The sequence below is a fragment of the Sphingomonas sp. M1A8_2b genome (assembly GCF_053345535.1).
Window position 1 is genome coordinate 446,362 of record NZ_JBKFAH010000001.1, and the last position, 56,099, is coordinate 502,460.

Genomic DNA, 56,099 nt, shown 5'->3' on the forward strand with positions numbered 1-56,099 from the left:
GCGCCGGCGCGCGAGAGCGCCTGGTTGCGTTCGAGGATCTGCGAGCGCAGCGCCATCACGCGGTCGACGCTCATCGCGCCGCCGCCACCGATTCCGGAGACGCCGCTCACGCCGAGGCGGCCCAGTTAGCGTTGCCCCAATTCTGTGCGCTGCCGATGTCGTCGCCCTGCTCGCGCGCCTTGGCGAGGCGGTAGCGCAGCGTGCGTTCGGAAATGCCGAGACGCTTGGCGGTCTCGATGCGGCTGCCGTTGCACGCCTTCAGCGTCTCGCGGATCGCGGCGAACTCGCTCATCTGGACGATGTTGCCCAGCGTCTCGGGCTCGGCCGGTGCAGCGGCTGCGACCGGGACGATCGATGCCACGGGCGCGCTGCGCTGAAAGGTCAGCGACACCGGGCGATCGAACACGATATGGGTCGCCTCGATCGTGTCGCCTCCGCAGAACAGCAGCGCGCGCTGGATCACGTTCTCGAGCTCGCGGACGTTACCCGGCCAATCATGCGCCATCAGCTGGTCGATCGCGGCGTGGCTCGGCCACGGCACGATGCTGCGGTTGCCGGCATGGCGCAGGATCAATGTCGCGGCGAGCGCCGGAATATCCTGCGGGCGCTGCGCGAGCGGCTTGGTCGAAAGTGGGAAGACGGCGAGGCGGTAATAGAGATCGGCGCGGAACCGGCCGGCAGCGACTTCGGCGTGGAGGTCGCGGTTGGCGCAGGCGATGACGCGGACGTCGATCGGCTGCGGCACCGAGGCGCCCAGCGGCACGACCTCGCGCTCCTGCAACACGCGGAGGAGCTTGGCCTGCAACTGGAGCGGCATCTCGGCGATTTCGTCCAACAAGATGGTGCCGCCATTTGCTGCGCGGAAGAACCCGTCGCCGCCCGACGATGCGCCCGTGAACGCACCCTTCTGGTGCCCGAACAGCAGCGCCTCGAGCATCGATTCGGGGAGCGCGGCACAATTGATCGCGATGAACGGCTTGTCTTTCCGCGCCGAGCCGTTGTGGATGGCGCGGGCGAGGACTTCCTTGCCGGTGCCGGTCGGACCGTTGATCAAAACCGTGATGTCGGCGGCCGCGACGCGTTCCGCCAAGGCGAGCAGCGCGAGTGATTCGGGGTCCGCGGCGGTCGGCATCTCGGGGCCGCCGATGAGGGCACGCGCGAAGCCGTTGCCGACCGCGGCATCGTCGGCGGTGAAGCTGATCCGCGCCGCCATGCCGTCGCGCGACGGGGTCACCTGACGACCCTCGCAGCCGATCACCACGGTGCGCGCGGGGGCGGTTATGCCCTCGCCATCGGCCACCAGAAACAGGTCGTTCGGGCCGGGCTGGCCGGTTTCGAACGAGCCCACGCCGAAGCCCTGAGCGCGCAGCGACGAGACGAGCGCGTATTTTCGCGAAGTGACTGCGGCTGATGGAAAAATCGAACGCATGGTGTTCCCCCTGGACGATTCGGGGAATGCGGCATTGGTGGTAAACTTGTGGTTAAACGCTGCCGCTTGCCGGCAGATATATTCCGGGCGCGGTCGCGGGGACACACAGGCGCGCATCCGCGCGCGCGACCCTGCCTGCGCACACGTAGAGGCGTGCCTGCGCACGCGGAGGGGACCGTTTGAACGGCGGTTCGGCGGGGCGATTTTTTTCCTAAAGCCCGCGCGGACCCGGCCGTTACTCATCTCGACGGCACGGGACTTCGCCATGGGGGCAGCGCGGATCGTCGGAACATTTACGGAGATTTCGCAATGACTGTCATCGGTACCAACATCTCGGCCATGCGCGCCGCAAACGCCTCGAACGCAGCCAGCATGGCGCTGTCGACTTCGATGGAGCGGCTGTCGACCGGCAAGAGCATCAACTCGGCCAAGGACAACGCAGCCGGCATGGCGATCAAGACGTCGATGACGTCGCAGATCAAGGGCATGAACCAGGGCATCCGCAACGCCAACGACGGCATCTCGATGGCGCAGACCGCCGAAGGCGCGCTCGACGAGGTCACCAACAACCTGCAGCGTATGCGTGAACTCGAAGTCCAGAAGGGCAACGGCACGTATTCGGCCAGCGACATCCTGAACATCAAGGCCGAGCAGGACGCGCTGTCGACCCAGATCACCAACGTCCTGACGAACACCAAGTTCAACGGCGTGGCGCTGTTCGACGGTTCGGCCGGTACCGGCGGCACGGTGAAGATCCAGGCCGGTGCGAACTCGACCGACGCGATCGATCTCGCGCTCGGCGGCGACCTCAAGGCTGCGGGCACGGGCCTCGGCACGGTCGTCACCGCAACCGGTTCGGCCGGCACGCTGTCCGACTACGACACGGCGATCTCGAACGTCTCGAACCGTCGTGCGAACCTCGGTGCGGCCCAGAACCAGCTGCAGTCGGCGGTCAACAACCTGACCTCGAACTCGACCAACCTGTCGGACGCCAAGAGCCGGATCGAAGACACCGACTTCTCGTCGGAGACGACCGCCCTCGCCAAGGCACAGATCCTGAGCCAGGCATCGACCGCGATGCTGAGCCAGGCCAACCAGAGCCAGCAGAGCGTCCTGAAGCTGCTTCAGTAATCCGAGCAGAGCATCGGCACCGCCCCCCCCAAAGGGTGCCGGTGCCATTCGGATCCGTTCGCCGACGCGGACGGGCAGAACCCCGGTGGCTTCGGTCGCCGGGGTTTTTGCGTCGTGTGCGCTCAGGTGCGGTGACTACATGATTGTCAGGCGACCGGGCGTCTTCGATACTGGCAGCCCCCGTTCCAGCGCGAGCGACGATGAGCACCACCGGCGTCGATCCCGACCTTCTCTACGCGTGGCTGTCGGGCCGGTCGCTGGCGCGCGGCGTGCCGCAGCCGGTCGCGGATCATGGCGGCTTTCGCGTCGATACCGGGACCGAGGCCGAAATCTGCCGCTGGGTCTTTCCGACGATGGGAACCGGACTAGAGGCGCTGGCCCGCTCGATCAGCGAACCACGCCGCTTCCTGAAGCTGTGTGACGACGCCGACGCGCTGCGCTCGGTCCTGCCCGGTGGCTGGCAAATCGAGGACCGCAATGTCTTCATGCAGGGCAGCGGTGCGCGATTCGAGACCGTCCGGGTTCCGGGCTACGCGACCCAAGTCGGCCGCATCGGTGCGGTGGTCGAAGTGCGGATATGCGCCGAGGATGGCACACTGGCGGCGAGCGGTTATGCGGGCGAAACACCCGGCGCCTTCGTCTACGACAGGATCGTCACGTCGCCGGCGCATCGTCGGAAGGGACTTGGTCGCGCGGTCATGGCGGCGCTGCAGGGCGAACGGCAATATTCGCGCTCACCCGAATTGCTGGTCGCGACCGACGCGGGGCGCGGGCTGTACGAACAATTGGGATGGCGGGCGATATCGTCCTATTCGACGGCCATGATACCGCCAGCATACTATCGCCGACCGGGTGCGACGCCTGCCTGACCGCGTCGCATTGCAAGCGCGGGGCGAACGCGTACGCTGAACCGTACACAGTTTCGATCAGACCGGGAGCCGGGCCATCAGCGGGCCACATGTGATCTTTGCCATCATCGCCTATTGCGCGGTGTTGTTCGGCATCGCCTGGGTGGTCGATCGGCGAGGCTTGTCGCCGCGGCTCGGGCGGATCGCCTATCCGCTGTCGCTCGCGGTCTATTGCAGCAGCTGGACGTTCTTCGGCGGCGTCGGCACCGCGGCGACGCGCGGCTGGGATTATCTGGCGATCTATCTCGGTCCTGCGCTCGTGTTCCTGCTGGCGCCGACGTTCCTGACGCGATTGGTGAAGCTCGCCCGCGACGAAGGATCGAGTTCGATCGCAGACTTCATTTCGGCGCGGTACGGGCGCAGTCGCGGTACCGCGGCGATCGTCGCCGGCACCGCGCTGCTGGCGTCGATCCCCTATATTGCGCTCCAGCTGCGATCGGTGACGCTGAGTTTCGGCGCGATTGCGGGGTATGAGAATTCGTCGCTGGTCGGGCCGTTCGTCGCGCTGCTGCTCGCGGGGTTCGCCATTCTGTTCGGCACCAGGCGGTTCGAGGTCGCGCGACGCAATCCCGGCGTGGTCGCCGCGATCGCTGCGGAATCGCTGATCAAGCTGCTGTGTTTCGTGGTGCTGAGCGGCTTCACGATCTACCTGCTGACGACCGTGGAGACGTCGGCACTGGCGCCGTCGCTCGAAAAGCTCGCCGACGGGTTTACCTGGCACGCGCTGACCTCGGACTTCTGGGTCCGGACCTTGCTGTCGGCGCTGGCGATCGTGTGCCTGCCGCGACAATTCTACGTCGGCGTGGTCGAGGCGGATGGCCCCGACGCGGTCGCGCACGCACGCTGGCCGTTCATCGCCTATCTGGCCGTGATCTCGCTGCTGGTCCTGCCGTTGGCGCTGGCGGGCATGACGATCCTGCCGACCTCGGCGCTGCCCGATCTGTACGTCCTGAGCGTGCCTCTGAGCCAGGGGCATCAGCTCGTCGCGCTGCTCGCCTTTCTCGGCGGGTTTTCCGCGGCGACCGCGATGGTGGTGGTCGAGACGATCGCGCTGTCGACGATGGCGACCAACGACCTGCTCGCGCCTGCGCTGTTGCGGCGACCGGCGGACGGGCGCGAGGGCGATCTCGGTCGTCGGTTGTTGCTGGTGCGGCGGATCATCATCGTCGCGATCATCGCCGCCGCGTTGGTGTACGGGCGAAACGTGGACCAGGACCTGTCGCTCGCGTCGATCGGCCTGATCGCCTTTGCCGGCGTCGCGCAATTCGCGCCCGCGCTGATCGCGACGGTAGGCTGGGGGTTCGCCGACCATGACGCGGCGCGACGCGGACTGCTCGGCGGTGTCGTCGTCTGGCTCTATTGCCTGTTGTTGCCGTCGTTCGCCGATGGCGTCGGGCCGGCGATGGCGCATGCGACCTATGGCTGGCTCGATCCCGACGCGTTGCTCGGCTGGCGGATCGGATCGCCGCTGGTCAACGGCACGGTGTCGAGCCTCGCGGTGAACATCGCGCTGATGGCGGGGCCGTATGCGATGAAACGCTATCGCGGGCATCGTGCGCTCGATCACGTCGCGACGATCGGCGAGTTGCAGATGCTGGTCGCGCGGTTCGTCGGCGATGCCGAGTCCCCCGAGGCGCTGGAGGGGGCGTGGCGCAGTCCGGACGCGCCGATCGACGGCCCCGCAGCGCGCTCTGCCGAGCGCTTGATCGCGGGCGTGATCGGTGCATCGTCGGCGCGGAAAATCGTCGCGTCGAGCATCGCGGGGTCGGCGATGGATGTCAGCGACGTGGTCGGCCTGCTCGACCAGCGCGGCCGATCGCTGCGCTTCTCGCGTACCTTGTTGTCCGCGACGCTGGAGACGATAGACCCGGGCGTCAGCGTGATCGACGCCAATTTGCGGCTGGTCGCGTGGAATCCGCGCTATGTCGAGATGTTCGACTATCCGGAGGGATATGTCGTCGTCGGCCGGTCGATCGCCGACCTGATCCGCTACAATGCCGAGCGCGACGGCCGTGGCACCGGCGATATCGACGCGCATGTCGCGCGCCGCATGGGGCATTTGTCGCGCGGCACGCCGCATAGTTTCGAGCGGCAACGGCCGTCGGGTCGGTGGATCAAGGCGGTCGGGCGACCGATGCCGGGCGGCGGGTACGTCCAGAGCTTCACCGACATCACCGCGGAGAAGGAGGCGCAGGCCGATCTCGAGGCGCGGGTCGCGGCGCGGACCCAGGATCTGGCGCAATCGAACGCGATGCTCGACGAGGCGCGCGCGGTGGCGGAGACCGCGACCCGCGACAAGACGCGGTTCCTGGCGGCGGCGAGCCATGACCTGTTGCAGCCGCTGCACGCCGCACGGCTGTTCTGCGCGGCGCTCGACGAGGGCCTCGATGACGATAGGGCGCCGCATCAGGCCGAGCTGGTGCGCGCGATCGATGGCGCGATCGGCTCGGCGGACACGTTGCTGCGCGCGCTGCTCGACGTGTCGCGGCTCGATGCGGGGGGCGTGGTGCCGAAGGTCGAGCGGTTTGCGCTAGGCGCGCTGATCGAGGAGCTGGTCGTGCAGTTCCGGCCGTTGGCGGCCGAACGCGGGCTGGTGCTGGCGGCGCATGCCGGATCGTTCAGCGTGGCGACGGATCGCTCGTTGCTGCGCTCGATATTGCAGAATTTCCTGTCGAATGCGGTGCGCTATTCGGCGGATGGGCGGATCTGGATCGGCGCGCGGCGGCGGAGCGGCGACGTGTCGATCGAGGTGCGCGATGCGGGGCCGGGGATCGCCGAGGCGGACCGCGAGCGGATCTTCGAGGAGTTCGAGCGGCTCGAAAGCAAGGGGAGTGCGGGCGGCGGCGTCGGGCTAGGGCTGGCGATCGTCCGGCGGACCGCGCGGCTGCTCGGCGCGCCGGTCGAGTTGCGCTCGGCACCCGGGCGGGGGACGACGTTTGCGGTGCGCGTGCCGCTCGCGCCTGCCGGGCTGGATGTTGTGTTGCCTACGCCTCTGGCCAGCCGTGCGCTGGTGCCGGGGTTGCGGGTGCTGTGTCTCGATAATGATGCGACGATCCTGGCGGCGCTCGATGCGGCGTTGCGCGCGCGGCGGTGCGTGCCGTTGCTGGCGGCGACGATCGCCGAGGCGATGGAGCTGGCGGCGGACGAGGAGCCGGACGTGGCGCTGGTCGACTTCCATCTGGACGAGGTCGAGGATGGGCTGGACGTCGTCGCGCGGTTGCGGGCGATCGTGCCGGCGCCGGCGATTGCGCTGGTGACCGCGGATCGCGCGGTCGTGGAGGATCCGCGGTGTGGGGGGCTTGTCGTACTGACGAAGCCGGTGGTGCCAGCGGATTTGTGGCGGTTTATCGAGGATGCGTCTGCGGCCGCGGCGCGGGGCAATTGAGCCTCCTCGGTTCTCCCCCTCTTGGGTTAGGTGGAACACGGACACACCCCGTCATCCTGACGAAAGTCAGGACCCAGGATACCACCCACGTCGTTCGTGGCTCTGGGTCCTGACTTTCGTCAGGATGACGTTGGCAGCTGATGCGAGACTAGTCGGCGAAGTGGATGTCCATTGCCCGCGCCGCGAGGACGGCTTGCGTGCGGTTCTGGACGCCTAGCTTGCGCAGGATCGCGGTCATGTGACCCTTCACCGTGCCTTCGGAGATGCCGAGGTCGAACGCGACCTGCTTGTTGAGGCGGCCGGCCAGGACACCGAGCAGGACTTTCAGTTCGGTTGGGGTGAGGCTCGCGACACGCGTCGCCATGTCATCGACGGAGGCGCCTTCGATCGGTGCGTCGCGTTCGCCGGCGAGGGCTCGGCTTACGGTGGTTTCGAGGGTAGTCAGGTCGGCGGTCTTGGAGACGAAGCCGATCGCACCATACGCCCTCGCGCGGGGTGCCGCCTCAGCCTCGTCAGCCGAGGAGATCACCATGATCGGCGTGTCGGGGCGTTCGGCGTGGAGCAGTGCCACGCCCGCAAAACCTTCCGAGCCCGGCATGCGCAGGTCAAGCAGGATCAGGTCGAGCCGTTCCGCCCCCCGCACCGCGTCGACCGCCTCGCAGAGCTGCCCGGCCTCGATCACCACCGCATCGGGCGCGGCGCGGCTGACCGCCAGTTTGAGCGCCTGGCGGAACAGCGGGTGATCGTCGGCGATGAGGATCGTGCGCGTCATGCCGGTACGGGGATAGCCTCCTCGCGGCCGGCGATCAGCGCGTCGACCACCGCGGGATCGGCAAGCGTCGAGGTGTCGCCGAGCTGGTCGAGCTGGTTCTCCGCGATCTTGCGCAGGATGCGGCGCATGATCTTCCCCGAGCGCGTCTTGGGCAGGGCCGGCGCGAACTGGAGGATGTCGGGGGTTGCGATCGGCCCGATCTCGCGGCGGACCCACTGGACCAGTTCCTTGCGCAGCTCCTCGCTCGGCTCGGCGTTCGCGTTCAAGGTGACGTAGGCGTAGATGCCCTGGCCCTTCACGTCGTGCGGCATGCCGACGACCGCGGCTTCGGCGACCTTCGAATGCGCGACCAGCGCGCTCTCGACTTCGGCGGTGCCCATGCGGTGGCCGCTGACGTTGATGACGTCGTCGACGCGGCCGGTGATCCAGTAATAGCCGTCTTCGTCGCGGCGGCAGCCGTCGCCGGTGAAATACTTGCCGGGATAGGTCGAGAAATACGTCTGGAAGAAGCGCTCGTGATCGTTCCACACGGTGCGCATCTGGCCGGGCCAGCTATCGGCGATGACGAGGTTGCCCTCTACCGCGCCGTCGAGCACCTTGCCGTCCGCATCGACCAGTTCGGGCAGCACGCCGAACAGCGGCTTGGTCGCGCTCCCGGGCTTGAGCGCAGTGGCCCCGGGCAGTGGCGAGATCATGTGGCCCCCCGTTTCGGTCTGCCACCAGGTATCGACGATCGGGCAGCGGCCGTCGCCGACGACATTGTGATACCAGTTCCACGCTTCCGGATTGATCGGTTCGCCGACCGAGCCGAGCAGGCGCAGCGACTTGCGGCTGGTGCGCGTCACCCAGTCGTCACCCTCGCGCATCAGCGACCGGAGTGCTGTCGGTGCGGTGTAGAGGATGTTGACCTGATATTTGTCGACGATCTGCCAGAAGCGGCTGTGATCGGGATAGTTGGGCACGCCCTCGAACATCACCGTCGTCGCACCGTTCGCGAGTGCGCCGTACAGCGAATAGGTGTGACCGGTGACCCAGCCGACGTCGGCGGCGCACCAGAAGATCTCGCCCGGGCGGTAGTTGAAGACGTATTCATGCGTCATCGACGCCCAGACCAGATAGCCGCCGGTCGAGTGGAGCACGCCCTTGGGCTGGCCGGTCGAGCCGCTGGTGTAGAGGATGAACAGCGGGGCCTCGGCGTTCATCGGCTCGGGTGCGCAGTCGGTCGACTGGCCCTCGACGCAGTCCGCATACCAGCAGTCGCGGCCCTCGGTCATCGTGACCTTGCCGCCGGTGCGACGGACGACGATGACGGTCTCGACGCCAAGATCGCCGTGGTCGAGCGCGGCGTCGACGTTCGCCTTCAAGGGTACCGTCTTGCCGCCGCGCAAACCCTCGTCGGCGGTGATGACGATGCGGCTGTCGCAGTCGTGGATGCGGTTGCACAGGCTTTCGGGCGAGAAGCCGCCGAACACCACCGAATGGATCGCGCCGATCCGCGCGCAGGCGAGCATCGCGAACGCCGCCTCGGGAATCATCGGCAGATAGATGGTGACGCGATCGCCCTTCCTGACGCCCTTGGCCTTCAGCGCGTTGCCGAGCTTCGACACCTCGTCGCGCAGTTCGGCATAGCTGATCTTGCGGTCGTCGGCGGGGTCGTCGCCTTCCCACAGGATCGCGGTCGCGTCGGGGCGGGCGTCGGCGTGGCGATCGACGCAGTTCGCGGCGACGTTGAGCTGGCCGTCCTCGAACCAGCGGATGTGGAAGTCGCTCTCGTCGAACGACGTGTCCTTGATCTTGGTCGGCGGCACGATCCAGTCGAGGCGCTTGGCCTCCTTCGCCCAGAACGCGTCGGGATCGGTCGCCGCCTCGGCATACATCCGGTCATAGGCGGCGGCGTCGATCAGGGCGTCCTTCGCCCATTCCGCGGGGACGGGATAGCTGGCCTCGGTCATCTGGCTCTCCTTTTGCCGCGCTGTACGCGGTCGCTTGCGGGCGATCATCCCTAACCAAAGTAAGGGATGGACGGGGGGACGCAATGCGCCATGATCGCGAGGCTCATCCCACGCGTAAGACCAGTGGGAGGGCGCGGAGACGGGGATGACACCGATGGCATTCAAGACGAGGCTAGCCTTGACGGCATTGCTGGCGGGCACTGCGCTGGTACCGGGTATGGCGCAGGCGCAGACCGCGCGCGAAATCGAGCTCGAGACACGGTTGAAGGCGCTCGAAGCCGCGGTGCAGGATCTGCGCGGCGAGCTGAACGCGGCCCGGGCGACGGCCGCGGCGCCGATCGCCCCGACTACCATGAGCGCGACTTCCACGAGCACGACCCCCATGAGCGTGGCATCCGAGTCGCCAGGCCGATCGTCCGGCGCGACCAACGTGGCCCAGGCCAAGCCTGTCGCGACGAATTCGGCACCGACCGACGGTTTTCGCGTCGGCAACACGACGGTCAAGCTGGGCGGCTTCGTTCGCCTCAACGTCATTGCCAGCCGCTACAGCGATGGCGAGGCCGCGGTCGGGGGGCTGGGCAAGGAGTTCTTCCTGCCGCAGCAGATTCCGGTCGGCGGCGGGTTCTCGACACAGGATCTGTTGCTCTCCGCGCGCCAGACCCGCCTGCAGTTCAGCACGTCGACCCCGATGAACGGCACCGACATCAAGACGCTGGTGGAGTTCGATTTCGCGCTCGCGACGGCGCCGGTCGGCGCGCAGCGTGCGACCAATCCCTACACGCCCACCTTCCGTCGCGGCTTCATCGAATATGGCAATTTGCTGGTCGGGCAGGAATGGTCGACCTTCCAGAACATCGCGGTGCTGCCGGAGACGACGGATTTCGTCGGGCCGCTGGATGGTACCGTGTTCAACCGCCAGGCCCAGGTCCGCTACACCATCCCGTTGCGCTCCGGGCTGACGTTGCAGATCGCGGCCGAGAACCCCGAAACGGAAACGGCATTGCCGGCCAACGCGGCGCTGGTCGACACGGATGACGACCGCCTGCCCGACGTGGTGGCACGGGTGAACTGGAAGCCGAAATTCGGCGATTTCGCGCTCGCCGGCCTCGCGCGCGAGTTGCGCACCGATACGCTGGGCAGCGGCGATACCGCCTTCGGCTGGGGCGTTTCCGGGTCCGGCAAGATTCCGATCGGCAAGCGTCACGACCTTCGCTTCATGGCGACTTACGGGCAGGGCATCGGCCGGTACCTGGGACTGGGATACGTCCCCGACGCGATCTACGGCGGTGCCGCGACCCAGCTCGAGCGGATCGACAATTTCGCGGGCTTCGCGGCGCTGCGGATCGGCTGGACCGATGCGATCCACTCGACGCTCATGGGCAGCTACCAGTCGGCCAATTATCCGGCGGGCGTGATCGTCACGGGGCTGGCCAACGCCAAGTCCTATGGCGGCGCAGGCAACCTGTTCTGGTCGCCGGGCAAGGGCTTCGACATCGGCGTGGAGTACCGCCACGCCGTCCGCGAACTCGTCTCGGGCGACACCGGCGCGCTCGACCGCCTCGAATTCGCATTCAAATACGGGTTCTGACTGCTCAACGCTGCAGAATCCCCATCCAACCCATCTGAGAGGATACCGCCATGGCGACGACAACAGGGGATGCTTCGCCCCTCGGGCATGTGAAGCAGAGCCAGCCGCTGATCATCATCGCATCCTCGCTGGGCGCGGTGTTCGAATGGTATGATTTCTACCTGTACGGTCTGCTCGCGACGATCATCACCGCGCAGTTCTTCTCGGGCGTCAACGAAACCACCGGGTTCATTTTCGCACTCGCGGCGTTCGCGGCGGGTTTCGCCGTGCGGCCGTTCGGCGCGCTGGTGTTCGGGCGGATCGGCGATGTCGTCGGGCGCAAGAACACGTTCCTCGTCACGATGGCGATCATGGGCCTGTCGACCTTCCTGGTCGGCCTGCTCCCGAGCTACGCCTCGGTCGGCGTCGCCGCGCCGATCGCGCTGGTGGTTTTGCGCCTGTTGCAGGGCCTCGCGCTCGGCGGCGAATATGGCGGTGCTGCGACCTATGTCGCGGAGCACGCGCCCGACAAGAAGCGTGGGCTGTTCACCAGCTTCATCCAGACCACCGCCTCGCTCGGGCTGTTCGCGGCGCTGTTGATCGTCATCGGCGTGCGTACGCTTGTCGGTGAAGAGGCGTTTGCGGCATGGGGCTGGCGTATCCCGTTCATCGTCTCGATCGCGCTGCTGGCCGTTTCACTCTGGATCCGCATGCAGCTCGAAGAGAGCCCGGTGTTCCAGAAGATGAAGGACGAGGGCAAGACCTCGAAGGCGCCGCTGACCGAGGCGTTCGGGCAGTGGAGCAATTTGAAGGTCGTGCTGATCGCACTGTTCGGTGCGGTCGTCGGGCAGGGCGTCGTGTTCTACACCAGCCAGTTCTACGCGTTGTTCTTCCTCGAGAAGAATTTGCGCGTCGACGGCCCGACCACCAACATCCTGATCGCGATCGCGCTGTTGATCGCAACGCCGGCGTTCATCTTCTTCGGCTGGCTGTCGGACAAGATCGGGCGGAAGTACATCATCCTGACCGGCTGCGCACTCGCGGCACTGACGTACATGCCGCTGTTCCATGCACTGTCGAAGGCCGCCAACCCGGCGCTCTATGCCGCGCAGGCCAATTCGCCGGTAACCGTCGTCGCCAATCCCGACGAGTGTTCGGTGCAGTTCGATCCGGTCGGCAAGAACAAGTTCGACAGCAGCTCGTGCGACATCGCCAAGGCGTATCTGGCGAAGGCCGGCATCTCCTACGCGAACGTGATCGCACCCGCTGGCACCGTCGCGCAGATCCATATCGGCGGCGCGACCATCCCGGTCGTCAATCCGGCAGTCGTATCGGGGCCCGAGAAGGCCGCCGCGATCAAGGCGTTCGGTGCCGAGGTGAAGACCGCACTGACTGCGGTCGGCTACCCCGAAAAGGCGGACCCGGCACAGATCAACAAGCCGATGGTCGTCGCGATCCTCGTCCTGCTCGTGCTGTACGTGACGATGGTCTACGGCCCGATCGCCGCGTTGCTGGTCGAGCTGTTCCCGACGCGGATCCGCTACACCTCGATGTCGCTGCCCTATCATATCGGCAATGGCTGGTTCGGCGGGTTCCTCCCCACCGCGGCGTTCGCGATGGTCGCGGCGACTGGGGATATCTACTACGGGCTGTGGTACCCGATCCTCGCCTGCGCGGTGACGGCGCTGGTGGGTCTCGTGTTCCTCCCCGAGACGTTCCGCCGGTCGCTCCATAGCTGACCGAAAATGATCCGGACCCCGCAGGATACGGGGTCCGGATCGGCTTTCAGCGGCGCAAATCGTTCGACCGGTAGAAGGCCGCAAGCGCGCCGGTCGACTTGAGCGCCACTTTCGGCAGGCGTATCTCCTCGAACATCCGAGCATAGCGGGCGCGGTTGGCTCGGGTGGCGGTGGTGATGTGGTGGATCATCGCCCATTTCACGGTGTCGCGACCGCCTTCGAGCGCGCCGCGGCGATCATGATCGAACCAGCAGCGTTTCAGATAGCGGTAGAGGCTGACCGCAGTGGGAACGTCGAGCAGGATGACCCCGGTGGCGCGCTCCAGCCGATACGGGAGAAGCCGCGAATAATTGCCGTCGATCACCCAGCGTGCGCCCAGGATAGCAGCATCGTGCAACACTGCGAATTCGTCTGCGGGCCGCGGGATCCAGTCGGTATGCGGCAGATGGTGAAGCTGGTCGAGGTGGATCGCGGTAAGCCCCCGCGCTTTCGATATGGCGTCCGCCAGCGTGGACTTGCCGCTGTTGGACGGCCCGATGATGCAGATGCGCGGTCCGAGTTCGTCCAACGTCATCCGCGCCGATTACTCTTTCGCGCGCTGCAGCAACAGGGTTCAGGCGATCTGGCGGGCGAGCGCCTTTTTCAGTTTCGCATGCGCGGACGCCTTGATCTGGCAGACGCGCGCGGAGCCGACGCCGAAGACTTCGCCGATCTCCTCGAGGTTGAGTTCCTCGACATAATAGAGCTGGATCACTTGTGCCTCGCGTTCGGGCAGCGCGGTGATCGCCTTGATCAGGGCCTCGCGCATGTCGCTGTCCGCGAGTTGCTCGAACGCATCCGGCGTGTCGTCGGCGAACCAGGGGAGGTCGTCCGCATACATCTCGTCGATCGAGTCGAAGCGGATCGAGTCGGCGGTGACGTAGTCGGTGCGGAGTTTTTCGATCGTCACGCCGATATGCTCTGCGATCATGTCTTCTCCTGGGGCTTTCCCCGTACGGGCGGTGAGCGTCGAGATCGCCTCTGCGTACTGGCGGCGGCGACGCATCGCGCCGCGCGTCGACGTCGCCTGGCGGCGGAGCTCGTCGATCATGCTGCCGCGCAGGCGGGTGATCAGGTAGGTCTTGAACGGCATGCCGCGTTCGTCGAAATTCGCCGCGGCCTCGACCAGCGCGACCAGGCCGACCTGGATCAAATCCTCGACCTCGACGCTGCTGCTCATGCTGCCATGCACGTGCCACGCGATCCGGCGGACGAGCGGCAGATGCTGTTTGACGAGCTGGTCCGCGTCGCCGCCGGGGCGTTGGTGCGGGCGGTAGGTGAGCGGCTGGCCTGTATAGGGCTGCGCATCGGCGAACGCGCCGCGCATCGGGAGGGCGCTCATGCTGCGAGCGCCTGTTGCGAGGCACCGATGACTGCGACGACTTCGACCGCCTTCTCCTCGGGCACTTCGAAGAACGACATGACCGGCGTGTCGGGCAGGCACGTCCGCACCAGCTTGCGGATCGCGATGCGGATGGCCGGCTGGACGACCAGCGCGAACGGTTTCGCCTCGGCGATCAGCGGTTCGGCTGCGCGTTGCAGCGCCTCGACGATGCGGCGGCCGAGATCGGGTTCGATGACGTGGCGGCGCGATTGATCGGCGCGCATCGCCTGGCCGAGCAGACCTTCCAATTGACCCTCCAACGTCATGACGCGCAGCGGTTCGCGCACGCCGCACAGTTTCTGGATGATGAGCGCGCCGAGCTCGGGGCGGATCGTCTCGATGATCTCCTCGGCGTCCTGCGTGCGCTGCGCCGCGACCGCGATCGCGCCGGCGATGCGACGGAATTCCTTGAGCGGGACGTTCTCCGCGAGCAGGCCTTTCAGGACCTGCGTCAGCGTCGTGATCGGCAGCGGTGCGAGGGCTGCGACCAGCTGCGCGGCGCGCTCCTTCAAGCCATCAAGCAGCGCCTGCACTTCGTCCTGGCCGAGCAGCTCGGACGCGTTCTGGCCTAGCAGGTGGTTGAGATGCGTCGCCATCACGGTGCCGGGATCGACCACGAGATAACCCGCGCCGGTCGCCGCATCGGCGTCGCTCGCGTCGACCCAGGTCGCGTCGAGCCCGAACGTGGGGTCCTTGACCTTCTTGCCGAACAGGTCGCCGAACGCCTGGCCCGTGTCGAGCGCGAGCATCTCGTCGGGCGACACGGTGTCCTCGCCGACGACGACGCCGTTGACGAGGATGCGGTAGACGTACGGGGCCAAGTTGATGTCGTCGCGGACGCGGACCTGCGGCACGACGAAGCCGAGTTCCTTCGACAGCTGACGGCGAACGCCGGTGATGCGCCCCATCAGCGGCGACCCGCGCCGCTCGTCGGCGAGCGGCACGAGGCCGTAGCCGATGTCGAGATTGACCTGCATCCCGTCAGTGACTTCCTCCCAGCCGATCTTCGACTGGTCGATCGTCTCGACGGGGACGACCACGACGGGGGCAGGGCGACGCTCGATCTGGCGGAGCTTCCACGCGGCGAACCCGGCGATCGCGGCTGCCGGCAGGATCACCATGTGCGGCATGCCGGGCAGGATGCCGAGCAGCGCGAGGATGACGGCGACGGGCGTCCAGGTGCGTGGGCTACCGAACTGGCCGCCGATCTGGCCGGCGAGATCCTTGTCCGAGGTGACGCGCGTGACGATCGAGGCGGCGGCGATCGACAGCATCAGGCTCGGCAGCTGCGCGACGAGCGCGTCGCCGATCGCGAGCAGGATGTAATTGTGCGCGGCGTCGGCGATCGTCATGCCGTGGCTGACGGGGCCGAGGATCAGGCCGCCGATGATGTTGGCGGCGAGGATCAGCATGGCGGCGACCGCATCGCCCTTCACGAACTTCGACGAGCCGTCCATCGAGCCGTAGAAATCGGCCTCGGTCGAGACTTCGACGCGGCGCGCTTTCGCCTCGTCAGGGGTGATCAGGCCGGCGTTCAAGTCGGCGTCGATCGCCATCTGCTTGCCGGGCAGCGCGTCGAGCGTGAAACGCGCGCTGACTTCGGACACGCGGCCGGCGCCCTTGGTCACGACGATCATGTTGATGATCATCAGGATCGCGAACACGAAGATGCCGACGACGTAATCGCCGCCGATCAGGAACGTCCCGAACGCCTCGATGACGTGGCCCGCGGCGCTTTCGCCCTCGTGGCCGTGGACCAGCACGATGCGCGTGGAGGCGACGTTTAGGCCGAGACGGAAGAGGGTCGCGAACAGGAGGACGGTCGGGAAGGCGGAGAAATCAAGCGGCTTCTGTGCGTTCAAGGCGACCATCAGCACGGCCAGGCTGATCGCGATGTTCGCCACGAAGAAGATGTCGAGCATGAACGCCGGGATCGGCACGACCATGACGAGCACGAGCAGCAGGATCGCGAGCGGCAGGACGGACGCGCGGGCGTTGGAGAGAAGGCGGTTCATCGCTTAGCCGCCGAGCCGTGCGAGCATCATGTAGGCGAGGCGCGCGGTGTCGGGCGTCGGGCGCAGGACGTTTACCGCGGCCTGCGTCGTCTTGCCGGTGAACCTGCCCATCGCGGTGGTCGCCCAGGCGAGCGCGTCGTCGGCGCTTTCGTTGGTCCCGGTGACGACGGTGCTGCCGTCCATGTCGAGCGCCTGCGAAGCGAAGTTGGCAGATGAAGCGGTCGCGCTTGCACCGGCGGCGGCACCGCCGAGCTTGTCGGCGAAGCGGTTATAGATCGCCGACAGCGTGCGCGGCTGGTTGTTCGAATCGTAGAAGACGTTGTGGTTCGCGCGTGCCGCGGCGGGGAAGAGTGCGGCGCCGCTCGCCTGCGGGTTGGCCTGCATGGTTTTCAGGAACTTGGTCGCGCCGCCGAGACCCATGAAATGCGCCATGTAGAGATCGGTGCCCGACGCCGGACGGTTGAGCGTGCCTTCGAGCGAGGCCTTGTTGTCCGAGGCGTATTCGGCGGCCATCAGCGAGGCGGCATTGGGATCGTTGCGCAGCGCGAGGATCGCCGCCTTGGTGCCGGCATCGCCGACCGAGAGGCGGCCGCTCGACGACTGGCCGATGCTGTTCGCGGCCCAGGCCATGCCGTGCTCGGCGCCGTGCTTCTTGACGACGGAGAGCCAGCTCTGTTCGATGAACTGGTAGAGGCCCGAGGCGCTCGACGTGCCGGCCTTGGCATTGGCGTTGAGCCCGCTCTCGAGCTTCGCCTGGCCCAGCAGATAGTCGAAATCCACGCCCGTCTTGCTGCTCGCAAGCGCGATCGCGGACTGGATCCGGCCGGTAGTGATAGGATTGACGGTCATGCCCGTGTGCGGTGCCCCTGGTTCAGGGGATACTCAGCAAGGGGCGTGCCAGTTTCTCTTTCTTCGTCACCCCGGACTGGTTCCGGGGTCCACGGTGCCACGCTCTCTCAGGGTATGGGGTATGCGGACCGGTGGATGCCGGAACAAGCCCGGCATGACGGGAGGTTACGCGTACGCCGCCCTAAGTCCCGGCCGATAGCCGGCAACGGCACCGTCGCCGGTCAGGGTTTGCAGGCGGCGGCGGACATTTGCCGCCATCAAATTGGTGTAGATCCGGCACGTCTCGTTGAGACGGTTGGCCTCGTCGGCCAGCTCGCGGATCTCGGGGCCTGCCGGCCCGGTGCCGAGCGTTGCGATCTGTTCGATCCCGGCGAGCTTGTCGGCGGTCGCGCGCTCCAGGCTGGCGACGTCGTTCGACTTCAGCGCCGAGATCTCGGCATGCAGCGCATCGATCACGCGGATCAGGGCATCACGCCTTGTCATTGGAATTCCAGGCCAGGCTGAGCGCCATCAGCCGATCGGCAATGGTCGCGGGAAGGATCGGGAAATTGCCGGCGGCGATCGCCTTCTTGATCTCGGCGACGCGCGTCGCGTTGACTGGTGGCGACGACGCCATCGTCTTGGCGAGTGCGATCGAGTCCGATACGACCGGGTTCTGCGCCTGTGCCGCAGCTTGCGGCGAGGGCTGGACCGGGGTCTGAACGGCCATCGTCGGCGTCGCGGCGGCGACGCGCGCGACGGAACGATCCCCTGCTACTGACGGCGTCGTGCCGATCGAGTCCACCATGTCCGCATCCTTTGGTTTGCGCTGACATCAGGAGAAACGGCCGGCTGCTCGAAAGCTTTAGCGAAATAAATATGTGCGAAATTTACTATTCGATCACTTTTTCAGTTCGACCAGCCGGGTAGAGTCGCGCGGCCGGCTTCCACGGCGATCGCCTGAACCGGCGTGCGGGTGTCGTCGACCTTGACCATGAACCGGCCGCCGGGGGCTGCATCGCCCATCGCGACGCCCTCGCGGCTGATCGAAAATCCCTCCGTGCCGGCCTCTATCACGATCGGATCGCCGCGCTTGATGACCGGCGGGACCTTGGCGATGGGGACGAACGACGCGGCGACGGCGGCGGGCGCACTCGCCGGCCGGATCACCGGCACGAAGATCCGCCACGCCGGCCCGGCGCACGAGACGACGACCGCGTCATGCTGTTCGGAACGCCATGACAGCGACACCGTCGGGCAGGCCGCAAGCCGCAGCCGTGCGTCGACCGGCGTGCGCGCGCCACCCTCCGCGCCGGTCGGGCGGCCAGTGAATGCCGCGACCGAGGCGTCTAGCGTGGTGGTGTCCTGGAAGCTCGCGGCGACCAGCAGGAGGGGAAGAATCATGGCATGGTCCTCATGGGAGCGGTCTTCTGCGGCTCGCCGACGAAGGCGAGCGAGACGATGGCGGCGCGGCGGCCGGGTTTGGTCGTGGTGACGATCGTCACGCGCGACGGCGCGACCGCCGAGAGCGCGGCGGCGACGGTGCGCGCGCGGTCGGCGGCGAGGATCGCCGCGCTGCGGGTGGCGGGGTCGACATCTCCTGCGGTGCCGTCGGTCGAGCCGGTGACGGTCAACATCATGCGCGGATCGCGCCCTGCCTCGCGCGCCCAGGCGACAAGCGCACCGGGGCTGGTCGGCATGATCGCCGAGCCGGGCGCGAAATCGAGCATGCCGGCAGCGGCGACCGGCATCGGCGTCGGTTCGGCAACGCTCGCGCCGAACCCCTTGCGGATGCCCTTGGCGAGTTCGCGTGCACCAAGATGCTGGGTCGCCTGGACGAGCACGAGGAAGCCGACGAGCAGGAGCGCGAGATCGGCGAGCGTCATCAGCCAGAGCGGTTTGCCGGGTGGCGTCTCGGGATAGTCGCTCGTGGTCATGCCGCCGAGACCGCCGGGACCAAGGTCGGCAGCGGGCTCGGTGCGACATAGCCGCGTGGCGTTTCGCGCTCGGCGAGCGCTACCAGCGGCGCCTCGATCCGCGCGCGTTCGAACGCTTCGGTGCGGCCCTGCGCGCGGAGTCGGTTGGCGATCGGCATGAACACCAGGTTGGCGAGCAGCGCACCATAGAGCGTCGCGAGCAGCGCGACCGCCATCGCGCCGCCGATCGCGTCGGGGTTGTTCATCGTCGCGAACATCTGCGCGAGGCCGATCAGCGTGCCGACCATGCCCATCGCCGGCGCGGCCTCGGCAGCGCCGGCCCAGACGTCAGCGGCGGCGACGTGGCGCTCGATCCGCGCGCGACGACGATGCTGGACGAGCGTCGCGACTGCAGTGGCCGTGCCGCCGTCGACGATCGCGGCGATGCCGGCGGCGACGTCGGGATCGGTGATGACCGAGCGATCGAGCGCCATCACGCCGTGGCGCTTGGCGATCCGCGACAGCGCAGTGATCTGCTGGAGCAGCGGCTCTGCATCGAACCGGCCGCGACCGAGGATGGTCACCGCTGCGAGCGCGCGGCCGAGGTCGCGCGCCGGCGTGCGAAGGACGACGGCGAGCGCGGTGCCGCCGCCGACGATGGCGAGCGCGACGGGATCGAACAGGAGGTCAGGGGTGATCATACGCGCGATCTATGCAAGGTGCGGGCCAGTTTGGGGGCGAGGGTGTAGTGGCTGCGCTCGTTGCGAAGGGATGAGCTGGACGAGGTCGTTGCGAGCTGCGGTGCCTGCCAAGCGGGCCACCCACCCCCGGCCCCTCCCTTCACGAGGGAGGGGGGAAGAAGGCCATTCAGCACCCCGACTACCACCCCGGCGAAGGCCGGGGCCCAATTGGGGGACGTCGCTCAGTGAGGGCGCGCTTCGTTACTGCGACCTCTCCAATTGGGCCCCGGCCTTCGCCGGGGTGGTGGACATGGCCAAGCGGCGCACTCCGCTCCTTGTTCTCCCGCGACGGCGGGAGTTTGGGTCCCCGCCGTCGCGGGAGCACATGGGGTTGAGCGAGACGTTCGCTGAAGCCTTCTCCCCTTCCTCGTGAAGGGAGGGGCTCGTGGTGGGTGGGCTGCGTGGCTGGCTGCCGTGCCGCCGGACGTTCTCTAACCCCTTCATAAGCTAGGTGAGCCGCGAACCGGCAACCGGGTTGCCGCCCGCCACTGCCGCACCGGCAAACGGTTGCCGGATGGCTTGCCGCCCGCCTGCCGTCGACCGGCAAACCGGCATCCTCCACCCCCACCGCCAAAACTGGCACGACCATTGCTTATGTCCCGTTGCGCAATTGGTGCGCCAGGAGACGGGTCTGTGTCAGGCGACACGCTTTTCGGAGTTCACGGGGCGGCACTCGAGGTGCGCTCGCAGCGCATGGGCGTGCTGGCGTCGAACATCGCCAACGCGTCGACGCCGGGCTTCAAGGCGCGCGACATCGATTTCAACGCGGCGCTTGCGTCGGTCGAGAACGACGGAAGCACCAGTGCCGCGACCAAATACCGCGTCGCGACGCAGACCTCGCTCGATGGCAACACCGTCGAGCTGAGCCACGAGCAGACCGCGTTCGCCGAGAATGCCGTCCAGTACCAGACGACGCTGTCGTTCCTGAACGGGCGGATCAGCACGATCACTCGCGCGCTGAAGGGGGAATAAGACGTGTCCAACCAGCCCATGACGATCTTCCAGGTGGCCGGCCGCGCGATGTCCGCGCAGCTCGTCCGCATGAACACCACCGCGTCCAATCTCGCCAACGCCGGCGGCACGACCGGATCGGCCGAGACCGCGTACAAGTCGATGCGGCCGGTGTTCCGCACCAGCTTCGATGCGGCGAGCGGCATGTCGACGGTCGACGTCGAGCGTGTCGTCACCGCCGGCGAGGCGCCGACCAAACGCTACGATCCCGACAATCCGATGGCCGACAAGGATGGCAACATCTTCGAGGCGTCGGTCGATGAAACCCGCGAGATGGTCGACATGATGGAAACCGCGCGCAGCTACCAGAACAACGTCGAAGTGATGAACACGGCAAAGTCGCTCATCATCGATACCCTCAAGCTAGGCCGCTGATCATGGCAACCTCCTTCGATACCACGCTGAACAGCCTCGGCATCGCGCGCACCTCGACGGCCGCCACCAAGGCGACGACCGCATCGGGCTCGTCGAACCTCGACCAGTCCGACTTTCTGAAGCTGATGACCGCGCAGATGCAGAACCAGGACCCGTTCAACCCGGTCGACAACACCCAGATGGTCGCGCAGATGGCGCAGATCTCGACCACCTCGGGCATCTCCGAGATGAATTCGACGATGAAGGCGATCGCCGACAAGCTCGGCGTCACCAGCACCAGCGAAGCGATGGGTTATGTCGGCAAGACCGTGCTGACCGCCGGCACGACCGCATACGGCCGGACCGGTGGCGGGATCGCAGGGTCGGTCGAGCTGGCCGCCGCGGCTTCGGGCGTCAACGTGACGATCAGCGATGCGAGCGGCGTCGCGCTCAAGACGATGGCGCTGGGGCCGCAGGCCAAGGGCACGGTCGGCTATGACTGGGACGGCAAGGATTCGTCCGGCGCCGATGCCGGCAATGGCCCCTTCACGATCAGCGTCGCGGCGCAGAGCGGCGGCGCTGCGGTCGGCGCGACCAGCCTGGTCTGGGCGCCCGTCCAGTCGGTCTCGACCACCACCGGTTCCGCCATCCTCACTCTCCCCGGCATCGGCGAAGTGCCGGCCAGCGCCGTCCGCCAGATCGGCTGACCCGCACCCCCCTAATTTCAAGGAGTTCACCGCATGTCTTTCTATACCTCGCTCTCCGGTCTCCAGGCTTCGCAGGCCGAAATGGCGACGATCTCGCACAACCTCGCCAACGTCTCGACCAACGGCTTCAAGAAGAGCCGCACCGATTTCGCCGACGTGATCGCCTCCAGCGTGTCGGTCGCCCCGTCGCAGCAGGTCGGTTCGGGCGTCATGGTCAAGGGTAACCGCCAGCAGTTCGGGCAGGGCAACCTGCTCCAGTCGGCGAGCGCGCTCGATCTCGCCGTCTCGGGCGACGGCTTCTTCGCGGTCAAGCCCGATCCGAGCTCGGCGACGGTCAACTATACGCGCAACGGCTCGTTCCTGGTCGACGCCAACAACAACGTGACCGATGCGAACGGCAACTTCCTCCAGGTCTATCCGGTCGACGGGTCGGGCAACGTGATCCAGGCCAGCATGAACACGCTGCAGAACCTGACGCTGCCCGCGACGAGTGGCACGCTGAAGGCGACTCAGGACGTGTCGCTGGGCGTCAACCTGAACGCCAATACCGCAAAGCCCGCCACCGCGACCTTCAACCGGCTCGACGTGTCGTCGTACAACCAGGCGACGACGACCTCGGTGTACGACTCGCAGGGCAATCCGATGGCGATGACGAGCTATTACGTCCGCGATACGGCCCCGGTCGCAACCAGCCCGGGTGCCGCCGCCGACCTGTCGTCGACATGGTCGGTCTACAGCTTCGTCGGCGATCAGCCGATGGCCGTCGGGACTGCCGACAGCGTGAAATTGCAGTTCGGCAGCACCGGGCAGCTGACCGCCCCGACCACGAAGACCACGTTCGACGCGTTCACGCCGGCCAGCGGGTCCGCGCAGGCGATCAGCCTCGACCTGACCGCGAGCACGCAGACGGCGGCGTCGTTCAAGGTCGCATCGCAGTCGCAGGACGGCCTCGCGGTCGGCCAGCTGCAGGGCGTGACCGTCGACGATGCCGGGATCGTCAAGGCGAGCTTCTCGAACGGCGACGTCAAGGCGCTGGGCCAGGTGGCGCTCGTCAACTTCTCGAACCCGTCGGGTCTGCGCCAGCTCGGCGACAGCGGCTGGGCGTCGACCGGCGTCTCGGGCAGCCCGATCGCGGGCTCGGCGGGGCAGCGCGGCCTTGGCAACCTGACCTCGGGGATGATCGAGCGGTCGAACGTCGACATCACCGAGGAACTGGTCAATTTGATCGCGGCACAGCGCAATTTCCAGGCGAATTCGAAGGCTCTGGATACCGCCAGCCAGATTTCGCAGACCATCTTCAACATCCGCAGCTGACCGAAAAAGCGCGCAGGGGACCCTGAATGGACAAGCTGGTCTACACCGCGGCGTCGGGCCTGCGTGCGCACATGGCGGCGCAGGCGGCGATCGCCAACAACATGGCGAACGCGTCGACGACCGGATTTCGCGCCGATCGCGTGGTGTTCGACCGGATGAACCTGAAAGGCGACGGCACCACGCTGGAAGCGCGCGCGCCGGCCTCGGAAGAGATCACCGACGCGGATCGGTCGCCGGGCGCGATCCAGCTGACCGGGCGTCCGCTCGACGTCGCGATCACCGGCACCACCGCGTGGCTGGCGGTGCAGGCGTCGGACGGCTCCGAGGCATACACGCGGCGGGGGGACCTGGAGGTCGCGCCATCGGGTGTGCTCCAGACCGGCGACGGGCATCCGGTGATCGGCTCGGGGGGGCCGATCACGCTGCCGCCCTATCAGTCGCTGTCGATTGCGGGCGACGGGACGATCTCGATCGTGCCGCAGGGTGGCGACGCGAAGAACCCGCAGGTGATCGACAAGCTCAAGCTCGCCGACACCAAGGGGTCGGAGACGGTCAAGGGTCTCGACAACCTGTTGCGCGTCAAGGGCGGGGGGACGCTGCCCGAGGATCTCGATGCGAAGGTGCAGGGCGGCGCGATCGAAGGATCGAACGTCAACATGACGCAGGCGCTGGTCGACATGATCGAGAACCAGCGCAGTTACGAAGTCCAGGCCAACATGTTGAAGAACGCCAAGGACATGGATGAAAGCGGTGCATCCGTGATGCGCCTGCCGAGCTAGAAGGAACCGACGAATGTCATCCGCAGCCATGCATATCGCGCGTACCGGGCTCGACGCCCAGGACATGCGCATGCGCGTCATCTCGAACAATCTCGCCAACGTGAACACGACGGGCTTCAAGAAGGACCGCGCCGCGTTCGAGACGCTCGCCTACCAGGTCGTGACGACGCCGGGCGCGCAGAGCACGTCCGAGACCAAATACGCGACCGGGCTCAATCTCGGCACTGGCGTCAAGATCCAGGGCACCGCGCGCGTCGATACGCAGGGCGCGATGCAGACCACCGGCAACAGCCTCGATCTCGCGCTCGACGGCGACGGCTATTTCCAGGTGCAGATGCCCGGCGGGACGCTCGGCTATACGCGTTCGGGCAATTTCTCGCGCTCGGCCGAAGGTCTGCTGGTCACCAGCGAGGGCTATCAGGTGCAGCCCGGCATCACCGTGCCGCAGGGCACGACCGCGATCACGATCGGGTCGGACGGCACCGTGTCGGCGACCGTTCCCGGCCAGACCGAAGCGACGCAGCTCGGCCAGATCCAGGTGGCGAACTTCCCCAACGGCGCCGGGCTCCAGGCGACCGGTGACAATTACCTGGTCGAGACCGCGGCGAGCGGCGCGGCCAATGTCGGCGTCGCCGGGCAGGACGGTCGCGGCAACATCAAGCAGGGCATGCTCGAGGCGTCGAACGTCAACGTCGTCGAGGAACTCGTCGACATGATCGAGACGCAACGCGCGTACGAGGTCAATTCGAAGATGATCTCGGCGACCGACGACATGCTCAAATACGTCAACCAGAACATCTGATCATGACCCGCACCGCTTCCCATTCCGTCGTCGTGATGACCGCGATCGCGCTCGCCGGGTTCGCGTCGTCCGCGGCCGATGCCGGCATCTTCGGCAAGAAGGCGCCGCCCGAGGATTTCTCGGTCGCGCGGCCCTTGCCGGTGGTGCCGGTGCCGGTCGTTGCAACCGGTTCGATCTTCCAGGCGCAGGACGGCTATGCCGCGCTGTACGAAGGCTGGCGTGCGCGGAAAGTCGGCGATCCGCTGACGATCGTTCTGGTCGAGCGGACCGCCGCGTCGAAGTCGTCGGGGTCGAAGCTCGACAGCAACGGCGGCGCCAGCATCACGCCGCCGACCACCGGCGCGCTGAACCTGTTCAACAAGACCGACGCATCGATCAGTGGCGGACGCACGTTCAACGGCACCGGCGCCGCCGACCAGGCGAACTCGCTGTCGGGCGAGGTCAGCGTGACGGTCGCGCAGGTCTATCCGAACGGGACCATGCTGGTGCAGGGCCAGAAGCGCGTCACGCTCAACCGCGGCGACGAGTTCCTGAAGATCAAGGGGCTCGTCCGCACCGCCGACGTCGACGCGAATAACCGCGTGCTGTCGACCCGCGTGGCCGACGCGCAGATTTCGTACACCGGCAAGGGCGACGTCGCCCGTGCCGGCCGCCAGGGGTGGCTCGGCCGCTTCTTCTCCGTCGTCAGCCCGTTTTGATGCTGCGGCGTGCCCTCACCCTTCCCACCCGGCAAGTGCCGGCCGGGCCCCTTCCCTCTCCCCTCAGGGGAGAGGGAGAGACGCCGAAGGCGGCGAAGGGTGAGGGCACGTGTTCCGGCTTGAGGTTTTCCATGATCCGCTTTCTCTTCGCTATCCTCGCCGGGTGCCTGATCGCAGGCCCGGCCTCGGCCGACCGGATCAAGGATCTGGGCGGGTTCCAGGGAATCCGATCGAACCAGCTGACCGGCTACGGCATCGTCGTGGGGCTTCCCGGCACCGGCGACGACAATCTCGAATACACCGTGCAGTCGTTGAAGGCGGTCGCCTCGCGCTTCGGATTGCAGCTGCCGCCGACCGCCAATCCCGGCATGAAGAATGCGGCGGTGGTGATGATCACCGCCGAACTGCCGCCGTTCGCGAAACCCGGCCAGCGGCTCGACATCACCGTCGCGTCGATGGGCAAGGCCAAGTCGCTCCGCGGCGGCAGCCTGATCATGACGCCGCTGCTGGGGGCGGACAACCAGATCTACGCGATGGCGCAGGGCAACCTCGCCGTGGGTGGCCTCGGTGCCGAAGGTGCTGACGGATCGAAGATCGTCGTCAACGTGCCCTCGACCGGGCGCATCCCCGAGGGTGCCACCGTCGAACGCGCGGTCGCGACCGGGTTCGACAGCGCGCCGATGCTGACCTTCAATCTGGCGCGTGCCGATTTCACCACCGCGCAGAATGTCGCGGGCGCGATCAATTCCAAGCTCGGCTTCGGCAGCGCGCAGGCGATCGACGCGGTGTCGGTCGCGGTGCGCGCGCCGATCGGCGCCGACGTCCGTGCCACGCTGATGTCGACGATCGAGAATCTCGACGTGGTCTCCGCAGAGCCCTCGGCCAAGGTGATCGTCAACGCGCGCACCGGCACCGTCGTCATCAACTCCGCGGTCCGGGTCGGGCCGGCGGCGATCACGCATGGCAAGATGACGGTGCGGATCGACGAGAAACCACAGGTCAGCCAGCCCGCGCCGTTCAGCCAGGGCCAGACCGCGATCGTCCCGAACAGCGCGGTCGCGGTCGAGGAGGAGCGTCGGCCGATGTTCCTGCTCGCGCCAGGCCCCAAGCTTGCCGACATCGTCAAGGCGGTCAACGCGATCGGCGCATCGCCGGCCGACCTGGTCGCGATCCTCGAGGCGCTGAAGGAAGCCGGCGCGCTCAAGGCCGAGTTGATCGTCCTGTGAGCGCGATCACCCCCACCCCGTCGGCGACGCTTGCGACGACCGGGATCTCGACCGATACGAGCCGGCTCAAGTCGAAGGACAATCTCGACAAGGCCGGGCAGAAGTTCGAGGCGGTCTTCACCGGCATGATGCTGAAGAGCATGCGGCAGGCGAAGCTGGCCGATCCGATCTTCGATTCGAAGGCGATCGACACCTTCACCGACATGCAGGACGGGCTGATCGCGAAGTCGATGGCCGAGCATACGCCGCTCGGCATCGGCAAGGCGATGACCGATTTTCTCAGCAAATCTCAATCCGATCTTAACCCGGCCGCGACAGACTCACCGCCATGAGCGATCTCCTTTCGATCGGCGCGTCGGGCGTCCGCGCGTATCAGACCGCGCTGTCCACGGTGTCGGAGAACATCGCGAACACCGGCACCGCGGGCTATACCCGGCGGACCGCGACGCTTGGTGAGGTGGCGTCGATCGGCGGCGGGATCGCTGCGCGCGGCTTGTCGACCGGCAGCGGTGTTACGGTGGTGGGCATCGCTCGCAGCGCCGACGCGTACCGGTCGCAGGCGGTCCGCAGCGCCGGCACCGATCTGGCCAAGACCGAAACCAGCATCACGTGGATGAGCCGGATCGAATCGTCGCTCGGTGACAACAAGCTTGGCGATCGACTGACCAGTTTCTTCGGCGCGGCGCAGACATTGTCCGCCGACCCAACCTCGATCCCTGCCCGCGCGATGATGCTCGAAGCGGCCGGCAGCGCTGCCGCCGCCTTCGCGACCACCGGCAAGGCGCTCGACACCGCATCCGCCGACCTCGATTCGTCGGCGACGCAGGCGGTCCAGTCGCTCAATTCGCTCGGCACCGCGCTCGCCAAGATCAACGACGGTATCGCCCGCTCGCAGCCGGGTTCGTCGACTGCGGCGCAACTCGCCGACCAGCGCGATCAGGTGCTCGAACAGATGAGCACGCTGACCGACGTGACCACCGCGTTCGACGATCTCGGGCGCGCAACGGTGCGGCTCGGCGGTCCGGCCGGACCTGCGTTCGTGGTCGGCTCCACCAGCGGTCAGGCATCGTTCTCCCGCAACGACGACGGCGCGGTGCAGTTCACGGTCACGCAGGGCGGTGCCACCTCGACGCTGTCGCCGACCGGCGGTGCGCTCGCCGGGTTCGCCGAGGGCGCGCAACGGCTCGCCGCGGCGCGCGAAGGGCTGAACGCGATCGCCACCGATTTCGCGACGAAGGTCAATGCGGTCCAGGCGCAGGGGAGCGATCTCGACGGCAACGCCGGCGCGCCGCTGTTTACGACCGGCGATCCCCCGACCGACATTTCGGTTGCGCTGACCGATCCCCGCGGCATCGCCGCCGCCGGTGCGACCGGTGGTATCCGCGACGCGTCGAACCTGACCGCGTTGCAGGCGGCCCGGTCGAGCGGCGGTTTCGAAACGCGCACCACCAACCTGATCGCCGGCAATGCCGCCGCGCTCCAACAGCGCACGACCGTCGCCGATGCGCAGAGTGCGATTCGCGATGGCGCGGTCAGCGCGCTCGCGTCGGCCTCGGGTGTCGATCTGGATAGCGAAGCGGTCGATCTGCTGCGCTTCCAGCAGGCCTATCAGGCGTCGAGCCGGGTGATCCAGACCGCGCGCGACACCTTCCAGACCATCCTCGAGATCCGGTAACGCCCATGCAGATCGCGACCAGCCTATTCTACGACCGCTCATCGAGCGCGATGACGTCGCTCGCCGGCAAGGCGGACGCGTTGCAGACGCAGATTTCGAGCACCAAGCGATTTTCCGCGCCGTCGCAGGACAGCGTCGCGTACCAGCGTCTCGCCGGGCTTGCGCGCGATACCGCCAGCGACAAGGCCTATGTCGCCAATCTCGGCACCGCCGAATCGGTCCTGAAGCAGGGCGATACCAGCCTCAGCGCGATGTCCGACCAGTTGCAGAGCGCGACCGCGCTGATCACGCAGGCGAAGAACGGCACGCTCAACGCGGTGGATCGCAAGGCGATCGGCGAGCAGATCGCCGGGATCGTCGCCTCGCTGACGAATATCGCCAATGCCAAGGATGCGCGCGGACAGGCGCTGTTCGGCGGGTCGGACGGGGTGGCGGCAGTCGCTGTCGCGGCCGATGGCAGCTACGCGCTGGCATCGAAGCCGGTGTCGGGGATTCCGATCGCCGACGGCCAGAGCGTGCAGGCCAACGAAACCGCGGCGCGGATCTTCACGGTCGGCGGCACGACCAAGCCCGATGGCAGCATCGAGGGCGGCACCAATACGCTGGCGATGCTGTCGGCGATCGCGACCGCGTTGCAATCGGACGACTTCAAGCCGAGTTCGCTCGATACGTCGCTCGCCGATATCAGCGCGGCCTCGGATCAGGTCTCGACCGTGCAGGCGTCGCTCGGGGCGCGCGCGGCCCGCGTCGATCTGGAGAGTTCGCGGCTGACCGATGTCGCGGCGGACCGCGAGGCGACCCGTTCGGGGCTCGAGGATACCGATATCACGAGCACGGTCGTCGAGCTGCAGAAGACGATGACCATCCTGTCGGCGACCCAGGCGAGCTTTACGAAGCTCTCGGCGCTGTCTTTGTTCGATTATCTTCGCTGAGGCGCGTGTCTGGTAACCGGATGGCTACGAAGTCCGGTTAATTCTCGGGCTACGTATCTGCCAATGTCGGCCCAGGGGGAATTTCCAGCACCATGTTTCCGGTTATCGGCATCGTCGTTCTTCTCGTCATGGTGTTCGGCGGATTCGCCTTCACCGGCGGCGCTCTCGGCCCCGTCCTGGAGGCGATCCCGCACGAGATGCTGATCATCGGCGGCGCCGCGGCCGGCGCGCTGATCATCGGCAATTCCGGCAAGGAACTGAAAGGCCTGGGTGCCGGGCTCGGCAAGGTCTTCAAGGGCCCCAAATACAAGAAGCAGGATTTTCTCGACGTCATCTTTCTCGTCAGCAAGCTGATGAAGATGTTGCGGATGGACGGGCCGATCGCGCTCGAACCGCATGTCGAGGATCCCCAGTCGTCGGCGGTGTTCGCCGAATATCCCAAGCTGTTGAAGGACACGGCGCTCATCAACCTGATCGCCGACACGCTGCGGCTGGTGGTGGTGTCGTCGGGTACGCTCGACGTCCACGCGGTCGAGGAGGTGATGGATCACTCGATCAAGACGCATCATCACGAGGAGGAAAGCGCCTACACGACGCTGACCAGCCTCGCCGACGCGCTGCCCGCGCTCGGCATCGTCGCCGCGGTGCTCGGCGTGGTGAAGACGATGGGCTCGATCGACAAGCCGCCGTCGATCCTCGGCGCGATGATCGGTTCGGCGCTGGTCGGCACGTTCATGGGCGTGCTGCTGGCGTACGGCATGGTCGCGCCGCTCGCCAACCGGCTGAAGCAGGTGCTCGATGCCGACGCCGCGATCTACGGCGTGGTCAAGCAGATCATCATCGCCTCGCTCCACGGCCATCCGCAGCCGCTGGTGATCGAGGCCGCGCGCTCGGGGATCGCGCACAAGAACCAGCCGGGCTTCGCCGAAGTCTTCGACGGGCTCCGTGGTAAGTAAGGCGGGAGGGAAGTAGAACGATGGCCCGCGCCCCGCACGGCACCAACCAGCCACCCAAGATCATCTACAAGAAGGTCTATATCGAGGGTCATGGCGGTCATCACGGTGGCGCCTGGAAGGTCGCCTATGCCGATTTCGTGACCGCGATGATGGCGTTCTTCCTGCTGCTGTGGATTCTCGGCGCTACGACCGAGAAACAGCGCAAGGGCATCGCCGATTATTTCGCGCCGACGCTGCTGGATACGCGGTCGCTCGGGATCGGCGGCGGTGCGCTGTTCGGAGGCGAATCGATCCTCGACAAGAACAAGATCGGCCCCAAGGCGGGCCAGACCAGCATGCCGCAGATCGCGATCCCCGATGCGGGCAAGGGTGGCCCGGCGATGGGCACCGGCGAGAAGGGCTCGGTCAAGAACCGGCAGGCGCTCAACGAAGAGGATCGCAAGAACTTCGAATCGATGCGCAAGCGCGTGCTGAGCCAGATCAACGCCTCGCCCAAGCTGTCGCGGCTCGCCAGCCACGTCCGCTTCGTGCCGACGCAGGACGGCATGCGGATCGATCTGGTCGACGATGCGGATTATTCGATGTTCGCGCTCGGCACGACTGCGCTCGATCCGGAGGCGGGCGACCTGATCGGGATGATCGCGACGTCGATTGCGGGGATGCATAACCCGATCATGATCCGGGGCCATACCGACAGCGTGCCGTACGGCGATCCGCGCGCGATGAACAACTGGATGCTGTCGTCGGGCCGTGCCGAGGCGACGCGTCGCCGGCTGCTGCGGGGCGGCACCCCGGAGGAACGGTTCGAGCGGATCGAAGGCGTTGCCGACCGCGAACCGCTGATCGTCAAGGATCCCGCCGACCCGCGCAACCGGCGCGTGGCGATCACGCTGCTTTACCGTCGCGGTGTGTTCGGGAAGTAATCGCGGTATCGACGCCAGATGCCATGAAAACGGCCCGGCATCTCGCGATACCGGGCCGTTTTCAGGTCTGTCGGTGCCTGACCGTGGCACCGAAGGTCTCGGCGATTACTCGGCGCCGACGGTGTCCGTCTTGCGCTTGCGGGTGGCGGCCGGCGCAGGCGCGGCCTCGGCCTTGCGCGCGCCGGGCTTGCGACCAAGGCCGATCTTCTTGGCCATCGCGCGGCGGCTTTCCGAGTAATTCTCGGCCACCATCGGATAGTCGGGCTTCAGGCCGTAGCGCTCGCGATATTCGGCGGGCGTCATGCCGTGGGTCGCGAGATGGCGACGCAGCGTCTTGTAAGACTTGCCGTCGATCATCGAGATGATGTGGTCCTTCGACGCGAGCGATTTGCGCACGGTTACTGCCGGCGTATATTCGGTCACGGTTTCGGCCGGCGCGGCATCGGCCGTGCCACCTAGCAGGGTAGTGACCGTCTCGTGCATCTTGCCGAGGAAGGCCGGCACATCTTCGGCCGAACTACGCGTGTTGGGGTTGCCGAGCCACGCGATCGTCAGTTCGGTTGCGAGCTCTACCGCATTCAGGTCGGTGGTTTCTTCGGCCATGTTACACTCCATTGTCTATTGCTCCCGTAACGAGAGTCGACAATGTGTTCAACCACATGGGACGTAACTAAGGCGTTTAATCCAAGATAGTCGAGTTGGGAAGCCGCCTCGCGACGAGATCAGTCCATTTTGATTGCTTTAGATCAGCCTGAATTCCCGCGGGATGCCGTCGTCGCGGCGCCCGGACTGAATCTGCCCGGGAAATGCGGCGATTGCCAAGGAAGCGCGCGTCTCGATCGCGTGTCCGAAATTGGGTCAGTCTTGCCCTTGATCGGACTTCGCCAAGCCCGCCAAGACCAGCGTGAGCGCCGCCCTTTCGTGCGGAGAGCCGCTGGTAGGCAGGCAGGCTCGCCGTCGAGCGCCAGCGTCGCCAATAACCACTGATGCAGAGAACCGTGGATTCCGGCTAGGGGAAGCTGGAATGAAGGGCTTGAGCGGAGGGTTGGGTCGGCGAATGCCGCAGTTCTTCTGCGGCAATTTCAACGCCGAAAATGCCACGCCCTCGTCAATCGATGGGGTGTGCATGGGCCACCCAACCGTGGGTAAGGCCCTGGCGCCCAATCGGGGATAAAGCTGGGCACCCAGATTGTTGGATAATTCATATCGAGCGCCACTCATCGAACGTTCTCGGCACCGGGATCGCGCGATCTTCAGATCGTTCTCGCGCCGGTGCCATCGCCTTCAATCCCTCGCATCGCGCAGCGCGTCCAACTCGGCCAGCCTGACCGGCTCGCGAGCCGGTGGCGGCGTCGTTATAGGCTTTCCAAGGTTGGTCGGACCTGATCGTCTCTTTCACCCAAGCGATCTGCGGCGGAGCAAAGGTCGAGCGCGGCCGCGCCATGCGAAGGCTGCGCAATGCGGAACCTTGGAGAGCGCTGCCCCCGGCGCGACTGCCAATGCAACGTTTCCGGCGACCGCTCCCGTGGCACGACCGATATCACGTGCCGAGGCGTTGGCGATTGCCTCCGCTGCTCGCGAAACCTGGATACGAGCCGGCGTGTTCTCAGCGGCGATAACGGTATCGATCATGCCTGCAATCCCGCGGCCGGCGTTGCGAATCGTGGTCGCTGGATTTGTCGTCAGTGCCGCATGAACTTCCGTCACCGTTTCCTTCCCGACGTCGTAAAGCCCTTCACCGACGCCACCGACGAATTCAGCAACCGGGTTTGGCGGGCTACCGGGCCGCGATACGGCGTCGCTTTGGGGGTGAGCCTCGGAGGGCCCGCGCTTAACCGTACGCTTACCATCGCCGACCGGCGCTCCGGCCCGCAATGCTTTTGAATTTGACAGTTTAGCGGCGTGCGACTTTCTGCGATCGCCCATGCTCGGTGGGCCGTCGATCCGGGCAGATGCACGAGCACCCGGTTCGTCAGCTGGATCGGCTGCGCTCGATCCATAATGGCTTCCTGCGCCTACGAAGGTGAACCGACCGTCTTCGGGGTCGTGCCAAGGATTGAATTTGAGTTCGATCCCCTCGGGGCTTATTGCTGTCGGCCGCCTACCGGTTCGCAGCCAGTGCGAGAAGCCCGACCTGTGTTCGCCGTTCGCCGTCTGAACCATGCTGCTCCCTCCACCCGCTTGCGCAGCGAGAACATCTGAGCAACAAAATCCAACATTGCAAGCGGCAATACTTTACAACGACGAGATCTTGTAAAACAATCTGTCGAACAATTTTCCAATCAGGAAAGGTCTCGGTAACAATATTTTGCGAAAGCAATTAGATTCAATGGCGTTGGCAATTACCATTATCGCGAACTCTTCCAGAAGAGCCAAATTTACTGTCCTCATTGCGGACATGCTGTCGAGTTACTGATCGGTAATTCCGCCGGTTTTTTTGGGGGAGGCTCAAGCGGAGCGTCTACGTGCATCGAAACAAAGGGCCGTGGGTCCGGTTAAGGAAAGCCAGGACGAAGGGCTTGAGATTGAAATATGGATTAGGCCGGCGGACATTTCGTGGTTTTTCCGGGTCCGTTTCACCGCAGAAAAATACTGAGCCTTGGTCGATCTATGGGGGATCGGATGGGTCCCCCAACCGCGGGGGGACCCTGGTGCCCGGAAGAGGACTCGAACCTCCACGACCTTGCGATCGCCAGCACCTGAAGCTGGTGCGTCTACCAATTCCGCCATCCGGGCACGGGGTAGGAGGGCGCCTCTAGGGGAGGGTCCTGATGCTTGTCAACACGCCTCTTGCTGGGGCAAGGGGTTGTCACGCAATCGGCAGGCACAAGAAACGGACGGACGGGCGATGAACGACAAACTGGTGACGTTGATCGGGGGCGGCGGTTTCGTCGGCCGCTATGTCGCACAGGCGCTGCTGGCGACGGGCGCGCGCGTCCGGATCGCGCAGCGCGATCCACGGCAGGCCTTCTTCCTGAAGCCGCTCGGCGGGCTCGGTCAGACGCAGTTCGTCGGCGCCGACGTGACCAAGCCCGAGACGATCGCGCATGCGGTCCACGGCTCGGACGTGGTGGTGAACCTGGTCGGCGTGCTCGCGGGCGATTTTCAGCGGATTCAGGCGCTCGGTGCGCAGACCGTCGCGGAGGCCGCAGCGAAGGCCGGCGTCGGCGCGCTCGTCCATGTCTCGGCGATCGGCGCGGATCCGGAGTCCGCCTCGGCGTACGGCAAGTCGAAGGGGCAGGGCGAGGCGGCGGTGCTGCGCGCGTTCCCGACCGCGACGATCCTGCGGCCGTCGATCGTATTCGGCCAGGAAGACCAGTTCGTGAACCGCTTTGCCGGGATGATCGCCAAGGCCCCGGTTGTGCCGGTGCTGCGCGCGGGGGCGAAGTTCCAGCCGGTGTTCGTCGGCAACGTCGCCGATGCGATCGTCGCGGTGGCGTCGGCGCCCGGAACCTTCGGCGGGCAGACGCTGGAACTCGGCGGGCCGGACATCATCACGATGGGCAATCTGATCCGCTGGATCGCCAAGACGATCGGCCGCGATCCGTCGATCGTCGAGCTCCCGGATTTCGCGGGCGCGCTGATCGCCAGGGCCGGTTTCCTGCCGGGCGCGCCGATCACCAAGGATCAGTGGACGATGTTGCAGAGCGACAACATCGTCACCGGAATCGACGGTCTGGCGGCGTTCGGGATCGAGGCGACGCCGCTGTCGACCGTCGCGCCGGGCTGGCTGGTGCGTTTTCGCAAGGCCGGGCGGTTCGGTCGTCGCGCCGAAACGCGTGCGGACACGAGGACGGCCTGATCTTTTCGCGCTAAGAGCGTGCTGACCGACCGACCCTGACCTACCGCGCCGGAGCTTCCGCTTGACCGATCTCATCACCGTCATCCTGCTCGGCATCGTCGAGGGGATCACCGAATTCCTGCCCGTGTCGTCGACCGGGCATCTGATCCTCGCGACGCGGCTGCTCGGCTATGACGCGGGGCGCTGGGAAGTGTTCAACGTCGTGATCCAGCTTGGCGCTATCCTCGCGATCGTCGTGCTGTACTGGCGGACGTTCTGGGCGGTCGGCATGGGGCTGGTGCGTCGTGAGCCCAAGTCCTGGCTGTTCCTGCGCAACCTGATCGTGGCGTTCATTCCGGCGGCGGTGATCGGGCTGGCGCTGCACAAATATATCGAAGCGCTGCTCGGCAATGCCGAGGTCGTCGCGATCGCGCTGATCGTCGGCGGTTTCGCGATCCTCGCGGTCGAGCGGTTCGCGCCGCGCAGCGACATCAGCGGCGTTGCGGACATTCCGCTCAAGACCGTGATCGGTATCGGTTTCCTGCAGTGCCTGGCGATGATCCCGGGCGTCAGCCGGTCGGGCGCGACCATTCTCGGTGCGCTGGCGCTGGGTGTCGAGCGGCGCACCGCGGCGGAGTTCAGCTTCTTCCTCGCGATCCCGACGATGCTAGGCGCGAGTGCGCTCGAACTGCTCAAGAACCGCGACGCGATCGCGAGTGGCGGCGGTGTCGGGCTGGGTGCGATCGCGATCGGCGCTGCGGTGTCGTTCGTCGTCGCGCTGCTGGTGGTGAAGTGGTTCGTCGGGATCGTCACCAAGCACGGGTTCGTGCCATTCGCATTGTACCGCGTGGTCGCCGGCTCCGCCGCGCTGATCTGGCTGCTGAGCAAGTAAGACCGTAACGGGCCTAATAAGGTTTGATGCGATTGATTATCAGAAAATCAGCTGGTGTTTGAGCTTTTATAGGGCATACATGCTTACATAAATGCAGTTTTAGCCGTGACAAGCCTTCCGCAGCGCAATAACGCGGCTGTCGGAGGCATGTATGGCGAACGATTCGATGCTAAAGTTTGTCGCGCGGGAGCAATCCTACCCGGACAAGCGTACCGCGGACGAGCGACAGGAAGATTTCCGCGAGATCGCGCAGCGATACGCGGTCGCGCCCGCCGAGGAGCAGGCCGGGCGCTGTTCGCAGTGCGGCGTGCCCTATTGCTCGGTCCATTGCCCGCTGCACAACCATATCCCCGACTGGCTCCGGCTGACCGCGGAAGGGCGCTTGCGCGAGGCGTATGAGCTGAGCAACGCGACCTCGACCATGCCCGAGATCTGCGGCCGCATATGCCCGCAGGACCGGCTGTGCGAAGGCAATTGCGTCATCGAATTCACGGGGCACGGCGCGGTCACGATCGGTTCGGTCGAGAAGTTCATCACCGATACCGCCTGGGAGAATGGCTGGGTCGAGCCGTTGGTGCCGGGCAAGTCGCGCGGGCAGTCGGTCGGCGTGATCGGCGCGGGCCCGGCAGGTTTGACCGCGGCGGAATATCTGCGCGGGCACGGCTACGACGTCCATGTCTACGATCGCTACGACCGCGCGGGCGGGTTGCTCACCTACGGCATCCCCGGCTTCAAGCTGGAAAAGCCGATCGTCATGCGCCGCGTCGAGCGACTGAAGGCGGCCGGCATCGTCTTCCACGAAGGCTTCGCGGTCGGTCACGATGCGAGCCTCGACGATCTGCGTCAGCGCCACGACGCGATCCTGATCGCGACCGGCGTTTACAAGGCACGCGCGATGGACCTGCCCGGTGGCGGATCCAATGGCGTGGTCGCCGCGCTCGACTTCCTCGTCGCGTCGAACCGCAAGGGCTTCGGCGATGCCGTTCCCGCCTTCGACGACGGCAGCCTGAATGCCGAGGGCAAAGACGTCGTCGTGATCGGTGGCGGCGACACTGCGATGGACTGCGTCCGTACCGCGATCCGCCAGGGCGCGAACTCGGTGAAATGCCTCTACCGCCGCGACCGCGCCAACATGCCCGGATCGCAGCGCGAAGTCGCCAACGCCGAGGAGGAGGGCGTCGAGTTCGTCTGGCTCTCCGGCCCGCAGAGCTTCGACGGTGGCGATACCGTGTCGAGCGTCAAGGTGCGGAAGATGCGTCTCGGTGCCCCCGATGCGAGCGGCCGTCGTGCGCCCGAGCCAGATCCTGCCGGCGACTATTCGGTCGACGCCGATCTCGTGATCAAGGCGCTCGGTTTCGATGCCGAGGACCTGCCGACGCTGTTCGCAACGCCGGAACTGGGCGTGAGCCGCTGGGGCACCGTATTGGTCGACGGCAAGACGCTGATGACCTCGCTCGACGGCGTGTTCGCGGCGGGCGACATCGTCCGCGGGGCGAGCCTCGTCGTCTGGGCGATCCGCGACGGCCGCGATGTGGCGGCGACGATGCACAAATGGCTAAAGACCAAGGCGGCCAACGCGCGGGTGGCGGCATGATGCGCCGGTATCTTGGCGCGATGCTGCTGACATCGGCGGTTCTCCCGTCGGTAGCGCACGCGCAGACTGCTCCCGCCGCCACGACGGCGGTCGACCCGACGCGTCTCGCGGCGGCACACGACCTGCTCGACATTCTCATGCCGCCCGCGACCCGCGCGCAGATGGTCGAGAGCATGATGACACCGATGCTCGCCAATCTGCGACAGGGCATGATGCAGAACCCGGATTTCGCCAAGGCGATGAACGGCGATCCCCGGGTGAAGGCGCTGTTCGACACGTTCATGGCGCGCCAACAGACGCAAACCATGACGATGATGCGCGACGGGTTGCCTCGCATGTCCGACGCGATGGCGCGTGCCTATGCGCGACGCTTCGATGTCGCCCAGATGCGTGAGATCAAGGCGTTCTTCCAGTCGCCGACCGGCCGGCTCTACATGCAGCAATCCTACACGATCATGGCCGACCCCGATGTCGGCGCTTGGCAACGGACGATGATGGCGAACTCGATGACCGGCGTGCGGGCGAACGTTGCCGACTTCGCCAAGCAGATCGCCGCGCTCGAACCGAAGAAGAAGTGACGATGACCAAGATGGACACCGTTCATATGGACACCGCCCACATGGACGCGGAACGCGCCCGCCTCGCTGCGGAGGGCATGTACCGCCCCGAATTCGAGGGCGATGCGTGCGGCGTCGGTCTCGTCGCCGCCACCGATGGCCGCGCGTCGCGGCGCGTCGTGCAGTCCGCGGTCGATGCATTGAAGGCCGTGTGGCACCGCGGTGCGGTCGATGCGGACGGCAAGACCGGTGACGGCGCGGGTCTGCACATCGACCTGCCGCTGCGCTTCTTCGACGATGCGGTCGCCGCGTCGGGGCACAAGGTGCGGCCGAACCGGCTCGCGGTGGGGATGATCTTCCTCCCGCGTACCGATCTCGGCGCGCAGGAGGATTGCCGGACGATCGTCGAGAGCGCGATCATCGAGGCGGGCTACACCATCTATGGCTGGCGCCAGGTGCCGGTCGACGTGTCGGTGATCGGCCAGAAGGCGCAGGCGACGCGCCCCGAGATCGAGCAGATCATGATCGCCGGGCCGCTCCCTGAGGAACAGGACGCCGCCGAGTTCGAGAAGACGCTGTATCTCGTCCGCCGCCGGATCGAGAAGCGCGTCATCGCGGCGCAGATCCAGGGTTTCTACATCTGTTCGCTGTCGTGCCGCTCGATCATCTACAAGGGGCTGTTCCTCGCCGAATCGCTGTCGGTTTTCTACCCGGACCTGTGCGACCAGCGTTTCGAAAGCCGCGTCGCGATTTTCCATCAGCGCTATTCGACCAACACCTTCCCGCAATGGTGGCTGGCGCAACCGTTCCGCTGCCTCGCGCATAACGGCGAGATCAACACGATCCGCGGCAACAAGAACTGGATGCTCAGCCACGAGATCCGCATGGCGAGCCTCGCATTCGGCGACAATTCGGAGGACATCAAGCCGGTGATCCCCGCCGGCGCGTCCGACACCGCCGCGCTCGATGCCGTTTTCGAGGCGATCTGCCGCTCGGGCCGCGATGCGCCGACCGCCAAGCTGATGCTGGTCCCCGAAGCCGCCAGCCCGGACATGCCGCCCGAGCATACCGCGATGTACCAGTATCTCGCGAGCGTCATGGAGCCGTGGGACGGCCCAGCCGCGCTGGCGATGACCGATGGCCGCTGGGCGGTCGCCGGCATGGACCGCAACGCGCTGCGTCCGCTCCGTTATACGCTGACCTCGGACGGCCTGCTGATCGTCGGGTCGGAAAGCGGGATGGTCGTCGTTCCCGAATCGACGATCGTCGCCAAGGGCCGCCTCGGACCGGGCGAGATGATCGCGGTCGACCTCGACGAAGGTCGCCTGCTCCAGGATCGCGCAGTGAAGGATCGCATCTCCGGGGAGGCGGACTACGCTGCGATGATCGGCGAATTTCATACGCTCGCCGATCTTCCCTCGGTGGAGGACGCGGTCGTACGCTATGATCGCGCCGAGCTCGCGCGCCGTCAGGTCGCGGCGGGGCAGACGATGGAGGACATGGAGCTGATCCTGTCGCCGATGGTCGAATCCGCGAAGGAAGCGATCGGATCGATGGGCGACGACACGCCGCTCGCGGTGATCTCGGACAAGCCGCGGCTGATCAGCCAGTTCTTTCGCCAGAACTTCTCGCAGGTCACCAACCCGCCGATCGATCCGTTGCGCGAGCGGCACGTGATGTCGCTCAAGACGCGGTTCGGCAATCTCGCCAACATCCTCGACGTGCGCGACCAGCGCGAGCGCGTCCTCGTGCTCGATTCGCCGGTGCTGACGGGCGAGCATTGGTCGCGGCTGAAGGCGCATTTCGGTAACGCGGTTGCCGAGATCGACTGCACGTTCGACGTCGGTGGCGGCCCCGAAAAGCTGCGCGCGGCGATCCAGCGGATCCGCAACGAGGCGGAGCAGGCGGTGCGGCAGGGCAAGAGCGAGATCTTCCTCACCGACGAAGCGATCTCCGAGGACCGCGTCGGCATCGCCGGAGTGCTCGCCGTCGCCGCGGTGCACACGCACCTCGTTCGCCGCGGCTTGCGCTCCTATGCGTCGATCAACGTCCGCTCGGCCGAGTGCCTCGACACGCATTATTACGCCGTGCTGATCGGCGTCGGCGCGACCACCGTGAACGCCTATCTCGCCGAGGCCGCGATCGTCGATCGCCAGTCGCGCGGGCTGTTCGGCGATCTCGACCTCGCCGAATGCCTCCGCCGCCACCGTGTCGCGGTCGAGGAGGGGCTGCTCAAGATCATGTCGAAGATGGGCATCGCGGTCATCTCGTCCTACCGCGGCGGCTATAATTTCGAGGCGGTCGGCCTATCGCGCAGCCTGGTCAACGACCTGTTCCCCGGCATGCCCGCAAAGATCAGCGGCGAGGGTTACGCGTCGCTCCACGTCAATGCGACGCAGCGCCACGAGGCGGCGTTCGACGCGAGTGTCGCAACGCTGCCGATCGGCGGCTTCTATCGCCAGCGCCATACCGGCGAGACGCACGCCTATTCCGCGCAGCTGATGCACCTGCTCCAGACCGCGGTCGCGACGGACAGCTACACCAGCTATATCCAGTTCTCGCGCGGCGTGTCCGACCTGCCGCCGGTGTACCTGCGCGATCTGCTCCAGTTCAACTTCCCCGCGGAGGGCGTGCCGGTCGACCAGGTCGAGGCGATCACCGAGATCCGCAAGCGCTTCGTCACCCCCGGCATGTCGCTCGGCGCGCTGTCGCCCGAGGCACACGAGACGCTGGCGATCGCGATGAACCGGATCGGCGCCAAGGCCGTCTCGGGCGAGGGCGGCGAGGACAAGTCGCGCTTCGTGCCCTACGCGAACGGCGATAACGCGAACTCGACGATCAAGCAGGTCGCGTCCGGGCGGTTCGGCGTGACCGCGGAATATCTGAACGCGTGCGAGGAGATCGAGGTCAAGGTCGCGCAGGGCGCCAAGCCCGGCGAGGGCGGCCAGCTGCCCGGCTTCAAGGTGACCGAGTTCATCGCCAAGCTGCGCCATGCGACGCCGGGCGTGACGCTGATCTCGCCGCCGCCGCATCACGACATCTACTCGATCGAGGATCTCGCCCAGCTCATCTACGACCTGAAGCAGATCAATCCGCGCGCTCGTGTCTGCGTGAAGCTGGTCTCGTCGGCGGGCATCGGCACCGTGGCTGCGGGTGTGGCGAAGGCGCATGCCGACGTGATCCTGATCGCCGGCCATGTCGGCGGCACCGGCGCTTCGCCGCAAACCTCGATCAAGTACGCGGGCACGCCGTGGGAAATGGGCCTGTCGGAGGTCAACCAGGTGCTGACGCTCAACGGGCTGCGCGGGCGTGTGCGGTTGCGGACCGATGGCGGGCTGAAGACCGGGCGCGACATCGTCATCGCCGCGATCCTCGGCGCGGAGGAGTTCGGGATCGGCACGCTTTCGCTGGTCGCGATGGGCTGCATCATGGTCCGGCAGTGCCATTCGAACACGTGCCCGGTCGGCATCTGCACGCAGAACGACGCGCTGCGGCAGAAGTTTGTCGGCACGCCCGAGAAGGTGATCAACCTGATGACCTTCATCGCCGAGGAAGTCCGCGACATCCTCGCGCGGCTCGGCGTCAAGAGCCTCGACGACGTGATCGGGCGGACCGAGCTGTTGCGGCAGGTCAGCCGCGGGGCGGAGCATCTCGACGATCTCGACCTGAACCCGATCCTGGCGAAGGTCGATGCCGACGATTCGCAGCGGCGGTTCAGCCTGTCGACGTTCCGCAACGAAGTCCCCGACAGCCTCGACGCGCAGATCATCAAGGACGCGTCCGCGGTGTTCTCGCGCGGCGAGAAGATGCAGCTGACCTATTCGGTGCGCAACACGCACCGCGCGGTGGGGACGCGGCTGTCGTCGGAGATCACGCGGAAGTTCGGGATGTCGACGCTGGCGGACAACCACGTGACGATCCGTTTGCGCGGGTCTGCGGGCCAGTCGCTCGGCGCGTTCCTGTGCAAAGGGATCACGCTCGAAGTGTTCGGCGATTCGAACGACTATGTCGGGAAGGGCCTCTCGGGCGGCACGATCATCGTCCGCCCGGCGGTGAGTTCACCGCTGGCGTCGCAGGACAACACGATCATCGGCAACACCGTGCTGTACGGCGCGACCAGCGGACGGCTGTTCGCGGCGGGGCAGGCGGGCGAGCGGTTCGCGGTGCGCAATTCGGGTGCGAGCGTGGTCGTCGAAGGCTGCGGCGCGAACGGGTGCGAGTACATGACCAACGGCATCGCCGTGGTGCTCGGCGCGGTCGGTGCGAACTTCGGTGCGGGGATGACTGGCGGCATGGCGTTCGTCTACGATCCCGACGGCGTCTTCGCGAAGCGCGCCAACCCGGAGAACATCACCTGGGACCGCGTGAAGTCGCTCCACTGGGCCGACGTCCTGCTCGACCTGGTTCGCGATCACGCGGACCATACCGACAGTAAGTGGTCGAAGGGCCTGCTCGAGGACTGGGACCGGGTGGCACCGCATTTCTGGCAGATCGTTCCGAAGGAAATGCTGACCCGTCTGAGCCACCCGCTGGATGACAGCGCCGAGTTGGTAGCTGCAGAGTAGCCTCGGCTGCAATGTACCACCCCGGCGAAGGCCGGGGCCCAATTGGCAAGGTCACAATAACGGAGCGCCGTCCTTCGTTAGCGACGTCCCCCAATTGGGCCCCGGCCTTCGCCGGGGTAGTGTAGTAAGTTGGTTTCGCGCAGAGGCATAGAGGACGCGGAGGGGGGCGCCCGAAACGGGCCACTTGCACCCCAACGCGCGTTGCAGAAATGAGTGCTTCGCGACAAGCGCAACACCTCCGCGCTCTCTGCGCCTCTGCGCGAACAAATCTTATCGCCACAAACGCAACGCCATCCAACCCGCGCTAGTGACACAGCCGCCCCCCACCGCCTAAACGGATGGCATGTGGCAGCTTTATCAATTCCCCCTGTGTCCCTTCTCGCGAAAGGTGCGCCTGCTGCTGGGCGAGAAGGGGATCGGTTACGAACTGGTCCGCGAATCGCCCTGGGATCGCCGCGACGAGTTCATGGACATGAACCCCGCCGGCCAGACCCCGGTGATGGTCGATGCGTCGCGCGGCGTCGCTCCCCTTATCGATTCGATGGCGATCTGCGAGTTCTTCGAGGAAACCGTCGAGAAGGCGGCGATGATCAACGGCACCGCGACCAACCGCGCCGAGATTCGCCGACTCGTCACGTGGTTCGACACGCATTTCTACCGCGACGTGACCGGGCCGCTGCTCCACGAGCGCATGGTCAAGCGTCTCGCGCACCGCGCCGCGCCTGATGCCAAGGGGCTCCGTGAAGCGATGAAGGCCGCGGTCGGGCATCTCGACTACATGGACTACCTGCTGGATCACCGGAACTGGCTTGGCGGCGCGACGATGAGTCTCGCCGACCTGGCCGCCGCCGCGCAGATTTCGGTCACCGATTATCTCGGCGGGATCGACTGGAAGGGCCACGACCAGACCGCGCGCTGGTATCGCGGCTTCAAGAGCCGGCCGAGCTTCCGCCCGTTGCTGTCCGAACGGATGGAAATGATCGCTCCCCCGGCGCATTACGACAATGTCGATTTCTGACTCGATCACCTATCCCGACTTCGAAAAGGTCGACATCCGCGTCGGCACGATCGTCGCGGCCGAGCCCTTCCCCGAAGCGCGGAAACCCGCAATCAAGCTGCGGATCGATTTCGGCGCCGAGATCGGCGTGAAACGCTCGTCCGCGCAGATCACCGAGCATTATACGCCGGAGACGCTGGTCGGGCGTCAGGTCGCCGCGGTGGTCAACTTCCCGCCGCGCCAGATCGGGCCGATGATGTCCGAAGTCCTGACGCTCGGCTTCCCCGATGTGGACGGGAAGGTGGTGCTGATCTCGCCGACTGGACAGGTGCCGGACGGCGGCCGGCTGTTCTGAACCGTCCGGTCACCGCTTAACTTCGTTCTCCCGCGAATGCGGGAGCCCAGGGTACCGGTCGTAACGTTCGTGGCTCCTGGACCCCCGCTTTCGCGGGGGAACGGTAGGCGCGGGGAGGATACCCTCGATAGGCCCAGCTTACTGCCGCATGTCGTTCTGCGAGATCGGTACGATCTTCACCTCGACGCGACGGTTGGCCGCGCGTCCGGCGTCGGTGTCGTTCGACGCGATCGGCTGCGTTTCGCCGTAGCCGCGCGTGCCGATGCGTGCGGGCTGCACGCCGTGGCCCGCCAGATAATCCGCGACCGAACGCGCGCGACGCTCCGACAGCGTCTGGTTGTACGCGTCGCTGCCGGTCGAATCGGTGTGGCCGTACACGTCGATATACGTCTGGTTGTACTGCGCGAGCGTGTCGGCGACCTGGTCGAGTGTGCGCCGGAACTGCGGCTGCACGTCGGCGCTGTCATAGGCGAAGGTAATGCCCGACGGGATGTTGAGCACAAGGTCGTCGCCCTGGCGGATCACCTGCACGTCGGTACCCGCGGTGCGTGCGCGCAGATCGCGCTCCTGTTTGTCCATGTACGCGCCAATCCCCGCACCCGCGAGGCCGCCGATACCCGCGCCGAGCAGCTTTTCGGTACGGTCGTGACGTCCACCGACCACGTCGCCGAGCAGATAGCCGCCGAGCGCGCCGCCGATGCCGCCGAGCGCGGTCTTCGAGATGGTCTGGCGACCGGTCTCCGGATCGGTGGTGCAGCCGCTGGTGGCGATCAGTGCGGCGAGTGCGGCACCTGCGAACATCTTGGTTTTCATGGATAATCTCCCTGGGGCATGGTGGGTGACGGCGTTATGCCCGATACGGCCGATAACCCGGCGTGGCGACGATTGTTCCGCCTGCGCACTGACCGGGATACGTCCTACGCGCAAGGACGGTTGTGCGACAGGCCGTTGTCCTGCAAAGAGCGCCTGAGCCAATGGCACCGCTTCCCCCCTTCCCCTGGATCGACGTCGCGATCATCCTCGCGCTCGTCGCGCTGAACGGCGTGTTCGCGATGAGCGAACTCGCGATCGTCTCCGCGCGCAAAGCCCGGCTCGAGGCGATGGCGCGCTCGGGCAAGAAGGGCGCGCGCGCCGCACTCGTGCTCGCGGCCGACCCGGGCAAGTTCCTGTCGACCGTCCAGATCGGCATCACGCTGATTGGAATCCTAGCCGGCGCGTATTCGGGATCGAGCCTCGGCATGCCGACCGCGGCGCGGTTGCAGGCGCTGGGACTGTCCGCGTCGACCGCCGAGACCGCCGGGTTCGCGATCGTCATCGGCCTGACGACGTACGCATCGCTGATCATCGGCGAACTGGTCCCCAAGCAGTTCGCGCTCCGTTCGCCCGAGGCGATCGCATCGTTCATGGCGCCGGTCATGCGCTGGCTCGCGATCGGCACCGCGCCGATCGTGCTGGTGCTCGATTCGACCAGCGCGCTGATCTTCAAGCTGCTCCGTCTCAACCGCGAGTCGGAAGAGCACGTCACCGCCGAAGAACTCCACATGATCGTCGCCGAGGCCTCCAAGTCGGGGATCATCGAGGAGCATGAGCGCTCGATCATCTCGGGCGTCGTCCGCCTCGCGGATCGCCCGGTCCGCGAGGTGATGACGCCGCGCACCGAGATCGACTGGCTCGACTGCAACGGCACCGCCGACGAGATCCGCACGACCTTGCTCGGCTCGCAACACACCCGGTTGCCGGTCGGCGACGGTTCGATCGACCGCGTCCAGGGCGTCGTTCAGGCGCGCGACATCGCTGCCGCGCTGTTCCGCGGCGAACCGCTCGACCTGCGCGTGCTGATGCGCAAGGCGCCGGTGGTGATCGATCAGATCGATGCGATGGACGCGCTACTGGCGCTCCGCGAAGCCGAAGTGCCGATGGCGCTGATCCACGACGAATACGGCCATTTCGAAGGGATCGTCACGCCCGCCGACCTGCTCGCGGCGATCGCCGGCGAGTTCAAGTCGGATTCCGACCCCGACGATGCGCCGTCTGTGGTGGTGCGCGACGACGGCTCGCTACTGGTGGCGGGGACGATGGCCGCGGATTCGCTCGCCGATCGCCTCGGCATCGACCTGCCCGAAGACCGCGACTATGCGACCGTCGCCGGGCTGGCGCTGTCGGTGTTCCGCCATCTGCCAGGCGAGGGCGAGAGCTTCGTCGAGCAGGGCTGGAAGTTCGAGATCGTCGACCTCGACGGCCGCCGCATCGACAAGTTGCTCGTCAGCGAGGTCTGAGGAGAGGGTACACTGGGCTGCTGCACGGCTTCCGCCCGGGCGCTCGCGTGAACTGCCCGCCTTGGAAGCCGCAGCTGGCCGGGCTGACGCCGCCGTCGCACTGGCTCCCGAATTAACGGCACCACGCTGGGCGGCTATCCCGATGGTACCGGCTTTCGCTCCCTCCCTTCCGGGGGGCGAAGCTTCGCGATGGCGACGAATGTGCGTCTGCCCTAGTCTACGGCGAGTTTCTCACATGCCGAGTGCAAGCGCGAACTCGGCTGCCTGGGATGTTCAGGCAACCGAGATGCGCGCACTGCCACCCGGTCGCGCGGGCTTACTGTCGCGCAGGCTTACATCGGCGGGGTCAGACCGTCCTTGCCGATCGCGATGAACTTTGCCCCGGGGGTGCCGACGGTCTGCACCGCGAAGACCTTCTGACCCTTCGCCAGGACCGCGCGCTGCGTCGGTTCGAACCGGACGATCGGTGTGCCGGCGGGCACGAGGACCTGCGCCTTGCCGCCCTTGTACGAAATCGTCAGCGTCTTCTCGCCCGGCTTGCCCGCGTTGCCGGTCACCGTGCCGTTGGTCATCGCGCTCTGCGGCTCGACCGTGCCATTGGTCATCGCGCTCTGGCCCTGCACGGTGCCGTTGGTCATCGCGCTCGCGCCCGAACTACCGCCACCCGAGGCGGCGACGACGCCGGGAACGTCCCAGGCATAATGGCCCTCGCCCGAGCCGCGCATCGATTCAGGGAAGATGACCAGTTCGACCGCGCGCAGCGCATCGTCGGGGCCGGTCGTCGCGGTGCCGACGAAATCGCCGTCCTTCAGGCTCGCCAGGTTCGACGCGACGACCCAGGCGAAACCGGTCTTCGCGTCGAGCGGCACGGTGGCCGATTTGCCGTCATAGGTCTGGATCGTCACGCCATCCGCGGCGACCGTCTGGACGACGCCGCGCGTCCGGGTGGCGGCCGGGGCCGCGGTCGCGGCGGTCGCGTTGGCGGTCGCGTTGCCGGTGTCGTCGGACGGCTGCTTGCCGCACCCTGCGAGGATCGCGGTCGCAGCAGTCAGCACCATGAGATTCTTGATGATCATCGGATCGGGTCCTCGGCAGGCCTGCACGCGGCCAAAATGGCCTCGGCGGTTCGAGAGCTAGGCGCTTGTGCCCGGCACGACAAGGGAACCGTGGCGGCGCAGCGACGCTGCGAGCAGAGCTATACCGCTCGAAAGGCGGGGAATCTTGTCGCCTGGCACGCAGGCGACGTCCTGAACCGTGCGGAAGACCGCCGTGGAGCGCGCGCCTTTGTCAGAGCTTGCCGAACACCGCCTCGAACCCGGCCTTGTCGCCGGCGGCCAGCAGCCGCGCCTGCTCGATCCAGCGGTCGCGGCCCATCCGCCCGGTGAAGGCGCCGAGCTGTGCGTCGATGCGCTGTGCCTCCGCCTCGCCGAGCGCAGCCATCTGGCCAACCGTCGTCACCCCCAGTTCGGCGAGCCGTGCCGCCACCTTCGGGCCGAGACCCTTCAACTGGGTCACCGGCGCGTCGGCATAGCTGGCGGCGGGTGCGGAGGTTTCGACCGGTGCGGGCGCCGGTGTCGGGGCGGGGCTTGGTGCTGCCTCGGGCGAGGCTGGAACGATCGGCTCGGCGGCCGGGCGATCGAAGTCTGGTGCCGGCGCGTCCGCGAGGGGCGGCGGTGCCGGCGCAACCGGGATCGGCGCGGCAGTTCGGGTTTGGGCCTGACTCTGCGACGGCGTTACGCCGCGGTCCGCCGTAGGCGCGGGCGCGGGCTTAGACGTGGGCGTGGGCTTAGACGTGGGCGCCGGCGTCGAGGCAGGCGCCCGCGTGATCGGTTCGGGCGGTACGCCAGCCTCTGCCGCATTGGCGATCACGTCGCGCGACGCCTGTACGCGGCTGCGTTTCGCGCGGATGCCCCAGATCAATCCGATGATGACGAGGATCGCGAGTACGGCGATGATCGCAAAATGGATCGTGGTCAGCGTGGCGATGCCATCGGGCAGCAGGCTCATGCCGGAGGCGGAGGTCGCAGAAGTTTCGTTCATTCCCATACCGTAGCGTCACGCACGATGTGCGGCGAGAGGTAATCGGCGCGCCGGCCCTTGCGATCTGCGCCCTGCCGCAGACAAGAGCGACATCGCTCAGCCAGCCCGCGCGATCTCGCGCCAGCCGATGTCGCGCCGATAAAAACCTTCCGCGAAGTCGATCGCCTCGACCGCGCGATACGCGTTCGCCTGCGCCGTCGCGACGTCGTCGCCGGTCGCGGTCACCGCTAGGACGCGTCCGCCAGAGGCGACCAGCCCGCCATCCTCGATCCGCGTGCCGGCATGGAACACCGTACCGCCCGCCGCTTGCGCCGAGTCCAGCCCGACGATCGCGCCCCCGGCCTTGGGCGTGCCCGGATACCCCTCCGCCGCCATCACCACCGTGAGCGCGGTTTCTTCGCTGAACTGCGCCGCGGGCATGTCGCCGAGCCGTCCCTCAGCAGTCGCCAGCATCGTCGCGAGCAGGTCGCCCTGGAAGCGCATCATCAGCACCTGCGTCTCGGGATCGCCGAACCGCGCATTATACTCGATCAGCTTCGGCCCCTGCGGCGTCAGCATCAGTCCCGCGTAGAGTACGCCGGAGAACGGCATGCCTTCCGCGGCCATCGCCGCCACCGTCGGCGCGACGATCTCGTCGATCGCGCGCTTCTCCAGCGCGGGCGTCAGGACGAGGGCAGGGCTGTACGCGCCCATACCGCCGGTGTTCGGGCCGGTATCGCCCTCGCCGACGCGTTTGTGATCCTGCGCGGAGCCGAACGGCATCAGCGACACGCCGTCGGTGAGTACGAACAGGCTCGCCTCCTCGCCGTCGAGGAATTCCTCGATCACCGCTTCCGCTTCGCCATCCGCGAACAACGCGTCGAGTGCGGCATCGGCTTCGGCCGCGCTGAACGCGATGACGACGCCCTTGCCGGCTGCGAGGCCGTCCGCCTTGATGACGACCGGTAGCGAGAAGGTCCGGGCAAGCGCGATATCCGCCTCTTCGCGGCTCTTCACGCGGACATAGCCCGCGGTCGGGATGTTCGCGCGGAAACACAGGTCCTTGGTGAAGCCCTTCGACCCCTCCAATTGCGCGGCCGCCTTCGAGGGCCCGAACACCGGAATGTCGGCCGCGCGCAACGAATCCGCGAGCCCGTCGACCAGTGGCGCTTCCGGCCCGATCACGACCAGCCCGACGTCATGCTCGTGCACGAAGGCGACCACCGCGCTATGATCCGTCGCATCGAGCGGCACGAGCGTCGCAAGCCGCGCGATCCCGGGGTTGCCCGGCGCGGCATACAGCGTATCGAGACCTCTCGATTGCACCAGTTTCCACGCGAGCGCATGTTCGCGCCCTCCCGAGCCCAGCAGCAGGACGTTCATGCCCGATCCCTTTTCCGATGACGTCGTGTCGAATGACATGGGCCGGCTGGTAGCCGAGCCGGTCGCCGGCGACAACGCACTCGCCATGTCGGTCGGCGAACTCGCGTTCAAGCTGAAGCGGATGGTCGAGGGCGAATTCGGCCATGTCCGGCTGCGTGGCGAGATCTCCGGTTGGAAGCGCGTCGCCTCCGGGCATTGTTACATGTCGTTGAAGGACGACCAAGCGGTGATCGACGGCGTCATCTGGAAGGGCAATGCGTCGAGCCTCGCGTTCGTGCCACAAGACGGCATCGAGGTCATCGCCACCGGCAAGCTCACCACCTATCCCGGCCGCTCGAAATACCAGATCGTCATCGAGCGGATGGAGTTGGCGGGCGCGGGCGCGCTGATGGCGTTGCTCGAGAAACTGAAGGCGAAGCTCGCGGGCGAGGGGCTGTTCGACGGCACGCGGAAAAAGCGCCTGCCGTTCATGCCGAAGGTGATCGGCGTCGTCACCTCGGGGACGGGCGCCGTCATCCGCGACATCCTTCACCGGCTCGAGGATCGCTGCCCGACGCACGTGATCGTCTGGCCGGTGAAGGTACAGGGCGAGGGTTCCGCCGCCGAGATCGCCGCCGCGGTGCGCGGGTTCGACGCGATTCAGCCGGGCGGGGCGGTGCCGCGCCCCGACCTCGTGATCGTCGCGCGCGGGGGTGGCTCGGTCGAGGATCTGTGGTCGTTCAACGAGGAGGTCGTCGTCCGCGCGGTTGCGGCCTGCACGATCCCGATCATCTCCGCGGTGGGGCATGAGACCGACACCACCTTGTGCGATTTCGCCGCCGACCTCCGCGCGCCGACGCCGACCGCTGCGGCAGAGATCGCCGTGCCGGTGCTCGCCGACCTGCGGCTGACGATCGACAGCCATCGCAACCGTACGGAGCGTTGCGCGCGCCGCTATGTCGAGCGCGGGCGGGAGCGGCTCGATGCCCTGTCGCGGCTGTTGCCGAAGCGCGACCAGTTGCTTGGGCCGCAGCGCCAGCGTGCGGACGATTTCGGCCAGCGGCTGGATCGGGGGCTGGAGCGTCGCTTGACGCTGGCACGTGGGAGTCTCGATCGCTCGGGCGCCGCTCTCCGTCCTGCCACCCTCGAACGCAAACTCGAAGCAAAGCGCGCGCAACTCGATGCCACGTGGCGCCTGGTCCAGTCGCTCAACCCCGACGCGATCCTCGACCGCGGCTATGCCCGCGTCACCGCGCGGCCCGGCGGCGAGACGCTTGCGTCCGCCACGTCGGCGCGCGACGCGGGGACGTTGACGCTCCACTTCCGCGACGGCGTGGTGGACGCGGTGACGGACACCGGCCTTGAGCGCCCCGCCGCCAAAACCTATGCTGCCCCCAAGGCAAAGGCCGCGCCCGATCCGGCGCCGCGCCAGCCGACCCTGCTGTAAAGAAGACCCGCAATGCTGATGTCCAACTCCGACCGCGCCGCGCGGCTGCATTACATGGCCAATGGTTTCCGCGTGCTCAGCCCCGGCGACCACGTCGCCTGCGCCGCGACCGGCCACCGCATCGCGCTCGAGGACCTGCGCTACTGGAGCGTCGCCCGCCAGGAAGCCTACGCCACCGCCGCCGCCGCCAGCGAAGCGATGGCCCCGAGATGATCCGCGCGGCGGTGCTCGTCCTGCTGGCTGCGACGACCGCGACCGCGCAGCAAGCGCCGCCGACCACCGCAGCCCAGTCCGCATTCCGCTGGACCGGCACGCTCAGCCAGGGCGGGTTGATCCTCGGGACCGCCCCCGCCGGCACGCGGACCGTCACGCTCGACCGCAAGCCGATCGCGCTCTCCCCGGATGGTCGCTTCCTGGCCGGTTTCGACCGCGATGCCGGTCCGCAGACGATGCTCGCGGCGACGCTCGCCGACGGCCGCACGGTCACGCAGCCCCTGACGATCGCACCACGGAGCTGGGACATCTCGCGGCTGTCCACCCTGCCCAAATACCCCGTCCCGGAAGCAGAATTCACGCGAGTCCGCCCCGGCGAACTCGCCCAGATCAAGGCTGCGCGACGGACCTCGGCCGCGTCGGACGGCTGGCGGCAGACGTTCGCCTGGCCGGTGACGGGGCGCATCTCGACGCTGTTCGGTTCGCAGCGCATCTACCGCAACGGCGAGGCGGGATCCTATCATTCGGGGATCGACATCGCGCGCGAGACAGGCGCGGTCGTGCGGGCGCCCGCCGACGGCGTCGTGATCCTGGCGGCGGATCATCCCTTCACGCTGGAGGGCAACCTCCTCATGATCGACCACGGCATGGGCCTCAACAGCGCGTTCCTGCATCTGTCGCGGATCGACGTAAAGGTCGGCGACCGCGTGACCAGGGGCCAGCCGATCGGCGCGGTCGGAATGTCCGGCCGCGCCACCGGCCCGCATCTCCACTGGAGCCTCAAATGGGGCGACGCGAAGCTTGACCCGCTGCTGGTCGCCGGGCCGATGCCGACCGGCTAGCGCACCAGGCCGGGTGGGATCGGCGGATAGAAGTCGCCGCGCCGCCACGGCGGATCGACCGGCTCCTCGGGGTCCGGCTCGGCAAAGTTCACATAGCCGAAGAACGTCGCGATCAACCGTTCGCTCGCATCGAGGATCGGGCGGCGGCCGTGCATGAAGCGGGTGTTGTCGAGCATCAGCACGTCGCCGGCCTGCCACGCGACCGCGGCACTGACGCTGTCCCCCGCCGCCTTGATCGCCTGCAGCCAGGCTTCGGGGACCGGGTAGCCGTCGTCGAGCAACGGGAAATCCGGGCGGTTGTTGTTGAAGCGCGCAAACAGCAGGAAATTGCCGAACGCCTGCGCATCGACGAACATCGGCCGGTGCAGCGCCGGTCGGGTGAAGATCCGCAGCACGTTCCCGTCGATCCGCCGGAACGAATAGGGGCAGGATGGCGGCGGCGCGGCGAGCACCGCGTCGCTCGGATCAGGATCGCCGAGCCAGAATTCGAGCAGTTCGGGCCAGGTCGGCTTGATATACAATAGCCGCCGGTGCTCGAGCAGGCGACGCAACGCCTCCGGCAACGCGTTCACCAGCGCGACCCCGTCGCAGATCGTCGTCTCGCCGCCGCGCGACGGTGGCGACAGGCACGCGAAGAACGCCGCATCGGGCTTCCACGGTTCGCGCGACAATTCGGGGTGGAGCGAAAACGCGCCGGTGCCGCCATCGACCGTGTGGATGTTGAACTCCGGTTCGATCGGTCGCCGCCCGGGGCTCTCGTTCATCACCGAGGTCGCGCAGAACGTCCCCGCGAACCGGCGAAACTGCGTCGCATCCGCGCCGAACCCGCGCACCAGCAGCGCGCCATGCGTCTTGTAGAGGTCGACGATCGTCGCCGGATCGATATCGAGAATACCGGCTTCGTCGGCCGGTTCGACCAGGACGTAGGGGCGGCCGGGTTCGGGAGCGTGGATCTTTGGCATGATCGGCCGTGGATAGCGTCAATTCGGCGGCCGAGCTATACCGGCGAGGATGACCCTGACGCTTGCCGACCTCTACGCCTCGCCCGACCATTATCTGCATTCGTTCGACGGCGACGCGGCGGTGTTCGTACCGATGGACCGAGCCGCCTATCACCGGTCGATCTTCCTCGATGCGCGGATTTCGCCCGCCGACGAGGGCGCGCTCCGGGTCCCCGTTGCGGCGTTGATCGGTTCGATCCCGGCGCCCGCCGCGACGGCGTGGATCATGCATGTCGCGCATTGCGGATCGACGCTGCTCGCGCGAGCGCTCGACCATATCGATGCGAACCTGGTCCTGCGCGAACCCCAGGCGCTTCGCCAGCTGGCCTTCGTCCCCGAGGATCAGCGACTGGCGCTCACCGTCGCCATGCTGTCGAAGCGATATCGGTCGGACACGCCGACGATCGTCAAGGGCAACGTGCCGACCAACTTCCTGCTGGCCCGGATCGCCGGGATGGCGCCGGACTCGCCGGCGATCTTTCTGTATCTGCCGTTGCGCGATTATCTGCTCGCCATCCTGCGCAGCGACAATCACCGCACATGGTTGCGGACCGTCACGAATCAGCTCGGTGGCCATGTCGGGCCAATGCCGGACGACGCTTCCGATGCCGTGCGCGCGGCGGCATTGTGGCTCGCCCAGATGCGGGTCTACGCCAGCGCGGCCGAGCGCATGGCCAATGCCCGCAGCCTTGACGCCGAGGTGTTCTTTGCCGAACCCGTCGAGGTGCTGAACGCCGCCGCCGCGCATTTCGCGGTGCCGCTATCGCCGTCGGAAATCGAGGTGCGCGTCGCGGGACCGCTGTTCGCGACCTATTCGAAGAACCCGTCGCTGGCGTTCGGCAATGCCGAGCGGATCGCCCGGCGCCAGGTCGCCCAGCGCGACCTGGCGCCGGAACTCGCCGAAGCCGAGCGCTGGATCGGCGCGCACGAGACCGAGGCGGCGGCGCATGTCGCGACCCTCGCCGCGATTCCGCTGATCGGTTGAGCGCCCAGCGATCTGGTCGATCCTCGAGCCGAACTAGCGTACCCGAATACCGCGCACGCTTCGCTGCCCACTGATCGCGATGAAGTAATTGCCCATCGCGCCCTGGCGAATCCGGACCTTGGCGCCGGCCTTGGGGGGGAAGGGTACCGGATCGGTCGTCATCCAGACCGCGTCGCTCTCGGCCAGCCGCAATTCGATGCGCCCATTGTCCATCGGCCGTGCGCTGACGATCGTCGTGTTGAGTTCGGTGAAGTCGTCGGTCTTGGGACCGCCGTCGCGATCGCCGCCGCCGAAGAGCGGGATATGGGGTACCGAAAAACCGAACAACGACCGGCGCGCCTTCCGGATGTCCTGGCGGTCGACGATCGTGACGTCCTTCGCCTTGACTGCGCTGTCGATCGCGATCGCGGCGGCGTCGAAACACGCGAGCCGCGCCGGATCCGCTTGGATCGTCCGACAATGCGCGAGCGACGCCATCACGCCACCGCTCGACATTTCCTGCGCGAAGCCTTCGCTACTGCAGCATATCATTGCGATCGCCGCCAAAAGATTTCGCCCGATCATCCCGCGTCCCCCGATACTTCGACGCGGTCAGGCTATGCCGATCCCCGCCCGGCGACAAGCGGGCAAGAGGGCTGGGGGGGCCGCGTTGAAGGGGGAGTGTGGCGCAGTTGCTACAATCCGCAATAATATGTCGCTCGCGTTACGACATCGTTGGCGAACCGCAGCAATTGGATTACGCAACGCAACATCTAACCGGCAAACGTCGGGAGAAGGTCCGGCAAACGGATCATGAAAGGGGACTTTTCATGCTTGCTCCATATCGTTCGCGCCTCTTGGCCTCGACCTTGCTGGTTGGCGCCGTGATCGCCGCAAATCCAGCCTTCGCCCAGGATGCCAATCCCGCCAGTCAGCCCAAGACGGGCGTTCAGAGCAATGATCCGGCTGCACCCGCTGCCGGTATCTCTAGCCAGGAATCGGCCCCGCCGGCCGACGCGAACAGCACCGGCGAAATCGTCGTCACCGGCACGCTGATCCGCAACCCGAACCTGATCTCGTCGAGCCCCGTCTCGGTGATCGGCCAGGAAGAAATCGCGCTTCGCCAGTCGGGCAACGCCGAGCAGCTGATCCGCGACCTTCCGGGCGTCGTCCCGTCGATCGGCGCGAACGTGAACAACGGCAACGGTGGCGCATCGTTCACCGATCTTCGTGGCCTCGGCAACTTCCGTAACGTCGTCCTTCTCGACGGCACGCGCATCGTTCCGTCGAGCACGGTCGGCCGCGTCGATCTGAACAACATCCCGGTCGCCCTGGTCGAGCGCGTCGACACGCTGACCGGCGGCGCTGCCACCACCTACGGTGCAGATGCGGTGTCGGGTGTCGTCAACTTCATCACGCGGTCCGACTTCTCGGGCATGGAGCTGAACCTTTCCAAGGGCATCACCGAAAAGGGTGACGGCGCGTCGACCCGTGCGGACCTGACCGTCGGCGGCAACTTCGCCGATGACAAGGGCAACGCGGTTCTGTCGCTCGGGTATCAGAAGTCCGACCCGATCTATCAGGGTTCGCGTCGTATTTCGTTCAACAACTACACGTCGACCTCGGGTGGCCGCGGTGGTTCGGGCACGACCGTGCCGGGCCGCTTCACGCTGGGTTCCGCCCAGAACGCGATCGTGCCGACGACCGGCACGCTGCGGCCGTATTCGGGGTCGCGCGACGGCTTCAACTTCAATCCGTACAACGTGTTCCAGACTCCGTTTAAGCGCTACAATGTGTACGCGGCGGCGCATTACGACGTGGCGGACAACGTCCAGGTCTACACGCGCGGCATGTTCTCGAAGAACACCGTCAACACGGTCATCGCGCCATCGGGCCTGTTCGCATCCGCTGCGCTGATCCCGGTCAGCAATCCGTACCTGCCCGCCACGGCCCGCCAGCAGTTCTGCGCCGCCAATCCGGCCTATTCGTTCCCGGGCGGCGGCACGCCGGTGGCTGTCGGCCGTCCGTTGACCGCAGCGGAATGCACCGCGG

At 66.7% G+C, this 56,099-nt stretch carries 52 protein-coding genes and 1 tRNA gene (2 of these 53 only partly in view); 31 read left to right on the forward strand and 22 right to left on the reverse strand.

Annotated features, from left to right (window positions below; translation table 11 throughout):
- Together fliE and ACLBWL_RS02250 are read right to left on the reverse strand one after the other, a co-directional pair.
- A protein-coding gene (gene fliE, locus ACLBWL_RS02245) for a flagellar hook-basal body complex protein FliE (RefSeq protein ID WP_447791950.1) crosses the window boundary here: on the reverse strand, positions 1–74 show its 5' portion. Its footprint begins 256 nt before the window's first position; the window shows 74 of its 330 coding nt (coding positions 1–74); its start codon is at positions 72–74; its stop codon lies off the left edge, out of view.
- A 32-nt stretch (positions 75–106) separates the two neighbouring features.
- Positions 107–1,429, reverse strand: coding sequence for a sigma-54 interaction domain-containing protein (locus ACLBWL_RS02250; protein WP_447789858.1), 1,323 nt, complete (start codon positions 1,427–1,429; stop codon positions 107–109).
- A gap of 309 nt (positions 1,430–1,738) precedes the next feature.
- On the opposite strand from ACLBWL_RS02250, the gene ACLBWL_RS02255 reads away from it, so the two are divergent.
- From ACLBWL_RS02255 to ACLBWL_RS02265, 3 genes are all read left to right on the forward strand, one after another.
- A complete protein-coding gene (locus ACLBWL_RS02255; RefSeq protein WP_056054167.1) occupies positions 1,739–2,560 on the forward strand; it encodes a flagellin N-terminal helical domain-containing protein in 822 nt (273 codons plus the stop codon).
- A 200-nt stretch (positions 2,561–2,760) separates the two neighbouring features.
- Positions 2,761–3,429 carry a GNAT family N-acetyltransferase gene (locus ACLBWL_RS02260; protein ID WP_447789860.1) on the forward strand — a complete coding sequence of 223 codons (669 nt, stop codon included), beginning with the start codon at positions 2,761–2,763 and terminating at the stop codon, positions 3,427–3,429.
- Between the two features lie 91 nt (positions 3,430–3,520).
- Complete coding sequence (locus tag ACLBWL_RS02265; protein WP_447789862.1) at positions 3,521–6,853, forward strand: hybrid sensor histidine kinase/response regulator; 3,333 nt, start codon at positions 3,521–3,523, stop codon at positions 6,851–6,853.
- 148 nt (positions 6,854–7,001) lie between these two features.
- Here ACLBWL_RS02265 and ACLBWL_RS02270 read toward each other — a convergent pair whose 3' ends face one another.
- Together ACLBWL_RS02270 and acs are read right to left on the reverse strand one after the other, a co-directional pair.
- A complete protein-coding gene (locus tag ACLBWL_RS02270; protein WP_447789864.1) occupies positions 7,002–7,625 on the reverse strand; it encodes a response regulator transcription factor in 624 nt (207 codons plus the stop codon).
- Positions 7,622–9,577 (reverse strand): acetate--CoA ligase, encoded by a 1,956-nt coding sequence (acs, locus tag ACLBWL_RS02275; protein ID WP_447789866.1) that lies wholly within the window; start codon positions 9,575–9,577, stop codon positions 7,622–7,624. The genes ACLBWL_RS02270 and acs overlap by 4 nt, the downstream gene beginning before the upstream one ends.
- A gap of 154 nt (positions 9,578–9,731) precedes the next feature.
- Here acs and ACLBWL_RS02280 point away from each other — a divergent pair, with 154 nt between their 5' ends.
- Together ACLBWL_RS02280 and ACLBWL_RS02285 are read left to right on the forward strand one after the other, a co-directional pair.
- Positions 9,732–11,165 (forward strand): DcaP family trimeric outer membrane transporter, encoded by a 1,434-nt coding sequence (locus ACLBWL_RS02280; RefSeq protein ID WP_447789868.1) that lies wholly within the window; start codon positions 9,732–9,734, stop codon positions 11,163–11,165.
- 50 nt (positions 11,166–11,215) lie between these two features.
- A complete protein-coding gene (locus ACLBWL_RS02285; protein ID WP_447789870.1) occupies positions 11,216–12,883 on the forward strand; it encodes an MFS transporter in 1,668 nt (555 codons plus the stop codon).
- A 46-nt stretch (positions 12,884–12,929) separates the two neighbouring features.
- On the opposite strand, the gene ACLBWL_RS02290 is transcribed toward ACLBWL_RS02285, so the two are convergent.
- The 9 genes from ACLBWL_RS02290 to ACLBWL_RS02330 all read right to left on the reverse strand — a co-directional run bounded on the left by ACLBWL_RS02290 (position 12,930) and on the right by ACLBWL_RS02330 (position 19,766).
- Positions 12,930–13,457, reverse strand: a complete 528-nt coding sequence (locus tag ACLBWL_RS02290) for an AAA family ATPase (protein ID WP_447789872.1) — start codon at positions 13,455–13,457, stop codon at positions 12,930–12,932.
- A gap of 39 nt (positions 13,458–13,496) precedes the next feature.
- Entirely contained in the window at positions 13,497–14,264 is a 768-nt protein-coding gene (locus ACLBWL_RS02295) for a FliA/WhiG family RNA polymerase sigma factor (protein ID WP_060526215.1), read from the reverse strand.
- A complete protein-coding gene (flhA, locus tag ACLBWL_RS02300; RefSeq protein WP_447789874.1) occupies positions 14,261–16,321 on the reverse strand; it encodes a flagellar biosynthesis protein FlhA in 2,061 nt (686 codons plus the stop codon). The genes ACLBWL_RS02295 and flhA overlap by 4 nt, the downstream gene beginning before the upstream one ends.
- Before the next feature lie 3 nt (positions 16,322–16,324).
- Positions 16,325–17,170 carry a lytic transglycosylase domain-containing protein gene (locus tag ACLBWL_RS02305; protein ID WP_447789876.1) on the reverse strand — a complete coding sequence of 282 codons (846 nt, stop codon included), beginning with the start codon at positions 17,168–17,170 and terminating at the stop codon, positions 16,325–16,327.
- A gap of 165 nt (positions 17,171–17,335) precedes the next feature.
- Entirely contained in the window at positions 17,336–17,653 is a 318-nt protein-coding gene (locus ACLBWL_RS02310; protein ID WP_447789878.1) for a flagellar protein FlgN, read from the reverse strand.
- Positions 17,640–17,957 (reverse strand): flagellar biosynthesis anti-sigma factor FlgM, encoded by a 318-nt coding sequence (gene flgM, locus ACLBWL_RS02315; RefSeq protein ID WP_447789880.1) that lies wholly within the window; start codon positions 17,955–17,957, stop codon positions 17,640–17,642. The genes ACLBWL_RS02310 and flgM overlap by 14 nt, the downstream gene beginning before the upstream one ends.
- 101 nt (positions 17,958–18,058) lie before the next feature.
- Positions 18,059–18,553, reverse strand: coding sequence for a flagella basal body P-ring formation protein FlgA (locus ACLBWL_RS02320; RefSeq protein ID WP_447789882.1), 495 nt, complete (start codon positions 18,551–18,553; stop codon positions 18,059–18,061).
- Positions 18,550–19,086 carry a hypothetical protein gene (locus ACLBWL_RS02325; protein WP_447789884.1) on the reverse strand — a complete coding sequence of 179 codons (537 nt, stop codon included), beginning with the start codon at positions 19,084–19,086 and terminating at the stop codon, positions 18,550–18,552. Before ACLBWL_RS02325 ends, ACLBWL_RS02320 begins: the two co-directional genes overlap by 4 nt.
- The gene (locus ACLBWL_RS02330) at positions 19,083–19,766 is read right to left on the reverse strand and encodes a motility protein A (RefSeq protein ID WP_447789886.1); all 684 of its coding nucleotides are present in this window, start codon (positions 19,764–19,766) and stop codon (positions 19,083–19,085) included. The genes ACLBWL_RS02325 and ACLBWL_RS02330 overlap by 4 nt, the downstream gene beginning before the upstream one ends.
- Before the next feature lie 732 nt (positions 19,767–20,498).
- Between ACLBWL_RS02330 and ACLBWL_RS02335 the strand changes: the two genes are divergently transcribed.
- The 13 genes from ACLBWL_RS02335 (at position 20,499) to ACLBWL_RS02395 (ending at position 31,182) form a co-directional block, all read left to right on the forward strand.
- On the forward strand, positions 20,499–20,777 hold the full coding sequence (locus tag ACLBWL_RS02335) for a flagellar basal body rod protein FlgB (RefSeq protein ID WP_060526221.1): 279 nt from the start codon (positions 20,499–20,501) through the stop codon (positions 20,775–20,777).
- An 18-nt stretch (positions 20,778–20,795) separates the two neighbouring features.
- On the forward strand, positions 20,796–21,191 hold the full coding sequence (flgC, locus tag ACLBWL_RS02340; protein ID WP_447791953.1) for a flagellar basal body rod protein FlgC: 396 nt from the start codon (positions 20,796–20,798) through the stop codon (positions 21,189–21,191).
- 2 nt (positions 21,192–21,193) lie between these two features.
- Positions 21,194–21,877, forward strand: coding sequence for a flagellar hook assembly protein FlgD (locus ACLBWL_RS02345; protein WP_447789888.1), 684 nt, complete (start codon positions 21,194–21,196; stop codon positions 21,875–21,877).
- Between the two features lie 33 nt (positions 21,878–21,910).
- Positions 21,911–23,191, forward strand: a complete 1,281-nt coding sequence (locus tag ACLBWL_RS02350; protein ID WP_447789889.1) for a flagellar hook protein FlgE — start codon at positions 21,911–21,913, stop codon at positions 23,189–23,191.
- Positions 23,192–23,217: 26 nt separating this feature from the next.
- Positions 23,218–23,970, forward strand: coding sequence for a flagellar basal-body rod protein FlgF (flgF, locus tag ACLBWL_RS02355; protein ID WP_447789891.1), 753 nt, complete (start codon positions 23,218–23,220; stop codon positions 23,968–23,970).
- Positions 23,971–23,983: 13 nt separating this feature from the next.
- Complete coding sequence (gene flgG, locus ACLBWL_RS02360) at positions 23,984–24,772, forward strand: flagellar basal-body rod protein FlgG (protein ID WP_056054219.1); 789 nt, start codon at positions 23,984–23,986, stop codon at positions 24,770–24,772.
- Between the two features lie 2 nt (positions 24,773–24,774).
- Positions 24,775–25,470, forward strand: coding sequence for a flagellar basal body L-ring protein FlgH (locus tag ACLBWL_RS02365; RefSeq protein WP_447789893.1), 696 nt, complete (start codon positions 24,775–24,777; stop codon positions 25,468–25,470).
- Between the two features lie 131 nt (positions 25,471–25,601).
- The gene (locus ACLBWL_RS02370) at positions 25,602–26,696 is read left to right on the forward strand and encodes a flagellar basal body P-ring protein FlgI (protein ID WP_447789895.1); all 1,095 of its coding nucleotides are present in this window, start codon (positions 25,602–25,604) and stop codon (positions 26,694–26,696) included.
- On the forward strand, positions 26,693–27,028 hold the full coding sequence (locus ACLBWL_RS02375) for a rod-binding protein (protein ID WP_447789897.1): 336 nt from the start codon (positions 26,693–26,695) through the stop codon (positions 27,026–27,028). Before ACLBWL_RS02370 ends, ACLBWL_RS02375 begins: the two co-directional genes overlap by 4 nt.
- On the forward strand, positions 27,025–28,371 hold the full coding sequence (gene flgK / locus ACLBWL_RS02380) for a flagellar hook-associated protein FlgK (protein ID WP_447789899.1): 1,347 nt from the start codon (positions 27,025–27,027) through the stop codon (positions 28,369–28,371). Before ACLBWL_RS02375 ends, flgK begins: the two co-directional genes overlap by 4 nt.
- A gap of 5 nt (positions 28,372–28,376) precedes the next feature.
- Positions 28,377–29,303: a flagellin N-terminal helical domain-containing protein gene (locus tag ACLBWL_RS02385; RefSeq protein WP_447789901.1), complete on the forward strand. Its 927-nt coding sequence runs from the start codon at positions 28,377–28,379 to the stop codon at positions 29,301–29,303.
- Positions 29,304–29,395: 92 nt separating this feature from the next.
- Positions 29,396–30,259, forward strand: coding sequence for a flagellar motor stator protein MotA (gene motA, locus ACLBWL_RS02390; RefSeq protein WP_447789903.1), 864 nt, complete (start codon positions 29,396–29,398; stop codon positions 30,257–30,259).
- A gap of 20 nt (positions 30,260–30,279) precedes the next feature.
- Positions 30,280–31,182 carry a flagellar motor protein MotB gene (locus ACLBWL_RS02395; protein ID WP_447789905.1) on the forward strand — a complete coding sequence of 301 codons (903 nt, stop codon included), beginning with the start codon at positions 30,280–30,282 and terminating at the stop codon, positions 31,180–31,182.
- A gap of 105 nt (positions 31,183–31,287) precedes the next feature.
- Here the strand turns inward: ACLBWL_RS02395 and ACLBWL_RS02400 are convergent, their stop codons facing one another.
- The 3 genes from ACLBWL_RS02400 to ACLBWL_RS02410 form a co-directional block, all read right to left on the reverse strand.
- Positions 31,288–31,785, reverse strand: a complete 498-nt coding sequence (locus tag ACLBWL_RS02400; protein WP_447789907.1) for a MucR family transcriptional regulator — start codon at positions 31,783–31,785, stop codon at positions 31,288–31,290.
- Between the two features lie 792 nt (positions 31,786–32,577).
- Positions 32,578–33,345 carry a hypothetical protein gene (locus tag ACLBWL_RS02405; protein ID WP_447789909.1) on the reverse strand — a complete coding sequence of 256 codons (768 nt, stop codon included), beginning with the start codon at positions 33,343–33,345 and terminating at the stop codon, positions 32,578–32,580.
- 486 nt (positions 33,346–33,831) lie between these two features.
- Positions 33,832–33,918: transfer RNA gene (locus tag ACLBWL_RS02410), tRNA-Leu, on the reverse strand.
- 112 nt (positions 33,919–34,030) lie between these two features.
- Here ACLBWL_RS02410 and ACLBWL_RS02415 point away from each other — a divergent pair.
- The 7 genes from ACLBWL_RS02415 to ACLBWL_RS02445 all read left to right on the forward strand — a co-directional run bounded on the left by ACLBWL_RS02415 (position 34,031) and on the right by ACLBWL_RS02445 (position 43,923).
- Positions 34,031–34,984: a complex I NDUFA9 subunit family protein gene (locus ACLBWL_RS02415; RefSeq protein WP_447789911.1), complete on the forward strand. Its 954-nt coding sequence runs from the start codon at positions 34,031–34,033 to the stop codon at positions 34,982–34,984.
- A 61-nt stretch (positions 34,985–35,045) separates the two neighbouring features.
- On the forward strand, positions 35,046–35,855 hold the full coding sequence (locus tag ACLBWL_RS02420; protein WP_447789913.1) for an undecaprenyl-diphosphate phosphatase: 810 nt from the start codon (positions 35,046–35,048) through the stop codon (positions 35,853–35,855).
- Positions 35,856–36,006: 151 nt separating this feature from the next.
- Positions 36,007–37,449 (forward strand): NAD(P)-dependent oxidoreductase, encoded by a 1,443-nt coding sequence (locus ACLBWL_RS02425; protein ID WP_447789915.1) that lies wholly within the window; start codon positions 36,007–36,009, stop codon positions 37,447–37,449.
- Positions 37,407–38,027: a DUF2059 domain-containing protein gene (locus ACLBWL_RS02430; protein ID WP_447789917.1), complete on the forward strand. Its 621-nt coding sequence runs from the start codon at positions 37,407–37,409 to the stop codon at positions 38,025–38,027. The genes ACLBWL_RS02425 and ACLBWL_RS02430 overlap by 43 nt, the downstream gene beginning before the upstream one ends.
- A gap of 11 nt (positions 38,028–38,038) precedes the next feature.
- Positions 38,039–42,571 (forward strand): glutamate synthase large subunit, encoded by a 4,533-nt coding sequence (gene gltB, locus ACLBWL_RS02435; protein WP_447791955.1) that lies wholly within the window; start codon positions 38,039–38,041, stop codon positions 42,569–42,571.
- 343 nt (positions 42,572–42,914) lie between these two features.
- Positions 42,915–43,589: a glutathione S-transferase family protein gene (locus ACLBWL_RS02440; RefSeq protein ID WP_128455683.1), complete on the forward strand. Its 675-nt coding sequence runs from the start codon at positions 42,915–42,917 to the stop codon at positions 43,587–43,589.
- Positions 43,576–43,923, forward strand: a complete 348-nt coding sequence (locus tag ACLBWL_RS02445) for a tRNA-binding protein (protein ID WP_447789919.1) — start codon at positions 43,576–43,578, stop codon at positions 43,921–43,923. The genes ACLBWL_RS02440 and ACLBWL_RS02445 overlap by 14 nt, the downstream gene beginning before the upstream one ends.
- Before the next feature lie 138 nt (positions 43,924–44,061).
- Here the strand turns inward: ACLBWL_RS02445 and ACLBWL_RS02450 are convergent, their stop codons facing one another.
- The gene (locus ACLBWL_RS02450) at positions 44,062–44,736 is read right to left on the reverse strand and encodes an OmpA family protein (RefSeq protein WP_447789921.1); all 675 of its coding nucleotides are present in this window, start codon (positions 44,734–44,736) and stop codon (positions 44,062–44,064) included.
- Between the two features lie 161 nt (positions 44,737–44,897).
- On the opposite strand from ACLBWL_RS02450, the gene ACLBWL_RS02455 reads away from it, so the two are divergent.
- Positions 44,898–46,199 (forward strand): hemolysin family protein, encoded by a 1,302-nt coding sequence (locus tag ACLBWL_RS02455; protein ID WP_447789922.1) that lies wholly within the window; start codon positions 44,898–44,900, stop codon positions 46,197–46,199.
- Positions 46,200–46,531: 332 nt separating this feature from the next.
- On the opposite strand, the gene ACLBWL_RS02460 is transcribed toward ACLBWL_RS02455, so the two are convergent.
- From ACLBWL_RS02460 to purD, 3 genes are all read right to left on the reverse strand, one after another.
- Positions 46,532–47,275, reverse strand: a complete 744-nt coding sequence (locus ACLBWL_RS02460) for a hypothetical protein (protein ID WP_447789924.1) — start codon at positions 47,273–47,275, stop codon at positions 46,532–46,534.
- Positions 47,276–47,486: 211 nt separating this feature from the next.
- Entirely contained in the window at positions 47,487–48,239 is a 753-nt protein-coding gene (locus tag ACLBWL_RS02465; RefSeq protein ID WP_447789926.1) for a hypothetical protein, read from the reverse strand.
- A 96-nt stretch (positions 48,240–48,335) separates the two neighbouring features.
- On the reverse strand, positions 48,336–49,601 hold the full coding sequence (gene purD / locus ACLBWL_RS02470) for a phosphoribosylamine--glycine ligase (RefSeq protein WP_447789928.1): 1,266 nt from the start codon (positions 49,599–49,601) through the stop codon (positions 48,336–48,338).
- Between purD and xseA the strand changes: the two genes are divergently transcribed.
- From xseA to ACLBWL_RS02485, 3 genes are read left to right on the forward strand one after another with little or no spacing between them, the layout of a single operon-like run.
- Complete coding sequence (gene xseA, locus ACLBWL_RS02475; protein ID WP_447789930.1) at positions 49,600–51,027, forward strand: exodeoxyribonuclease VII large subunit; 1,428 nt, start codon at positions 49,600–49,602, stop codon at positions 51,025–51,027. The genes purD and xseA overlap by 2 nt on opposite strands.
- Positions 51,028–51,039: 12 nt before the next feature.
- Complete coding sequence (locus ACLBWL_RS02480; protein ID WP_055881745.1) at positions 51,040–51,240, forward strand: DUF2093 domain-containing protein; 201 nt, start codon at positions 51,040–51,042, stop codon at positions 51,238–51,240.
- Positions 51,237–52,082 (forward strand): M23 family metallopeptidase, encoded by an 846-nt coding sequence (locus ACLBWL_RS02485; RefSeq protein WP_447789932.1) that lies wholly within the window; start codon positions 51,237–51,239, stop codon positions 52,080–52,082. Before ACLBWL_RS02480 ends, ACLBWL_RS02485 begins: the two co-directional genes overlap by 4 nt.
- On the opposite strand, the gene ACLBWL_RS02490 is transcribed toward ACLBWL_RS02485, so the two are convergent.
- The gene (locus ACLBWL_RS02490; protein ID WP_447789934.1) at positions 52,079–53,044 is read right to left on the reverse strand and encodes a TauD/TfdA family dioxygenase; all 966 of its coding nucleotides are present in this window, start codon (positions 53,042–53,044) and stop codon (positions 52,079–52,081) included. The two genes, ACLBWL_RS02485 and ACLBWL_RS02490, sit on opposite strands and share 4 nt — an antisense overlap.
- Before the next feature lie 49 nt (positions 53,045–53,093).
- Here ACLBWL_RS02490 and ACLBWL_RS02495 point away from each other — a divergent pair, with 49 nt between their 5' ends.
- Positions 53,094–54,068 (forward strand): hypothetical protein, encoded by a 975-nt coding sequence (locus tag ACLBWL_RS02495; protein WP_447789936.1) that lies wholly within the window; start codon positions 53,094–53,096, stop codon positions 54,066–54,068.
- A gap of 33 nt (positions 54,069–54,101) precedes the next feature.
- On the opposite strand, the gene ACLBWL_RS02500 is transcribed toward ACLBWL_RS02495, so the two are convergent.
- Positions 54,102–54,632, reverse strand: a complete 531-nt coding sequence (locus tag ACLBWL_RS02500) for a hypothetical protein (RefSeq protein WP_447789938.1) — start codon at positions 54,630–54,632, stop codon at positions 54,102–54,104.
- A 245-nt stretch (positions 54,633–54,877) separates the two neighbouring features.
- On the opposite strand from ACLBWL_RS02500, the gene ACLBWL_RS02505 reads away from it, so the two are divergent.
- Positions 54,878–56,099 carry the 5' portion of a TonB-dependent receptor domain-containing protein gene (locus tag ACLBWL_RS02505; protein WP_447789940.1) on the forward strand. The gene runs 1,946 nt beyond the window's last position, so the window shows 1,222 of its 3,168 coding nt (coding positions 1–1,222); the start codon lies at positions 54,878–54,880; its stop codon lies off the right edge, out of view.

What these genes read in the sequence shown, in the direction of transcription:
- ACLBWL_RS02250 (WP_447789858.1), bottom strand. Translation starts at nt 1,429, where the DNA reads ATGCGTTCGATTTTTCCATCAGCCGCAGTCACTTCGCGAAAATACGCG.
- ACLBWL_RS02255 (WP_056054167.1), top strand. Translation starts at nt 1,739, where the DNA reads ATGACTGTCATCGGTACCAACATCTCGGCCATGCGCGCCGCAAACGCC.
- ACLBWL_RS02260 (WP_447789860.1), top strand. Translation starts at nt 2,761, where the DNA reads ATGAGCACCACCGGCGTCGATCCCGACCTTCTCTACGCGTGGCTGTCG.
- ACLBWL_RS02270 (WP_447789864.1), bottom strand. Translation starts at nt 7,625, where the DNA reads ATGACGCGCACGATCCTCATCGCCGACGATCACCCGCTGTTCCGCCAG.
- acs (WP_447789866.1), bottom strand. Translation starts at nt 9,577, where the DNA reads ATGACCGAGGCCAGCTATCCCGTCCCCGCGGAATGGGCGAAGGACGCC.
- ACLBWL_RS02280 (WP_447789868.1), top strand. Translation starts at nt 9,732, where the DNA reads ATGGCATTCAAGACGAGGCTAGCCTTGACGGCATTGCTGGCGGGCACT.
- ACLBWL_RS02285 (WP_447789870.1), top strand. Translation starts at nt 11,216, where the DNA reads ATGGCGACGACAACAGGGGATGCTTCGCCCCTCGGGCATGTGAAGCAG.
- ACLBWL_RS02290 (WP_447789872.1), bottom strand. Translation starts at nt 13,457, where the DNA reads ATGACGTTGGACGAACTCGGACCGCGCATCTGCATCATCGGGCCGTCC.
- ACLBWL_RS02295 (WP_060526215.1), bottom strand. Translation starts at nt 14,264, where the DNA reads ATGAGCGCCCTCCCGATGCGCGGCGCGTTCGCCGATGCGCAGCCCTAT.
- flhA (WP_447789874.1), bottom strand. Translation starts at nt 16,321, where the DNA reads ATGAACCGCCTTCTCTCCAACGCCCGCGCGTCCGTCCTGCCGCTCGCG.
- ACLBWL_RS02305 (WP_447789876.1), bottom strand. Translation starts at nt 17,170, where the DNA reads ATGACCGTCAATCCTATCACTACCGGCCGGATCCAGTCCGCGATCGCG.
- ACLBWL_RS02310 (WP_447789878.1), bottom strand. Translation starts at nt 17,653, where the DNA reads ATGACAAGGCGTGATGCCCTGATCCGCGTGATCGATGCGCTGCATGCC.
- flgM (WP_447789880.1), bottom strand. Translation starts at nt 17,957, where the DNA reads ATGGTGGACTCGATCGGCACGACGCCGTCAGTAGCAGGGGATCGTTCC.
- ACLBWL_RS02320 (WP_447789882.1), bottom strand. Translation starts at nt 18,553, where the DNA reads ATGATTCTTCCCCTCCTGCTGGTCGCCGCGAGCTTCCAGGACACCACC.
- ACLBWL_RS02325 (WP_447789884.1), bottom strand. Translation starts at nt 19,086, where the DNA reads ATGACCACGAGCGACTATCCCGAGACGCCACCCGGCAAACCGCTCTGG.
- ACLBWL_RS02330 (WP_447789886.1), bottom strand. Translation starts at nt 19,766, where the DNA reads ATGATCACCCCTGACCTCCTGTTCGATCCCGTCGCGCTCGCCATCGTC.
- ACLBWL_RS02335 (WP_060526221.1), top strand. Translation starts at nt 20,499, where the DNA reads ATGGGCGTGCTGGCGTCGAACATCGCCAACGCGTCGACGCCGGGCTTC.
- flgC (WP_447791953.1), top strand. Translation starts at nt 20,796, where the DNA reads ATGACGATCTTCCAGGTGGCCGGCCGCGCGATGTCCGCGCAGCTCGTC.
- ACLBWL_RS02345 (WP_447789888.1), top strand. Translation starts at nt 21,194, where the DNA reads ATGGCAACCTCCTTCGATACCACGCTGAACAGCCTCGGCATCGCGCGC.
- ACLBWL_RS02350 (WP_447789889.1), top strand. Translation starts at nt 21,911, where the DNA reads ATGTCTTTCTATACCTCGCTCTCCGGTCTCCAGGCTTCGCAGGCCGAA.
- flgF (WP_447789891.1), top strand. Translation starts at nt 23,218, where the DNA reads ATGGACAAGCTGGTCTACACCGCGGCGTCGGGCCTGCGTGCGCACATG.
- flgG (WP_056054219.1), top strand. Translation starts at nt 23,984, where the DNA reads ATGTCATCCGCAGCCATGCATATCGCGCGTACCGGGCTCGACGCCCAG.
- ACLBWL_RS02365 (WP_447789893.1), top strand. Translation starts at nt 24,775, where the DNA reads ATGACCCGCACCGCTTCCCATTCCGTCGTCGTGATGACCGCGATCGCG.
- ACLBWL_RS02370 (WP_447789895.1), top strand. Translation starts at nt 25,602, where the DNA reads ATGATCCGCTTTCTCTTCGCTATCCTCGCCGGGTGCCTGATCGCAGGC.
- flgK (WP_447789899.1), top strand. Translation starts at nt 27,025, where the DNA reads ATGAGCGATCTCCTTTCGATCGGCGCGTCGGGCGTCCGCGCGTATCAG.
- ACLBWL_RS02385 (WP_447789901.1), top strand. Translation starts at nt 28,377, where the DNA reads ATGCAGATCGCGACCAGCCTATTCTACGACCGCTCATCGAGCGCGATG.
- motA (WP_447789903.1), top strand. Translation starts at nt 29,396, where the DNA reads ATGTTTCCGGTTATCGGCATCGTCGTTCTTCTCGTCATGGTGTTCGGC.
- ACLBWL_RS02395 (WP_447789905.1), top strand. Translation starts at nt 30,280, where the DNA reads ATGGCCCGCGCCCCGCACGGCACCAACCAGCCACCCAAGATCATCTAC.
- ACLBWL_RS02400 (WP_447789907.1), bottom strand. Translation starts at nt 31,785, where the DNA reads ATGGCCGAAGAAACCACCGACCTGAATGCGGTAGAGCTCGCAACCGAA.
- ACLBWL_RS02405 (WP_447789909.1), bottom strand. Translation starts at nt 33,345, where the DNA reads ATGGTTCAGACGGCGAACGGCGAACACAGGTCGGGCTTCTCGCACTGG.
- ACLBWL_RS02415 (WP_447789911.1), top strand. Translation starts at nt 34,031, where the DNA reads ATGAACGACAAACTGGTGACGTTGATCGGGGGCGGCGGTTTCGTCGGC.
- ACLBWL_RS02425 (WP_447789915.1), top strand. Translation starts at nt 36,007, where the DNA reads ATGGCGAACGATTCGATGCTAAAGTTTGTCGCGCGGGAGCAATCCTAC.
- ACLBWL_RS02430 (WP_447789917.1), top strand. Translation starts at nt 37,407, where the DNA reads ATGGCTAAAGACCAAGGCGGCCAACGCGCGGGTGGCGGCATGATGCGC.
- gltB (WP_447791955.1), top strand. Translation starts at nt 38,039, where the DNA reads ATGGACACCGTTCATATGGACACCGCCCACATGGACGCGGAACGCGCC.
- ACLBWL_RS02440 (WP_128455683.1), top strand. Translation starts at nt 42,915, where the DNA reads ATGTGGCAGCTTTATCAATTCCCCCTGTGTCCCTTCTCGCGAAAGGTG.
- ACLBWL_RS02445 (WP_447789919.1), top strand. Translation starts at nt 43,576, where the DNA reads ATGTCGATTTCTGACTCGATCACCTATCCCGACTTCGAAAAGGTCGAC.
- ACLBWL_RS02450 (WP_447789921.1), bottom strand. Translation starts at nt 44,736, where the DNA reads ATGAAAACCAAGATGTTCGCAGGTGCCGCACTCGCCGCACTGATCGCC.
- ACLBWL_RS02455 (WP_447789922.1), top strand. Translation starts at nt 44,898, where the DNA reads ATGGCACCGCTTCCCCCCTTCCCCTGGATCGACGTCGCGATCATCCTC.
- ACLBWL_RS02460 (WP_447789924.1), bottom strand. Translation starts at nt 47,275, where the DNA reads ATGATCATCAAGAATCTCATGGTGCTGACTGCTGCGACCGCGATCCTC.
- ACLBWL_RS02465 (WP_447789926.1), bottom strand. Translation starts at nt 48,239, where the DNA reads ATGAACGAAACTTCTGCGACCTCCGCCTCCGGCATGAGCCTGCTGCCC.
- xseA (WP_447789930.1), top strand. Translation starts at nt 49,600, where the DNA reads ATGCCCGATCCCTTTTCCGATGACGTCGTGTCGAATGACATGGGCCGG.
- purD (WP_447789928.1), bottom strand. Translation starts at nt 49,601, where the DNA reads ATGAACGTCCTGCTGCTGGGCTCGGGAGGGCGCGAACATGCGCTCGCG.
- ACLBWL_RS02480 (WP_055881745.1), top strand. Translation starts at nt 51,040, where the DNA reads ATGCTGATGTCCAACTCCGACCGCGCCGCGCGGCTGCATTACATGGCC.
- ACLBWL_RS02485 (WP_447789932.1), top strand. Translation starts at nt 51,237, where the DNA reads ATGATCCGCGCGGCGGTGCTCGTCCTGCTGGCTGCGACGACCGCGACC.
- ACLBWL_RS02490 (WP_447789934.1), bottom strand. Translation starts at nt 53,044, where the DNA reads ATGCCAAAGATCCACGCTCCCGAACCCGGCCGCCCCTACGTCCTGGTC.
- ACLBWL_RS02495 (WP_447789936.1), top strand. Translation starts at nt 53,094, where the DNA reads ATGACCCTGACGCTTGCCGACCTCTACGCCTCGCCCGACCATTATCTG.
- ACLBWL_RS02500 (WP_447789938.1), bottom strand. Translation starts at nt 54,632, where the DNA reads ATGATCGGGCGAAATCTTTTGGCGGCGATCGCAATGATATGCTGCAGT.